A 53,673-nucleotide genomic window follows, 5' to 3' on the forward strand; every position below is an offset into this window, starting at 1 on the left:
ATCACCCTCGCCCAGCATCGCCAGGCCACGGCGCATGTGGAATGCCGCAAGGACGCCGCCGTCATCGATGAGTCGCCGGCCGCCTACAAATCGATCGAGGCAGTGATGGCAGCACAGCAGGATCTGGTCGAAGTACTGCACACGTTGCGCCAGGTGGTGTGCATCAAGGGGTAAAGCAAGGGCCGCAGCAGCGGCCCCTTTTCTGTAAGAAGCGTGTTCTGCAAGACGCATGCAACACCGGTCAGCGACCTCATCCGCAGTGCCACTGCGCAGTTCAGTCATGTCGTGATCGCACTCACATCCAAGCACACGCGTTTCACTCTCGCGACGCCATCGTTGCGCCACATTCGCGGCCTGCGTTGCAGGGCGCATCCATCACCAGGCAACCGGAGGCGGCATGAGCAATCTCGACAAGCAGGAACGCAAGGAAGAAGCAAAGGATTTGAACCGCGACCCGATCTCCGGCGCACCCGGTTCGCACCCGGTGGGTGTGGGCGTGGGCGGCATCGCCGGCGGCGCAGCGGCAGGTGCGCTGGCAGGCACGGTGTTCGGTCCGTTAGGCACCTTGATCGGCGCAGCGGCCGGCGTGGTTGCCGGCGCGGCGGCGGGCAAGGGTGTGGCCGAACGCCTCGACCCTACCGTGGAAACCGAATACTGGCGCCAGGAGCACCGGAACCGTCCTTACTACAAGGAAGGCACCGACTACGACCGCGACTACGCCACCGTGTACGGGTTCGGCCTGCAGGCGCGCGAAACACGCCCAACCAGCACCTGGGAAGAAACCGAAGCCACGTTGGCCGGCGAATGGCCGCGCAACCGTGGTGAGTCGCGCCTGGAGTGGGACGATGCCCGCCTCGCTGCGCGTGATGCCTGGGACCGCGCCGACCGTACCCACACCGTGTATCGCGACGGCGATACCCACTACGCCGGTCGCTTCGATAGTGCCAGCTACCGTGATGCCGAGTATTCGTATGACGATTATCGCCCGGCCTACCGGTACGGCATGCAGGCGCGCCAGCAGCACGCCGGCCGCCAGTGGGACGACCATCTGGAACGTGATCTGGGCGATGGCTGGGACCGTTTCAAGGCCGATTCGCGTCTGAACTGGGAAAAGGCCAAGCACGCCGTGCGGGAAGCGTTCGATTCGGATCATCACGGCGACGCTGCGCGTCGTAACCCGACCGACCCACGCGTGTAACGGCTTCCTGGGGTGCAAGCTGGCGCGTCCATCGCGTCACTGCATGATTCAAAACGAACGGGCCGATGGGCCCGTTTTGTTTGTTGTGAGTTTGTGGCGGCGCATGTAAGTGAGACAACCGCGCTGCAAGGAGATCGCAACGCTTACCCAGCATGACGCGTTCTTCAGTGGCGATCCATCCAGCGCAACGGTACCGCCAAGCGCTGGCAGACAGGTGCGCGCTCGACTACCCGGACGTTTTCTCCACCGCGCGGATGTCGCCGCGGAACACTGCAGCGTCGGCTCCCGCCGACGGCGCGTCTTCCTGCTGCTTGATCAGCTGCTTGCGCGCTGCCACCACTTCACGGGCCAACGCAATCCGGCGACCCACCACCATTTCGGTCAACCAGTCGATCAATGCGCGCGTGTAGCGCTGCTGATGCTCCTTGACGCTCAGCGCGTGGTCGGCCCCGGCGATCACCCGCGAGGTCAACGAGCGCGCCTTGCCAAAGGCGTTTGCGTAATTGCGCAGCACCGGTTGCGGCACGATGACATCGTTCTCGGCTTCGACCAGCAGGACATCGCCGGTGTACGCGGCGCATGCCGCCAACGCAATGTTGTCGTCGGGCGTCAGCGTGCGATGCCGATAGGCCATCAGATCCGGATCGGCGTTGAGGCTGACCTTGGGCTGGTCCCACTGCGCATCCTTGTAGAGCGCAGGCGAACGTAGTGCCAACCACTCCACCGGGCGCTCACGTGTCAGCAGGGCGGACAGATAACCACCGTAGCTCAGGCCCACCACCGCAATCGACTGCGGATCCACATACGGCAGGCCCGCCAACTGGTCGTAGGCGGCAATGATGTCGCGCAGGTTCTGCGCGCGGGTGACGGTCTGCCGCATCGATGCATGGCCCTCATGCCCACGCAAATCGAAGGTCATGCAGATGCAGCCCAGACCTACCGCCTCGCGCGCGCGCACCAGGCTGTGGTGCTGGCTGCCGCCCCAGCCGTGGACGAACAGCACCGCCGGAATGCCGGTGGGCGTGAGCAAGGTGCCGCTGAGTGCGTCGTGATCGACTGCGATGTCGATACTGGAAAGTTTGGCTTCCATCAGTCGGTTGAAACCCTCCGGTATTTGTAGCGCGGGCCGGCGCCGGGGCGGCTTGCACGGTAGTACACCTGTGCGTCGGCCGGCGGCTCGCCTTCATAGATCTCGTGGGTGGATGCCCGCACCCAGTGCAGCCCCGGATGTTGCTGAAAACAGGCAATGGCCGCAAGTTCCGCCGGGGTGGCGCCACCGATCCGCCAGGACTGCTCGAGGACGCCGCACACCGCGCCGGCGTGCGGGTCTTCACCGCTGACCACATCGTAATTGCGCCGGGACACCTGCAGGCCCGCAAATGCAGCGGCAATGCTGCGATCGTACCGGCACGCTTGCTCCACCACGCGGCGCTGCAGCGGCGGCAGCCCGGTGCCCAACAGTGCCTCCAGCGATCCGCGATGGACGCGCAGCGACGAGCCGCCATAGACATCCTCGCCCTCGGCATTGCGCACGCTGCATTGCGTCCCGTAGTACGCGATCTGCACGCCGGCCACGCACAGCTCGCCCACGCTGTGCGTCAGCGGCTGCAGGATATTGCGCTCCAGCACTGCGCCGTGGGTTTGCAGATATTGTTCGGGCAACCCGTCGAGTGCGACTGCCAGCGCGGCCGCATCGGCGATGCGCCACTGCCCATTGCCACCGACGCCGGTGGGCAGCTTCAGGCGCACCTGGCCATCGGGCAGCAATCGGTCCAACGCCTGCAAGGCATCGTCCCGCGAGAACACCGTGTAGCCGGGCAAGGTAGTCGGGATCAGCGCAAGCGCCAGCGCCTGATTCCAGCCGGTGACACGCGTTGCCGCAGGATCGATCAAGGGGTGGCCGATCACCTTGGTGGCCACAAATGCATGCGGCACGATGCCGCCCAGCAGGTCGTGACGACCATCGATGCCAAGCGCACGGGCCTGTTCGCTAGTCAGCGTGTCGTCGGGCACATGCAACGCAGCATGCTGGTCGCCTGCGGCGGACGCCGTCACAGTGTCCAGGCCTGCATCATGCGCGCCCAGCAGGCGCGCAAGTTCGCTGCACACCCAGGCGTGCGTGGCACGTTCGTGGCCGTACTCGGCCACGGCACGCGTGGTATGCCCGAGCACTTGCAAGTACCGTGGCTCTGCCATCCGCTGTCCCCGTGCTCGTGCCCGTGCCACATCGGGCGCCTCCCGCTGCGTGTCGGAACGCGCCGCTGTAAACCCTGAAACCAGGCCTATTTCATGGCGAAATACAGACCTACCACGATCAACACCACCACGATCAGGCTGATGGCGACCCGGCCCCCGCGCAGCTCCAACAGGGCGTGCCACCACACACGTGCTTCCGGTGTTCCGCTGGCATGGTGCGGCTTACGATGACTGCTTTCGCTGTCCTGCATCCTGAGTACTCTCTCCTATACGTCGTTGCCTACCTTAAGGATCAGACGTTACACAGGTGTGGAGCGGTTCAGAATCTTCCGTGAAATGCGGCGCTGCACGCAGGCGATTGCGTGAAATCTGGAAGCCACGCCGTGCAGTGCGACTGTGATGATCGCAACGTCGTGCTGCATCGCGCTGCAGGTAGACGTGTTCGTCCATCGAACAGAGTCCATCACGCCGAACAACATCCACCACGCGACGAGGATGCATGCATAGCGTGTAGAGACGCCGACGCAGCCTGAGCAATTAAGTGTTGATGTTCCCACTAACGCACTATTTTCGCGTTCGATGATCATTCGTTGACATACCCGCAGTTACCCTGCACGTCAAGTTTGTTTAATCCGGAACGCCCCAAGCCATGAGCAGAGACCCATCCGTCATCGATGTACAAGCCGAAATCGCGCATTGGCAGGCGCGGCACGCTCAGGGGAACCTGGGTAGCGGCAAGTTCAGCGAATTGTCCCCGGTGGTGAAAATGGCCTGCGACATCTACCTGCAGGCACCGCGTTCGAGCGATCAGGAACGTCTGCGGCTGTTTCGCGATCGCCTTGAGCATCACTTCATTTCATCCAGCACCCAGTCCAACTACGAACAGTTGGCGACTGACTGCTGGCAACGTCTGGGCACGCGCAATAGTTGAGCACGCCAGTGACGCCGGCGTTGAGCAAGACCCGTTATTCATTGGAGATCGTCATGAAAACCCCGTATCAAGTGCAGCAGGAGCTGGAACGATTGGAGCGGTTGGTTCCGCACATCATCAGCGACCAGGGCGACCGCGCGGAGGAAATCCTTGGCTTCCATGTGGCAAGCCTGCTCGGCAGCGCACCTGCCAGCGAGCACGCCATCATTCGTGAGCGCACTGCGCGCATGGCACGCGTGTGCCGTACGGCGCAGGACGCGGTTCGCGCGCCGGTCAGACCCATGGGCATCGCCCCGGTCGCCCAGCCGCAGTGGGCCTGACCAACGCATCACCGGAGCCGCCTAGCGGCTCCTTTGCATTTCATCGTCGGCCATTGCCGACTCACCTCGGGACCTCCATGAAATCTACTCTCGCTGCCGCTTCGTTGCTTGCCATGCTGACCCTCACCGCCTGCGATCGCCCCGGTGGCGATGCCTCGCGCACTGCACCGGCGGTGTCGCCGGAACCGACTGCCGCGCCGGTCAGCGGCAGCGGAGCGACCGAGCTGGCCAAGGGCGACGGTGCAGTGCTGGGCGTGCTGGCAGCCATTGACGAAAACGAGATTGCGCTGGCCAAGCAGGCCATTGGGCAGGATCTGGGCGGCTCCACCGGCCCGTTTGCCGAGCAGATGCTGCACGACCACCAGGCCAACCTCGAGAAGACCAAGGCCCTGGGCGCAAAGGACAGCCCACGCGCCGACGCGGTGCGTGCCAAGGGCAAGGCCGCAGTGGAGGCGCTGGAAAAGACGTTGACGCTGCCCGATGGCAAGGATGCGTACCGCAATGCCTTCATGCGCAACATGGTCATCGACCATGGCGACACCATCAAGATTCTGGATTCGGAGCTGTTGCCCGCCGCCGAAAGCGCACCGGTCAAGCAGCACCTGGAAGAAACCCGCCGTGTGGTGTCGGCACACTTCGAACGCGCCCATGCGGTGTCGTCGTCGAAATAAGTACGCTGCATCCAGCACCTTGCAAATGCGCCGGCCTGTCCGGCGCGTTTGCGTTTGGGGATGAGGCGGCTACCCGGTGCTGCATCACGGCGCCGGCCCGGCGCGCCTGATGCCGCGCGTCACCGGCCGCTGGCCGTATTGCTGCGTCGGCTTCACTGCGCTTCAGTCCGCACTGGCCTATGGTGCCGCATCCCTCCGGCCAGGAACTTCTCATGCGCGTGCTCATCACCGGCGGTACCGGCTTCATCGGCCAGGCGCTGTGCCCGGCCTTAGTGCAGGCCGGCCATCAGGTCTGCGTCTTGACCCGCAATACCGGCCGCGCCAGCCGCAGCCTGCCCGGCATCACCGCCGTGGAGACGCTGGACGGCGTGCAGGCCGAGGCCGTCATCAACCTGGCCGGTGAGCCGCTGGCGGCCGGCCGCTGGAGCGATGCACGCAAGCAGCGCTTTCGCGAGTCGCGGCTGGGCACCACTGACCGGTTGTACGACTGGATCGCGCAGCAGCCAGTGCAGCAGCGCCCGGCAGTGGTGGTGTCCGGTTCGGCGGTGGGCTATTACGGCGAGCGCGGCGATGCGGCGCTGACCGAAACGGACGGCGCCGGCGAGGATTTTTCGGCCGTACTCTGCCGCGACTGGGAGGCCGCCGCCGCCCGCATCGGCGCGCTTGGCCCACGCGTAAGCTGGGTCCGCACCGGCATCGTGCTGGACCGCGACGGCGGCGCACTGGCACGCATGCTGCCGGCGTTCCGGCTGGGTGGCGGCGGGCCATTCGGCGATGGGCGGCACTGGATGAGCTGGATCCACCGCGCCGACATGGTCGCGCTGCTGGTATGGCTGCTGCAGCACGGGCAGCCCGGCGCCTACAACGCCACCGCCCCCAACCCGGTGACCAATGCGGAATTTGCCCGCACCCTGGCCAAGGTCCTGCACCGCCCTGCCTTGCTGGCGCTGCCGGCCGGGCTGCTGCGATTGGGCTTTGGCGAAATGGCCGACCTGCTGCTGATCAGCCAGCGCGTGCTGCCGCAGCGTGCGCTCGACGCCGGGTTCGGCTTCCGCCACGAGCAGCTGGAGCCGGCCCTGCGCGCGATTCTGCAGCGCTGAGCAGGCCGCGCAGGCAGCTCGCCTGCGCAAACCTGCCGCTCCTCGGTTCGCCTGCCCGGCAGGTTTGCGCATGCACTAATATTTGCCTAACGCGCATCTCCGACAGTGCTGCGGATCTTGGAATGGCCCGGCGCCCGGCGGAACCCTGATGCACTTGCTGCTTGTCGAAGACGACCCCCTGTTGGCCAACGCCATCTGCGACGGCATGCGCCAGCACAGCTGGACCATCGACCACGTGGGCAACGCCGCCACCGCCAGGGCGGCGCTGGTGGACCACCGCTACACCGCTGTCCTGCTGGATATCGGCCTGCCCGGCGAGTCGGGGCTGGCGGTACTCCGCTTCATGCGCAGCCATTACGACCCGACCCCGGTGATCGCCCTGACTGCACGTGGCCAGCTCACCGACCGCATCCGCGGCCTGGACGCCGGCGCCGACGATTACCTGGTCAAGCCCTTTCAGTTCGATGAGCTGATGGCACGGCTGCGCGCGGTCACCCGGCGCAGCCAGGGCCGCGTAGTGCCGCTGCTCAGCCAGGGCGATGTCTGCGTGGACCCGAGCAGCCGCAAGGTCACCAGGGCCGGCAAATGGGTGGCGCTGAGCGCGCACGAATATCGACTGCTGCTGGCCTTGATGGAACGTGCCGGGCGCGTGGTTACCAAGGATCAGCTGGAAGAAGGCGTGTATGGCGGCCCGTCCGACGGCGGCAGCAACATGATCGCGGTGTATGTGCATCAGTTGCGCCGCAAGCTGGGCGAAGAGCTCATCTCCACCGTTTACGGCCAGGGGTACATGGTCGGCAAGTCCCCCGAATGAAGTCCCTGCAAGCACGCATGCTGGCGGCGCTGGCCGCAATCGTCCTGCTGAGCTGGTCCACTTCGCTGTGGATCCTGGTGGCGCTGGTCACCGAGGGTCACCATAGCGTGTTCGAGCAGGAGCTCAACCTGCTGGGCGACCACCTGGTCGGCATCCTGCCCGAAGCGCTGCAGCACCGCTTCGACAGCCCGTCAGCGCCGGCCAACGGCGCAGACCTTGAAACGCCGATCGGCAATGCGTCCTCGCGCATGAGTTTCAAGCAGACCCTGATCGCGATGGTGCTCAACACCGTGCAACTGGGCGTGCTTGGCGTGCTGGTGTGGTGGGCGGTACGTACCGCGCTGGCGCCGTTGCGCAGCGTCTCCTGCGCCATTGCGCAACGCACCGGGCTGGACACCGACCCCGTCCCGCTGGATCGGGTGCCCGACGAGATCCGTCCGCTGATCGCCGCGTTCAACACCTTGCTGGCACGGGTGGAACAGGCCGTGCAGGCCGAGCGCAATTTTGTCGCCGACGCCGCGCATGAACTGCGCACTCCGCTCTCGGCGCTGCATGCCTACGCCGAAGTCGCCTTGCGCGCATCTACGCTGCAGGACAAGGACGCTGCCCTGCGCCAGTTGCTGGAAACCGCGCGCCGCAGCAATCGCTTGGCCGAACAATTGCTGGATCTGGCGCGGCTGGATGCCGGCATCAGTTCGGCTGCCTACCAACAGGTCGAGATGGGCGAATTGATCTCGCATGTCCTGGACGAATTCAGCGTGCAGGCCGATGCCCGCCAGCTCAATCTGCACGTGGAGGCGGCACCCTGCCTGCTGCGCTGCGATGTGGATGCAGTGGGCATCCTGATCCGCAACCTGGTCGACAACGCCATCCGCTACGGGCGCGTTCGCGGCACCGTGGAAGTGAGTTGCGGCTACTGCCTGCGCGCCGATGCACTGCACCCGTTCGTGCAGGTCAGCGATGACGGCCCCGGCGTACCGGACGCGGCGCATGCGTCCATCTTCGAGCGGTTCTATCGCGTGCCCGGCAGCGAGGTGCAGGGCAGCGGAATCGGACTGTCGCTGGTGGCGGGCATTGCCCGCCTGCACGGAGCCACCATCGAAACCTGCGAAGGCAACGACGGGCGTGGCCTGTGCGTGCGCGTGGTGTTCGCCGATGACCGCGCGCCGACCACGGCGTGAACACCCAGGGCGGACGGTACTGCGGCCCGGCACCTCCAATAAGTGTCCAATCCTGGCCGCCTAGAGTGCACGCACCACACGCATCCAGGCTGCATGGTGATGACTTCCTCGACCCGCTCCACCTCGCCCATCGCCGCCCTGTCGCCGTGGGCCACGCACGCCGCAGCCAACGACAGCGTCGGCATGACGGTCAGTCACATTGCCGCGTCGCCAGCATGTCGCTGTGGCCGCACCGGCACACGTAACCGCGACATCTGGTGCGCCTTGCCCGATATCCGCAGCGCGCGCCACGTCCGCCGACTGCCACGTTGGGTAACACGCAGCGTGCTGTTGGGCGCGGCAGGCCTTGCATTTGCATTGGCACTGGCGCGCGTGCTGCTGCATTGACCCCCGCTGCCCGCACTGGCCCTTCCACCGTCCTCACTCTATCCAGGTCTTTGTCATGTCTGTCCATTTCGTCACTCGTTGCTGCACGCTTGCCGTTGTCGGCATCAGTCTGATCGGCTGCTCCAGCACCCGCCCGTTGCCGTACAGCCAACTGCCGTCGTCCAGTTATTTGCGCCCACACGACGGCAGCCGCGGAGACCGCATGCCGTACGCCTATCACAGCAACGTGGACTGGACGCGTTACCGGGCGGCCATCGTCGAACCGGTGGCCATCTACCGCGGGCCGGATGCACAGTTCGAAGAGGTGCCCGAACAGGACAAGCGCATGCTTGCCGATGACATGCAGCAGCAATTCGGCTACGCCCTTGCACGGCGTTGGCGCCCAACCACGGTGGCCGGCAGCGATACCGTGCGGGTGCGCCTCACCCTCACCGGCGCCAAGCCCAGCAAGCGCGTACTGGGCACCGTCATGAAGGTGGACCTGGGCGGCGGCTCCTACAACGCGGTGCAGGCCGCACGCGGCAAGGAAGGTGCATTTTCCGGTTCGGTCAGCTATGCGGTGGAGATCTTCGACGCCCAAAGCGACCGCCTGCTCGCCGCCTATGTCGAGAAACAGTATCCCAGCGCCATGAACATCAAGGCCAGCCTGGGCGCCTACGGCGCAGCGAAGGCCGGGATTCGCAAGGGGGCCGAGCAGTTGCTCGAGGGGATCGAATAGTTCGGGAATCGGGAATCGGGAATCGGGAATCGGGAATTGGGAATTGGGAATTGGGAATTGGGAATGGGGAATGGGGAAGCGGGAAGCGGGAAGCGGGAAGCGGGAAGCGGGAAGCTGGAGGCGGACGTAGTGCTTGAACGGGGTTGCGCGTGTCCTGTGAGTCTGCAGCGCCTTCCCTTCTCCCACCGGGAGAAGGTGCCCCGAAGCGGCGGATGAGGGTCCGAGCGAAGCCTCATGCAAAGCGATATCCCAAGCGCATCGCTCCGCCCCCTTCACCACACCCGTTCCCCAGCAACAGATCGCTCACCCGCCCCGCTGATCTCTCCCTTCTCCCACCGGGAGAAGGTGCCCCGAAGGGGCGGATGAGGGTAAGAGCGAAGCCTCGCGCACATCGCACCTCGCGCCTGCCCTTGCCCAGCCCCTTGCTCTGTCAGCTGGCCACCCGCGACGCGGCGCGGTGCCATCGCAAGCGCATGCGTTTTTGACGTATCAAAAAAGGCCGGCGCTGCAGCCCAGCGCCGGCCTTCTTGCGCCTTCGCGTGATGCACGCTTACCTGGCCGAGTGCATCACGTGTTGGCGTCCAGCGTCAGCGCGTGACGCGCTTTACGGCCTTCTTGCCGACCGCCTTGCGGGCGGCGGTGGTCTTGGCCACTGCGCGCGTTGCCGGGGTCTTGGTCACCTTGGCCGCTTTCTTCAGGGCGGTCTTGGTCACTACCTTCTTCAGCGGGGCCTTCTTCACGGCGGCCTGGCGTGTGGCGGTCTGCTTGGCGACCGGTGCCTTCTTGGCGATGCTCTTGGCAACCGCCTTCTTGACCGACACCGACTTGGCCGCAGCCTTCTTCGCCGCGGTGCGCGCATTCACCGTTGCCACGGCGGTCTTGCGTGCCGCGCTCTTGGCGGCGGTCTTGGCACTCAGCGCGGCCGCGTCGGCCTTGGCATTGGCCTTGGCGGTTTCCAGCTTCTGTCTGGTGTTGGCCTTGGTGTCGGTGATCTTCTTCTTGGCAGCGGCACCGGTACTGCTCAGCTTCTGCCTGGCCGCCTCTTTGGTGGAGGTGATTTTCTGCTTCGCCGCGTCCTTGGTCGCGACGAGCTTCTGCTTGGCGGCGTCCTTGGTTGCAACCAGTTTGTCCTTCGCTGCGTCCCTGGTGGCCGCCAACGAGCGTTTGGTCTTGGCCACGCGGCGCTTGACGGCGCCCGCTGCATCGGCAGCCTTGCTGGCCGCGTCCTGCTCCGCCTTGACCACCGCCTTGCGTGCCTTGGCGACACGTACCTTGACCTCCTGCACCGCCGCGCCGGCCGCTTCCTGCACGTTGGCGACCGCTTCGCTGGTGGTGCTGGCGATGCTGTCGGTCAGTTCGGTGGCAGTGCTCTTTACGCTATCGACGGCGTCGGACAGGGTTGCCGTCACACCATTGCCGTTGCTCATAGACCCTCCTTAAGGGCATCAGTGCGGGAAACGCGGGCGATGCGCGAGAGCAATGCGTCTGCTGAACAGGCATCGGATCAAGCGGACGCTACGCCGGGCTCAACGGGCTGTCAACGCAGCGGCGGCAAGGCCTGCGCGGCGCTTTCACCGGCAGTTAAATTGCTCGCTGGCACTCTCGTTCAGCTTGATTTACGCAGTTAGACGCCCTATTCCTCTTCCACCGCGTAACCGGACAGACGCTCCATGCGACCGCTTCCCACCTTGCTGACGCTCTCACTGGCTGCCGCATTCGGCGGCTTTGCCGCCACCGGCATCAATGCCTGGCTGGACAACCGCGCCGAGGCCACGCCGGCCGGCAATGCCACCTTCACCCTGCCAACGGCGGCGGCGTTGCCGGCGTCGGTCGCCGGGCAGCCGGTGCCCTCGCTGGCACCGATGCTGCAACAGGCGATGCCGGCAGTGGTGAGCGTCAACACCAAACAGGTGGTGCGCGTGCGCAACCCGTTCTTCAACGACCCGATCCTGCGCCGGCTGTTCCCGCAGGTGCCACAGGACCGCATCAACGAATCGCTGGGCTCGGGCGTCATCATCGATGCACAAAAGGGCTATGTATTGACCAACCACCACGTCATCGAGAATGCCGACGACGTGCAGGTGACGCTCGGCGACGGGCGCACGGTCAAGGCAGACTTCATCGGCTCCGATGCCGACACCGACATCGCGCTGATCCGCATCAAGGCCGACAACCTCACCGATATCAAACTGGCCGACAGCAACGCACTGCGCGTGGGCGACTTTGTGGTGGCCATCGGCAACCCGTTCGGCTTCACCCAGACCGTTACCTCCGGCATCGTCTCGGCGGTGGGCCGCAGCGGAATTCGCGGTCTGGGCTACCAGAACTTCATCCAGACCGATGCCTCGATCAATCCCGGCAACTCGGGCGGTGCGCTGGTCAACCTGCAAGGCCAACTGGTTGGCATCAACACCGCCAGCTTCAATCCGCAGGGCAGCATGGCCGGCAACATCGGCCTGGGCCTGGCGATTCCGTCCAACCTGGCGCGCAACGTGGTCGAGCAACTGGTGACCAAGGGCGTGGTGGTACGCGGCACCCTGGGCCTGGAAACCCAGAACCTCACCCAGCAGATGTTGCAGGGGCTGGGTGTGGACTCGCTGCGCGGCGCACTGGTGACGCGCGTGCTGCCCGGCTCGGCCGCCGCCGCGGCCGGCGTGCAACCCGGCGATGTGGTGGTGGCAGCAAACGATCAACGCGTGGACAGTGCGGAGGCGCTGCACAACTACGAGGGCCTGCAGGCCGTCGGCAGTGCGGTCACCCTGGAAATCCGCCGCGACGGCAAACCGCTCAAGCTCAAGGCCACCTTGAAGGAGCAGGACCGCGCGGTCACCGGCGACATGCTCGACCCGCGCCTGAGCGGTGCCACCTTCGTGGACCTGCCCGAATCGCTGCGTCAGTCCGGCATCACCGGGGTAATGGTCAGCGAGGTCAAACGCGGTGGCCGTGCTGCGGCCAACGGCCTGGTGTCCGGTGACGTGATTGTGGCCAGCAGCGTCGGCGAGTTCGCCGACCTTGCCAGCTGGCGCGCCAATTTCCAGCGCAAACCACAACAGCTGGTAGTGCGCATCCTGCGTGGCAACGCGCAATACGACGCGCTCATGCGTTGACGCGATGTGCACTGCGGGCTGCGTCCACTAACGCCTCCTACACCCCCCCGATGCTATTGCTACCGCACGACCGCACGTGAGTGACGGCTGCCCTCAATGACCCAAGGAGATATCGCATGAGCCCCACCAATACCGATCAGCTGAAGGAAAACCTGAGCGAAGCCGGCACCCACCTGAAGTCGGCCGCCAGCGCTGCCGGCGAAGCCGTCAAGGGCGCTACCAGCGCTGCAGGCGACGAGCTCAAGCTGGGCCGCGCCAATGTCAAGGCCGAACTCTCCGACACCGCGCTGGCCGGCATGGCCGCCGCTGAATTTGGTGGCGCCGCTGCCAAGGAGCAGATGGACGTACTGGTGGCCAAGGGCAACGACCTGCTCGAAAGCGCCACCGACCTGATCCGCGAGCGTCCGCTCGCCGCGTTCGGCGTGGCATTTGCAGCGGGTTGGGTCATCGCCAAGCTGGCACGCAGCAACGATAACTAAGCCGTGAGCGATCAGGCCTCTACAGCTGCCCGCTCCGGCGCGCCAGACGCGCGCCCGGAAACGCCAGGACTGGACGAAAGCGTACGCGCGGTCGGTGCCGCCGGCCGTGCGACGTTGGGCTCGGCCAAGGACACCAGCCGCGCGTTACGCCGGCTGGTGTCGGCCGATCTGCAACTGGCACGCAGTGCGTTCGGGCGTGGCCTGGCATGGGCCTGTGTCGCGGTCGTTTTCGGCGCCTCGTCCTGGCTGTTGCTGGCGGGCGCCATCATTGCGTTGCTGCAACGTGCCGGGTTGTCGTGGTTTCAGGCGATGTTCTTCACCGCGTTGGCCAGCTTGCTGGTCACCGGCATCGCGGCGTGGCGGGTGTTCTTCTACTTCGATCACACCGGCATGAATGCCACGCGGCGGCAGTTGATCAAGCTGGGCATCTTCGATGACTCCAGTGACGACGACACGGCCACAGCCGCCAATGGAGCACGCTCATGAAGTTTGGCGCCTTGCGTCAGCGCGTCGAACGCGCTGAATTCCTGGTGGAAGGGCGGGCGCAGGAAACGCGCTCGCATTGGGCCCAATTGCGCCAGACCTGGCGCGCCGGCTGGTCGCCGGTGCGCATCCTGGCAGTCGGTTTCGGGCTGGGCTTTGTGACCGGTCGCAACGAACCGCAGGCTGCGCTGGGCAGCATTGCCAGCAAGCTTGGTGGCATCCCCAAGATTCTGCAGATGATCAGCACCATCTCCGCGTTGTTCACTGCGCATCGCGCACAGGAAGCCTCCGATCAGGCCGAACGCGCTGCCGACAATGCCGAAGAAGTGGCCGCCGACCCGCCGGTGACGGTGGTGCAGGTGCCGGCCGACCACGCCGCCTGACCCAGCGTGCAGGCACAACACCGTGCGTGTTGCTGTACCTGCGGCTGAGCCCGCTGCATCAACCAGTTCGTAATGACACCGCGCGCACAGACCCTGTGCGCGCCGTTGACGCGTTGTGCCGATAATGGCGCACCGCTGGCGGCACGCCAGTCTGCTGCCAGGGCACGCATGTCTCTTCCTCTCGATCCGCTGGATGCTGCCGTCGCGGCAGATTCGCTCCCGCCACCACCGGCCCCGCGTCCGCGCGCACCCGCCTCGCTGGTGGTGCTGGCCACGCTCGCTGTTGGCTATACGCTGTGGGCAGCGCAGACGATCATCCTGCCGGTCATGTTGGCGGCGTTCTTCGCCCTCATCGGCAACCCCATCCTGCGCGGGTTGCGCAAGCTGTACATCCCGCGGTTTGTCGGTGCCTTGCTGGTGTTGTGCCTGGGCTTGGCCGGCACCGTGGCCCTGGCGGCACAGCTGGCCGGCCCGGCTGCCGAATGGGCGCAGCAGGCACCGCGGCAGATGCGCCAGATTGCGCGCGATGTGCGCGACCTCACCAAGCCGGTGATGCAGGCCAACCAGGCCGCGGAAAATTTTGCACGCGCGGCCGGTGGCGAAGGCCAGCGCGGCGTGCAGATCGTGCGCACGCAGATGGACGACCCCTACAAGGCGCTGGTGCGCACGCCCAAACTGGCCGCGTCGGTGCTGGCGGTCGTGCTGCTGACGTTCTTCTTCATGGTGTATGGCGAGAGCCTGCAGCGGCATGCGATCGCCTTGCTACCGAACCGTCAGCAGCAACGTTTCACCACCGAAATCATGCTGGACATCGAACGCGAAGTCTCGCGTTACGTGCTCACCATCAGCGTCATCAACACGCTGGTCGGGTTGATATTTGCCGGCATCTTGTATGTGCTGCAGATCCCGCTGCCCGAAGCGATCCTGTGGGGCACGGTGGTGGCACTGCTGAATTTCGCGCCCTATGTGGGCCCATTGATCGGCGTGATGCTGATGCTGCTGATGGGCTTTGTGGAATTCCGCACCACGGTGTCCTCGCTGCTGCCGGCAATCCTTTACCTGGCGCTGCACACCATCGAAGGCCAGGTGGTCACCCCCATCGTGCTGGGACGCCGCATGGCGATCTCGCCGCTGATGCTGATCCTGGCGCTGATGCTGTTCGGCTGGCTGTGGGGCATGGTCGGCCTGCTGCTGGCGGTGCCGCTGCTGGTCTGCATCAAGATGGTGCTGAGCCGGGTAGAGGGGATGCAGCGCTGGGCCAGGCTGTTGGAATAGCCGAGAATCGGGAATCGCAAGAGCAGTGGAGTTGCTCTACCCATTCCCCACTCCCGATTCCCCATTCCCAACGCAAGACCGTAAAATCTCGCGATGAGCTTCCACATCAGCGCCATCACTCTCGACCTCGACGACACATTGTGGCCTTTCGCGCCGATCGGGGCGCGCATCGATCAGGTGCTGTACGACTGGATGCGTGAACACAGCCCGGTCACTGCCGAGCGGTTTCCGGTGGAAGCGATGCGGGAACTGCGCGAGCGCAGCTTTGCCGACAACCCGCACCTGCACCACGACCTCAGCGCGTTGCGGCGCTTGACGCTGGAAATGGCGTTGCGCGAAAGCGGTGGCGACCTGGCGTTGCTGGAGCCAGCCTATGAAGTGTTCTACGCCGCGCGTAACCAGGTGGAATGCTATCCGGATGCGCTCGACGCGCTGGCGCGCATTGCCGCGCATGTGCCGGTGGCCGCGCTCAGCAACGGCAATGCCGATCTGCAACGCATCGGGCTGATGCATCACTTCGCGTTTCAGCTGGGCTCGCGCGAACACGGCAGTGCCAAGCCCGACGCCAGCATCTTCCACGCCGCATGCGCACGCCTGGAACTGCCGCCGGCACAGGTGCTGCATGTGGGCGACCACGTACGCATGGACGTGCTGGGCGCGCTGGATGCGGGCCTGCGCGCGTGCTGGATCAATCGCGAAGGCGCAGTGTGGTCGCACCCCACCCAGCAGCCGGATCTGGAGTTCGACAGCATGACCGGGCTGGCCGATTGGCTGGATGCGCAGCAGCCGCATCCCGGCCCCGCGCGCGCCGGCATCAGCATTCCCGCCTGAGCCCACTCTGCTCGGCGCATGGCGCCGCATTCGAGGATTTCCATGTCGCACCTCACCGGTTTCACCGATTCCAACGCCGCGGCCCTGCCGCTGTATGTGCTCGACCGCGAGGGCTTTGCACGCTGGTGCGCCGAGCAGCCCACGCGCGTGTTGTCGTGGGCACAGGCGCAGCGATTCGATGCCGCGCCCGGTAGCGTGCTGTTGCTGCCCGGCGACCACGGGCTGGCCGGCGCCATTGTCGGCATCGGCGACCGCGCCGACGCGTATGCCTATGCCCACGCGCCGATGGCATTGCCGCCTGCCAGCCGCTGGACGCTGGCCAACGCCTTGAGCGATGCCGAACAGGCGTTGCTGCACCTGGGCTGGGGATTGGGCGCCTACCGCTTCGCGCGGTACCGCAAGGTGCCACGCGCACCGGCCGAACTGGCGGCCACGCCGTCCGCGCAGACCCGCGCCTTGATCGAGGCCTGCCTGCAGGTACGTGACTGGGTCAACACGCCCACCGAAGACATGGGGCCGCAGCATCTGGAAGAGGCCACCCGTGCGGTGGCGCAGGCGCATGGCGCGCAGGTCGATGCGATCGTGGGCGACGCGCTGCTGGCGCAGAACTTCCCCACCATCCACGCGGTGGGACGCGCCTCGCACCGTGCGCCGCGGCTGATCCAGCTGCAGTGGGGCGATGCCGCGCATCCGCATCTGGTGCTGGTTGGCAAAGGCGTGTGCTTCGACACCGGCGGACTGGATCTCAAGCCCGCAGATGGCATGCGCAACATGAAAAAGGACATGGGCGGCGCCGCACATGCGCTGGCGCTGGCCGGCCTGGTGATGGCGCAGCGGTTGCCGGTGCGGCTGACCCTGCTGATTGCCGCGGTGGAAAACGCGGTCGGCCCGGAAGCCTTTCGCCCCGGCGAGGTCATCACCACCCGTGCCGGTGTCAGCGTGGAAGTGGACAACACCGATGCCGAAGGCCGGCTGGTGCTGTGCGATGCCTTGAGTTATGCCACCGAACAGAAGCCGGACCTGATCCTGGATTTCGCCACGCTCACCGGGGCCGCGCGCATCGCGCTGGGCCCGGATCTGCCGGCCCTGTTCGCCAACGACGATGCGCTGGCGCAGGCCTGGATCAGCGCTGGCGAACAGACCCGCGACCCGGTCTGGCGCATGCCGCTGTGGCGCCCGTACCTGCGTTATCTCAACAGCCACGTGGCCGACATGGCCAACGCCGGCTCGCGCATGGCCGGCGCCGTCACCGCCGCGCTGTATCTGGAACGCTTCGTGGCCCCGGGCCAACGCTGGGCACATCTGGACGTGTACGCCTGGAACGACAGCGACCGCCCCGGCCGCCCGGCCGGTGGCGAAGCGCTGGCCCTGCGCTCGGCCTTTGCGATGCTGCAGCAGCATTACGCCGGGTAAGCGCGGCCAGTCACACCACGCGCCGGCGAGTGCCAGCCGCCTGCAGCTGCGCTGGTCATCCCTGGGGACGCAGCAACGGCGCGATCGTGCGCAGGCGTGTCTGCGTCGCCGGGCCGACCAGCGCAAACGCGGTGTCGCCTTCGGCCCAGTACTGCGCCAACAGACCACCATCGCGACGTTCGCCGGTCGGCATCGGGCCGCTGCGTGGACGCAGATACAGGCCGATGCGCGCGCCGTCGGCATCGCCGTAGATCAGCATGGCGGCCGCGCCCTCCGGCGTGGAAAGTAATTGCCCGCCGCGCAGCGTATAGCCCTGCGCACGCAGATCCGGCACGACACCGGCATTGCCGAAATGCGCGCGCAACCAGGGCTCCAGCTCGGTACGGCGCTGCACCTCCAGCGCAACGCCCTGATGCGCGCCGGTCTCGGCGAACAGCCGGTACGCGGCCACGGCATCGGCCATCGGAATCCGCTGGCTGGTCATCCGGCTCTCGTGCAGCTGCCAGCCCAGCCCGGTGCCCAGGCCGAGTGCCAACACGCAACTGGCGGCCGTGGCAAACACCGCCCGGTGGCGTTGCTGCAGGCCACGGCGAATCGCCGCAGGCGTCAGCGCACCTGTGCCCGGCTCTGGCGGCAGGCCGGCATGCGCGGCACGCAGCGCTTCGGCATCGCGCTTCCAGCCTGCCACGCGCGCGGCATGCGCAGGGTGTGCCTGCAGCCACGCCGCAACCGCTGCGTGTTGCTCCGGGGCCAGGCGGCCATCGACGTAGGCGTGCAAGGCATGCTCGTCGGGCGGTGTGGTGGTCATTTGAGGATCCTCAATGCAGGTGTGTGGTTCACGTGGCCCTCGTTCACTGCGCGCAAGCGTTCGCGCGCACGCGACAGGCGTGACATCACCGTGCCGATCGGGATGCCGAGGGTGTCGGCCACCTCGCGGTAACTGAAGCCCTCCACGCTGACCAGGAGCAGCAAGGCGCGTTGTTCGGCTGGCAACAACGCCAGACTGGCCAACATGGCACGGCCGTCGTGCACCTGTTCGGCAGAGGCGGACTGGCTGGGCTGTTGTGGCGCGAACAGGCCCACCACCCGCTGCCAGCGCGCGGCACGGCGCTGCCCATCCAGAAACTGCCGGTACAGGATGGCGAACAACCAGGGTTGCACAGCGTCGGCGGTATGCCGGGTGCGCCAACGCCGCAGGGCACGCTCGAGCGTGGCCTGCACCAGGTCGTCGGCGCTGGCGGCCTCGCCGCTCAGCGACCGCGCGAAGCGGCGCAATGCCGGCAGCACGGCACGCAGTTGGTCATCGTCCAGAGCATCCATTGGCAGGTTTGGTAGTGGCATCACACAGTAGACGCACTGGAGCGTGGACTATTCCCACGATTCGTGCGCGTGCAGCACGTATTTTCGCAATCGCGGGAATAACCCGTCTTGCACGGCGTCTCACTGCATCGACCACTCACCGCATCGACCACCGGAGCCAGCCATGACGTTGCCACCTCCTTCGCCCCCGCGCGCGCGCAGCCCTGTGCTGCCGCTGCTGGGCATTGCCGCCATTGCCGGCGGCGTTGCCATCGCATTCGCCTGGACGGCGGGCTGGATCGGCGGCGACCGGCTCACTGCCGCGCGCATGACCGACACCATCGAATCCAGCGGGCCGCCGCATCCGGGCTTTCGCCGCGCGCACACCAAGGGCGTGTGCGTGAGCGGGCAGTTCCAGTCCAGCGGCAAGGCCACCTGGGTGTCGTCGGCGCGCATCTTCAGCCAGGCCAGCACGCCGGTGCTGGGGCGCATGTCCATCGGCGGCGGCGACCCGCACGGGGCCGACGGGGCCGCGCGCGTACGCAGCATGGCGCTGCTGTTGCGCAGCGACGACGGGCAGGAATGGCGTACGGCGATGAACAGCTTTCCGTTCTTCGTGGTGGCCACCCCGGCCGGTTTCCAGGCCTTGAACGTGGCCTCCAAACCCGACCCGGCCACCGGCAAGCCGGACCCGGAAAAACTGGCGGCGTTCGGCAAGCAGTATCCAGAAGCGGCCAAGTTCCAGCAGTGGGCCAAGACCGCGCCATGGTCGGACAGCTGGGCCAACACGCAGTACAACGGCGTTAACGCCTTCCGTGCGATTGCCGCCGATGGACGCGAACGCTACATCCGCTGGTCGATGCGCCCGCATACGCCGTTCAAGGAATTGAGCGCCGAGCAACGCAAGCAGGCCGATGGCGATTTTCTCGCCACCGATCTGGACACGCGGCTGGCGCAGGGGCCGTTGCGTTGGGACATGGTGCTGACCATCGCCGAACCCGGCGATGCGGTGGACGACCCATCGCAGCCATGGCCGGCCAGCCGCAAGCAGATCGTGGCCGGAACGCTGTCGATCGATCATGCGCAGCCGCAGGCCACTGGCCCCTGCCGCGATCTGAATTACGACCCACTGATCCTGCCCAAGGGCCTTGCTGCGTCCAAGGACCCGATCCTGGCAGCGCGCTCGTCGGTGTATTCGCAGTCGTTCAATCGCCGCGAGCGCGAAATCGCCAACGGCACAGGCAGCGCCGCCACCGGCCAGGGAGCACGTCAATGAGCCGTCCGACGCATTTCAATCTTCCCGCGCGCGTGCTGCATTGGCTGATGGCCGCGATGATCCTGACCATGCTGTTCGTCGGCGTCGGCATGGTGGCCTCGGTGACGCAACGGCCGTGGTTGATCGATCTGCATCGTCCACTGGGTATCGCGATTCTGGTCCTGGCGGTGCTGCGCCTGATCAATCGTCTTCGCCATCGCCCGCCGGCATTGCCTGCGGATTTGCCTGCCTGGCAGAAGGCCGCGGCGATCGCCTCGCATTGGCTGTTGTACGCGTTGATGCTGGGCATGCCGCTGATCGGCTGGGCGATGCTGTCGGCCGGTGGCTACCCGATCGTGCTATGGCCAGGCGCCAACCTGCCGCCGATCGCCCCGCATGATCCGGCGCTGTATGCCTGGCTGCGCAGCGCACATGGCTGGCTGGCGTATCTGTTGTTCGCCACCGTGCTGGCGCATCTGAGCGCAGCGCTGTTTCATGCCTGGGTGCGCCGGGACGGCGTGTTTTCCAGCATGGCGCGTGGGGAGCGGTCGGCGCGTTGATGGGGTGGAGCTGGGATGGATAACGTGTTGTGCAGAGTGATTTCGCTGCGCCTCCACCGCGCGCCTTTTTCAATAGAAGAAGGGCTTGTCCCTTCTCCCGTCGGGACACTGTCCTCCTTTATGGGAGAGAAGTGCCCCGCAGGGGCGGATGAGGCTGTGGGTGAAGCCTCGCAATTCTCCCTTCCAGGTGGCTGCGCTCCGTACCCTCCCCCAACCCCTCTCCCGCCCGGAGAGGTGCTAGTGCTTAACGCTGGCGTTTTGTTTTGGCCGCTGGCGCAGATGCTTCGATGCCCTTGCCAGTCGCCGCCCAATAGATCCCACCGTACAGGTGATCGAGGTAGCGCGGATCATTGTACGCCTCGGCCAGATGACCCAACGCAGTGGCGAAGACGCGGCCGCCTTCGAAGTGGTGATACCACGCGACCGGGTGCTGTTTGCCCATGCCCCTGGCGACCTGGCCCGGCCAGATCAGGGTAGGGTCATAACTGCTTTCGTCGACGGTGAGCAGCGTGACCAGGTCATCGCTGTACGGTGGATCGTATTCGTACCACTCATCGCTCCACACCCAGCGCCTGGGCAGGCCGGCCGTGGCCGGGAAATTGGCATCAACCACATCCACCATCGCCGTTTGCATGTATGGATGGGTGCGGAACGAGCGGCCAATCATGTGGTCGTACCACTCCCAGTCACCGCGCTTGATCGCAAAGGCCTTGTGCACGGCGACCACGCCGCCGCCGTTGCGCACGTAGTTTTGAAAGTTGGCCCGCTGCGCCGGGTCCAGATCGGTCGCCGGCGTATTGAGCAACACGATGGCCGCGTATTGCGACAGATCGCCCTCGAACGCCTTGGCATTCCACGCCCACACCATCTCGACATAATGCTTGCGCGCCATCGCCTCGAATTGCGGCTTGGCCACGGGGATATAGTCGTGGTGATACTGGTTGGGAATGGCTGCCACCAGTATCTTGAATTGCTCGGCCGATGCGTTGAAAGCGCACACCAACAGCAGGCCCGACAGCCACAGAGATTTCATGCATTGCTCGCCGTGTTTTCCGATGCTGCGCAGTGTACCTGCGTGCAAATCGCATGCCTTCGCACGCGTTTGGAATAGCTGCCGGATGGGTGGGTGATGCGTGTGATGCCATGCCTTCGTCGCGCGATCGCGTCGATCAAGCGCTGCTCAAGCGCTGCTCAAGCGCATGCAGTCTCATCTATCGCGAACTCCAGCTGACCGCACACGACAGGCATCGACTGAGGGCGTTACAACCAGCCCTTCTGCCGCGCCAACCGGTACGCCTCGATGCGATTGGCCACGCCCAGTTTGCCGATACATTCGGACAGGTAGTTGCGCACGGTGCCATGCGAGAGCTGCAGCTGCTGCGCGATCTCGCTGGCCGAGCGGCCTTCGCCGGCCAGGCGCAGCACGGTGCGCTCGCGCTCGCTCAGGGGGTCCGCTTCCACCCAGGCATCGATGGCCAGCTGCGGGTCGATCACCCGCCCGCCGCGCTGCACCTGGCGCACGGCACTGACCAGTTGTTCGGCCGGCGCGTCCTTGAGCAGATAACCCGACACGCCGGCATCCAGCGCGCGCCGCAAGAACCCGGGACGCGCAAAGGTGGTGACGATCATGACCCGCACCGGCAGCGCCTGGCGCTGGATGCGCTGAGCCAGTTCCAGGCCGCTGAGCCCGGGCATTTCGATATCGGTGATCAGCACGTCCGGCTGCAGCCGTTGCAGCTCGCGCCAGGCGGTTTCGCCATCGCCCGCACTGCCAACCACCTCGATGTCATCCTCCAGCCCGAGCAGGGCCACCAGCGCGCCACGCAGCAAGGCCTGGTCTTCGGCCAACAACACCCGGATCATCGCTCGCGCTCGCCTCTGTGCAACGGTTGCGCACGATAACAGTGCGGGCCGGCAACGTGCAGCGGCCGGGCCGGTGAGCGCTCAGCGCGGTTGCGGCACCAAGGGCAGCGGCAACGGTGGGTGCGCAGCATCCGGCATGGGGTGCGGCAACGGCACGCTGGCGCGCAGGCGCATGCCGCGGGGCAGCGCATCCACGTCCAATGCGCCACCCAGGGTTTGCAGGCGCGCACGCATGCCATCCAGGCCATTGCCGGGCACGATCACCCCGCCGCGCCCATCATCGGTGATCTCCAGCACCGCCCGGCCGTTCTGCGCGCGCAGGCTGACCCGGACCCGTCTGGCCTGGGCGTGGCGTTGCACATTGGTGGCCGCCTCGCGCACCACCAGCGCCAACGCGGTTTCATGTTCGGGTGGCAGAGGCAACGCGTCCAGCATGTGTTCCAGCACGATGCCGTCCATGTCCAGCAGCACCTTTGCCGAGGCCAGCTCGGCCACCAGCCCGGCGGCGCGGATGCCGGTAACAGCACGGCGCACCTGCGTCAGCGCGTCACGCGAGATCTGCGCCACGGCGTCGATTTCGTTGCGTGCCGTCTGCGGGTCGCGTTCGATCAGGCGCGCGGCCAGATCCGACTTGAGTGCGACAAGCGACAGGGTGTGACCCAGCAGGTCGTGCAGATCGCGACCGATGCGTTCGCGCTCGGCGGTGGCCGCCAGCCGGCGCACTTCGTCCTGCGACAGGCGCAGCAATGCGTCCTTGCGTTCATTGATGCTGTACACCGCCATCACCACGGACATGCCCAGCACCGACACTGGAAACCACACCAACCCCTGCCAGGCCATTCCGAGCCAGCGCGCCCAGGCCAGGTACAACGCGTTCATCAGCAGCAGGATCGCGAAGTGCCGCCACAGCGCATGTCGCGTGGAAGGGCGCAGGCTCAGGCAGGCAAACACGAAGTAGCTGATGCCCGAGGCGTACACCGGCAGCAGCGCCGCACTGAGCATGCCCATCGCCCATGCATAGCGGTACAGCGTGCCGCGCGGTGCCAGCAACATGCGCGCGTACAGCAGCAGAAACAATGGATACGACAGCGCCGTGCACAGCAGCCAGGTCGCATCGTAACCGCGCGAGGAGAACACCGGCACCACGAACACCCAGGCCGACCACAGCAGGTGCACGCAGTCCATCCATGGCGACTGGCCCTGCGCCAGGCGCGCGGCCACTTGCGAATCTGGAGCCGGCCGCAGCCAGGCCGGGAGCGTCAGAGGCATCGGGATGGATCCGGAGAAGTGAGTGGATTCTGCCATTGCCGCGCTCGCCTGGGCGTGCCGCAATGCATTGCGGAATGGATCAGCAACCTCAAGCATTGCCACCAAGTGCAATGACTGTCGTGATGCGCCGCACCTGGGCAGCACATGCGGTGGGGATGGCACATACGCAGGTACCGGCTTGATCGATAGGCAAGCGTGCGCGCCTGCAGGTAGGCCGCACAGTCGCACCTGTCATGGCGTGCAGGTGACAGCTGTCACTGGTGAGTGCCGTCGCCAGATTGCATGCTGCAGCGCAATCGCAGCAGCCCGGCAGGTCCTACCGTTTGTCGCCGCCTTGCAGGTGGTGACTTCCGGCAGCTTGCGGCGCGCCTTGCAGGCAGTCACATTCTGCGCAGCCTTCTGTCCTGGTTCTCGATGAACACCTCCGCCGATCTGCTCAAACAACTCCGCATCGACCGCCAGCGTCCTGCCACGCCGCCACCGGCGCGCCGCGCCGGCTGGATCATCGCCGCCATCGTCATCGTCATCGCGCTGGCCGCTGCCGCGTGGTGGTTCACCCGCACTCCGGTGGCCAAGGTGCAGACCGCACCAGTGGTGGCGATCAGCGCCGGCAGCAGCAGCGCCTCGGTGCTGGATGCCTCCGGCTACGTGGTGGCGCGGCGCATGGCCACGGTGTCGGCGCAGGTGACCGGCAAGGTGCGCGAGGTAATGATCGAAGAAGGCATGCGGGTGGAACAGGGCCAGGTGATGGCCACGCTGGACCCGCTGGACGCCGACGCGCAGCGCACGCTGTCGGCCTCGCAGCTGTCGGCCGCGCGCAGCCAGGTCGACAACATGCAGGCCCAGCTGGCCGTGGCCAATGCCGATGCCACGCGTCTGCAGTCGCTGGTCGGCGCGCAGCTGGTCTCGCGCTCGCAGTACGAACAGGCCACCGCGCAACGCGATGCCTTGCGTGCGCAGTTGCAGAATGCACAACGCAACGTGCAGGTGGCATCAGACCAACTGGCCATTGCCGGTATCCGTTCGGACTTCAACGTGGTGCGCGCGCCGTTCGCCGGCGTAGTCACCGCCAAGGCTGCGCAGCCGGGCGAAATCGTCTCGCCATTGTCGGCCGGCGGTGGCTTCACCCGCACCGGAATCGGCACCATCGTGGACATGGACTCGCTGGAGATCGAAGTAGAAGTCGGCGAGTCCTACATCGGCCGTGTACAACCGAAGATGCCGGTGGAAGCGGTGCTCAACGCCTACCCGGACTGGAAGATTCCCGGTGAGGTGATCGCCATCATTCCCACCGCCGACCGCGGCAAGGCCACGGTGAAAGTGCGGGTGGCCTTCAAGGTCAAGGACGCGCGCATCGTGCCGGAAATGGGCGTGCGGGTGAGTTTCCTGGAGCAGGCCAAACCGCAGCAGGCGTCCAAGCCGCAGGGCGTGCGCGTGCCGGCCGCTGCCCTGATCGAACGCGACGGCACCACGCTGGCATTCGTGGTCGGTGAACGCAACACCGTGGCCGCCAGGACCGTCACCACCGGCATGGTGATGGGCCAGGACCGGCAGGTGGTCACCGGTTTGAATGCCGGCGACAGCGTGGTGCTCAACCCGCCGCAGACCTTGAAGGATGGCGACACGGTAGCCGAAGCGGAGCCTGACGCGACCGAATAACCATTCGTGGCCGCAGCTCGCAGACGCTACGGCCGCGGCGCAGTCCGTGTTGTCGTTGCCGCTGTGCAGGAATGCCACGTTGTCGCACCAGACCGCACTGGGCTGGAACTGGTGATCGCAGCGTTGTACGGGAGCAGCGCTGCGATCGCTCCGGGCAAGCCCAGGACGCTGGGTGCAATGACTGCATCCGCCACGGGTGCTGCGCAGTCGATTGTTGATGCAACCCGTTGTTGAATCCGGATATCCAGATCACACGCACGCCAGTTTTTTTACGCCCTGTTGCATCGCTGCCACGGCAGCGCCATCCGCCCCACCGCTTGTGCAGTCGCCGTCGCCGTACCGCCCTTCGCTTCCCTCTCCCCTTGCATCGCCAGGACTCGCCATGACCGCTCTTGTCAGCTTGCGCAACATCACCAAGACCTACCAACGCGGCCCCGAGCAGGTGCAGGTGCTGCACGGCATCGATCTGGAAATTGCCAGCGGCGATTTCGTCGCGCTGATGGGGCCGTCCGGTTCCGGCAAGACCACCTTGCTCAATCTGATCGGCGGCCTGGACAGTCCCAGCGGCGGCGAGATCGAGATCGAAGGCGAGCGCATCGACCGCATGAGCGGCGGCCAGCTCGCCACCTGGCGCAGCCACCACGTCGGGTTCGTGTTCCAGTTCTACAACCTGATGCCGATGCTCACCGCACAGAAGAACGTGGAGCTGCCATTGCTGCTCACCTCGCTCAATGCGGCGCAGCGCAAGCGCAACGCAGAGATCGCCTTGACCCTGGTCGGCCTGCAGGAGCGTCGCAACCACAAGCCCAGCGAGCTCTCGGGTGGCCAGCAACAACGTGTGGCGATCGCGCGCGCCATCGTGTCCGACCCGACCTTCCTGATCTGCGACGAGCCCACCGGCGACCTGGACCGCCACAACGCCGAAGAGATCCTGCGTTTGTTGCAGGAACTCAATCGCGAACATGGCAAGACCATCGTGATGGTGACCCACGACCCCAAGGCCGCCGAGTACGCCACCCACACCATCCATCTGGACAAGGGCGAGCTGGCCGACGCGCCACTCGTGCTCTGAAGGAGCGCTGCCATGAAGTATCTCTCGCTGGTGTGGGCGCAGCTGTTCCGCAGCAAGACACGTACCTTGTTGACGTTGTTGTCGGTGGTGGCGGCGTTCCTGTTGTTCGGCATGCTCGATTCGGTGCGCGTGGCCTTCACCTCCGGCGGCAGCGTCAGTGGCGTGGACCGGTTGGTGGTAGCCTCGCGGCTGTCGATCACCCAGTCGCTGCCGATCCGCCTGGAAGCACAGGTGCGCAGCGTGCCGGGCGTGCGCGATGTGACCTCGGCCATGTGGTTCGGCGGCATCTACCGCGACCCGAAGAATTTCTTCCCCAATTTCTCGGTGGCGCCGAACTTCTTCGACGTCTACAGCGAATACCAATTGCCCAAGGACCAGCTCAAGGCATTCCAGTCCACGCGCACCGGTGCGGTGGTCGGCGAAGCCCTGGCCAAGGAACATGGCTGGAAGATCGGCGACACCATCCCGTTGCAGGCCACCATCTTTCCGCGTGGCGGCAGCAACGACTGGCCGCTGCAGCTGGTCGGCATTTTTCGCATGAAGGACCGCACCGTGGCGGCCAATCAGGAACGCCAGTTGATGATGAACTGGAAATATTTCGACGAATCCAACGACTACATCAAGAACCAGGTGAGCTGGCTGACGGTGACCTTGAGCAACCCCGACCAGGCCTCACGCGTGGCGCAGGCCATCGATGCATTGTCGGCCAACTCCGATCACGAAACCAAGTCGCAAACCGAATCGGCGTTTCAGCAGGCCTTCGTCAAGCAGTTCGCCGATATCGGCCTGATCGTCACCTCGATCATGGCCGCGGTGTTCTTCACCTTGCTGCTGCTCACCGGCAACACCATGGCCCAGGCGGTGCGCGAGCGCATCCCGGAGCTGGCCACGCTCAAGACGCTGGGCTTCCAGGACCGCACGGTACTGAGCCTGGTGATGATCGAGTCGGTGTTGTTGATCGGCCTGGGCGGGCTGATCGGCATGGGCCTGGCGGCACTGGTGATTCCGGCGGTGTCCGCGCGCAGCGGCGGGCTGATGCCCACGCAAAGCGTACCGCTGCAGACCTGGCTGGTTGGCTTGGCCCTGATGGTCGGCATCGGCTTAGTGGTAGGTGTGCTGCCGGCGTTACGCGCGCAGCGCTTGAAGATCGTCGATGCCCTCGCCGGCCGCTGACAGGAGCATGCACATGCAACGCAAATGGAAAGATCGTGGCGTCACTGTGGTGTCCGTGGTGCTGCTGGCGCTCGGCCTGGGGCTGTGGATCGCGCTGCCGTGGATCTGGCTGGCGCCGGTCGCGGTGCTGCTGGCGGTGTGGCTGGTCGCCACCCGCAGTGGCCGCCTGTCGCTGGCCGCTGCACGCATCGGCATCGCCAGCCTGCCGCAACGCTGGGGTTCCACCTCGGTGATCGTGGTCGGCATTGCCGGTGTGGTCGGTGTATTGGTGGCAATGCTGGCGATGGGCCAGGGCTTCCAGGCCACGCTCAACAGCACCGGCGACGACACCACCGCGATTGTCCTGCGCGGCGGCTCGCAGGCCGAGACCAACTCGGTGATCACCCGCGACCTGGTGCCGCTGATCGGCAGCCTGCCGGGCATCGCCACCGATGCCAACGGACGCCCGATGGTTTCGCCGGAGTTGTCGCAGGTGGTCAACGTCGCCTCCCGCTCCGATGGCACCGACGTCAACGCCCAGCTGCGCGGGGTGGGCGAACAGGCCTGGGCGGTGCACCCCAAGGTCAGGATCGTGCAGGGCCGCCGCTTCAACACCGGCCTGCGCGAGATCGTGGTCGGCAAGGGCGCGTTGAATCAGTTCCGCGGGCTGGAGCTGGGCAAGACGCTCACGCTGGGCAGCCAGCAATGGACGGTGGTCGGTGTATTCGCCTCCGGCGATGCGCACGATTCGGAGCTGTGGACCGATGCGCAGACGCTGGCCACCACCTACAACCGCCGTGCGTACCAGTCGATTACCGCACGCACCAGCGGCAAGGCCGGCTTCGAGCAGTTCAAGACCGCCATGGCCGCCGACCCGCGGCTCAAGCTGGATGTGGAAACCACCCGCGCCTACTACGGCAAACAGGGCGGCGGCTTGAACAGGTTGATCAGCATCCTGGGCACGGTGATCGGCGCGATCATGGCGGTGGGCGCGGTGTTTGGCGCGCTCAACACGATGTATGCGGCAGTGGCCACGCGTGCGCGCGAGATCGCCACCATGCGCGCCATCGGCTTTCGCGGCACGCCGGTGATCATGGCGCTGATGCTGGAAACCATGCTGCTGGCACTGCTGGGCGGGTTGCTGGGCGGGCTGATCGCCTGGGCGGTGTTCAACGGCTATACCGTCTCCACGCTGGGCAACAACTTCAGCCAGGTGGTGTTCCAGTTCAAGGTCTCGCCGGAGCTGCTGTGGAGCGGGCTGAAATGGGCGCTGGGCATCGGGCTGGTGGGTGGGCTGTTCCCGGCATTGCGCGCGGCGCGGTTGCCGATCACCACGGCGTTGCGTGAGGTGTAGGCGGGCCGTTGGCCCGCCGGAATTCGGGAGTGGGGATTGGGGATTCGTAGAGCCGAGCAAGGCGATGCGCTTGGTATCTGAATGTATTGCAGGCTGTCATGGTTTTGTCACCGCAGTGCGGTAGATGCGCGGGCCGGCAGGCCGTAGCCTGCCCGGCCGTTGCATCCATCGATTTTCGCCATGACGCGCCTGATTCTGCTGGCCTGCGCCTGCCTGTGGCTGGCCGGCTGTTCTTCCTCTTCGACCTCGCTCAGCGAGCGCCTGGTTGCGCCCGGTGGTGTGTCGCCGTTGCTGGACGAAGAACGCATTGCCGCCACTATCGCCACGGTGCCCAACCGCAGCGGGCATGTGGTCACGCGCGATGGCGTGCCGATCTTCTGGCGGGCGATCGATCCCGGCCAGTACGCCATGCATTACCGCTACCTGGGCCAGCGCCACGACCCGGCGCATGCGCTGGACGTGGACTTCGGCTTCAGCGTGCCCACCACGCCGCCGCCGGCGCCGCGTGGCACCGTGGTGCTGCTGCATGGCTGGATGATGGATGGCGATTCGCTGCTGCCCTGGTCGCTGCAGCTGGCGCAGGCCGGCTACCGGGTGGTCACCATCGACCTGCGCAACCACGGCCATTCCGGCGGCGGGCCGTCCGGTTACGGCACGCGCGAATCCGATGACGTGATCGATGTGCTCGATGCGCTGCAGCCACGGGGCGAAATTGCCGGGCCGCTGTATCTGTTCGGTATTTCCTATGGCGCGGCCACCGCACTGTTCACGGCCGACAAGCTCGGCCCGCGCGTGGCCGGCGTGGTGGCGATGGAATCGTTCGCCAATGCCGGCCGCGGCATCCGTGACATGGTGCCGCATCTGCTCGCCAGCCAGCCGCACGGGTGGCGCGGGCAGGCGGTGGCTGCCTATGCGCGCTGGCGCTATGCCGACCAGAATATCGATGCGGTGATCGCCGCCGCCGATACCCAGCTCAAGCTGGACCTGGACCATGTCGATGTCGCGCACGCCCTGGCCGACACGCGCAGCTGCGTGCTGCTGTTGCATGGCGATGCCGATCAGCACATTCCGGTGGCACATGGCCGCACATTGGCGTTGGCCAGTGCGCGTGCGCATTACGTCGAGCTTCCCGGCGAAAACCATCTGAGCCTGCCGCTACGGCTGGACCTGCTCGGCGGGCCGATCGATCACTGGCTGGCGCAGGTGCAACGCGACCCCGGCCATTGCCCTGCACCGCCGGCGCTGCCCGCTTCCACGCTGGCAGTGACCAGCCCATTGGCAATGCCGCGCAGTTGATCGCGGCCAGCGCGGCGCACCGATGCGAGGCCGTCGCGCTGATCAAGGCCACACGCACTGCGTGCAGTGCGACGCTTGCTCAGCGCGTGACCACCGGCTGCCGCGAACGCACCACGCTGTCGCCGACGAACAGCAGCAAGCCCAGCCAGATCGTGGCAAACCCGATCGCACGTCCCTGGTCGAACGGCTCATGGAAGAACCACACGCCCAGCAACAGCTGCAGGCTCGGCCCGATGTATTGCAGGATGCCCACCAGCGACAGCGGGATCCGCCGCACGCCGTACGCAAACCCGATCAGCGGGACCGCCGTCACCACGCCACCGAAGATCAGCAGCAGGTCGGTTCGCAGGTCCCAGCCGCTGAAGAACGCGCCGCCATGGCCCTGCTCGCCCCATGCGGCAAGCAGCAGTGCCGGCACGAACAGGTACACGCTCTCCACACCCAGCCCGGCCACCGGGTCCACCGATACCAGCTTGCGCAGCAACCCGTAGAGGCCGAACGAGATCGCCAGCCCCAGCGCAATCCACGGCGGTGCACCGGCATCGATGGTCAGCCACAGCACGCCTGCGGCAGCGCACGCCACCGCCAGCCACTGGATGCCACGCAGGCGCTCTTTCAGCACCAGCACGCCCAGCAACACGCTCAGCAATGGATTGATGAAGTAGCCCAGGCTGGCTTCGATCACATGCCCGGCATTGATGGCCCAGATATACAGGCCCCAATTGAAGGCAATCGCCACGCTGCTGGCGGCCAGCATCCACAGCGCGCGCGGCTGCGCGGCAATCGTGCGCCACCAATGCAGCCCCGAGGTCGCCACCAGCCACGCAACGACCAGCACTGCGCTCCACACGATGCGGTGCGCAATGATCTGCAGCGACGGCACCACCTTGAGCAGGTGCCAATACAGTGGCACCAGTCCCCAGATCACGAAGCTCGCGGCGGTCATCAACAGACCGCGCCGCGCCTCCACCGCCGACACCGGCACGGCCGCGCTCATCGCCGCGCCTTGGCCAGGGTGACCACCAGCACGCCGGCCAGGATCACCGCCATCGCGCCGATGTCGTGGGCGGTGAAACGCTCGTGCCCCAGCCACGCGCCCAATGCCACTGCAATCACCGGATTGACGTAGGCATAGCTGCCGGCCAGTGCCGGACGCACGTGATGCAGCAGCCAGACATAGGCGGTGAATGCCACGATCGAGCCGAACACGCACAGGTACGCCACTGCCATCAACCCCTGCGGGGTGGGCCAGGCCTGCGGCCGCTCGCCGATCAACAGGCCGGTGCTCACCAGCAACACGCCGCCGCACAGCATCTGCCCGGCGGCGGTCATGAACGGCGATGGCAGGTCGCGGCCCCGCGACCACACCGAGCCGAATGCCCAGCCGATCGGCGCGATCAGCAGCAACACCAGCCCGCCCGGCGTTGCGGTCAGGCTGCTGCCGGCGTTGAGCCACACCACGCCCAGGAATCCGATCACGATGCCCAGCCATTCGCCGCCGCTGGCATGCTGGCCGCGCAGGGCACCGAACAAGGCCATCCACAACGGCACCGAGGCCACTGCAGTGGCGGCCAGGCCGGAGGACACGCTGCGCTCGGCCAGCACCACCATGCCGTTGCCCAACAGCAACAGCGCCGCGCCCATCAAGGCCACGTTCTTCCATTGCGCGCGCGTGGGCGCCGCCACGCCGCGCCAGCGCAGCACGCCGTAGAGCACGCTGCCGGCGATGATGAAGCGCGCGCCGGACACCATCGTCAACGGCTGCGCACCGCCTTCCAGCGCGAAGCGGATCGCCAGATAGGTCGAGCCCCAGACCACATACACCAGCAACAATGCGAGAACGACCAGCCCGCTGCGCGCGGGTGCGGCAGCGTCGTGAGAGGAAGACATCGGACCTGCCAACTGCAGCGGAAGCTTCAATTCTAGATCACCTGCACGCGCCGACACCGCACAGACGGTGCGCAGCGCACGCGGTATGGTGCGCTCGACGCTCATCACGATGGAATGCCCATGCCACATCGCACCCCCTGGTTGGCCCTGGTTGCGCTTGCCCTGTTCTCCTCCACCGCAGCCGCCGCACGCGCACCCGAACCCTGGGAGCTCACCGGCCATGCGCTGATCGATGCCGGGCTGGACGGCTCGCTGGCACCGGAGATCGACGCACCCGGGCAGCCCGAACTCAAGGTCATGGTGTCGGCCAGCCGTGCCGGCGCCTACCTGCTGGGCGTGGCCAGCGCCAGTTACCGCACGCAGTGGTGCATGCCCGCAGGCAAGGCCGGCCCGCCGGATCTGCAAGTGGTGCTCGCCGATCTCAGCGCATTGCCCGATGCGCGCCTGGATGAGCCCGCACCTGGCCTGATCGTCCAGGCGCTGGCCAAACGCTATCCGTGCCGCAAGTAGAACGCTTGCAGGAAAGTCGCCTGCAAAGCGCTGCATGAGGCCGTGCTGCGCCAATGCCCTCAGCGTCGGCGCCAGCGCAAGGCAGGCATGAAGCCGCGCTGGCGAAATGCGGCGGTCACCTAGGCGTCACGCTCTGCAGCGGCGCACGAGCCGTCGTGCGGCACGTGTGGAGTGCGGACAGCACGCTCGGAGCCGGAGCGTCCACGTGGCGCAGTCCGATTCCAGGCAACCGCCGCGCCCGCCTGCTGGCTGCGCAGCCGTTTTCTAGCGGCCCTTACCTGCGCGCCGCATCGCTGCGCGCGCGGATCGCCTTGAACTCCGAGCCATCCTGCCAGCTCGGCCACTGGCGGCCGTTGGCCAGTGCCACGCCCACGTCATAGACCAGGGTGGTATCGGCGGCGTGCCCGCTGGCATCCCACTGCGGCGTCCAGCGGTCGCAGGGCTGGTGGTAGCAATCGGCGAAGTATTGGTCACGCAGCGCCTTGCCCTTGGCAACGCCGCCTTCGAGCATGTCCAGGCCGGGGCCGGCGGTGATCGCCGGAACGCCCATGCGCGCGAACGCGAAATGGTCAGCGCGGTAGAAGAAGCCCGCCTCCAGATTCGGGTCCGGCGAATACGTGCGGCCACGCGCCTTGGCGGCCGTCTCCAGGTCGCCTTCCAGCGACACCCGTCCACGCCCCCACGAGGCGATGTCGCGGGTGGGGCCATCGGGGCTGAACATCTCCATGTTGAGCACCGCCACGGTCTTGTCCAATGGCGCCAGCGGATGCGCCGCGTAGTAATTGGCACCGAGCAGGCCCTTTTCCTCTGCGGTCAATGCAATGAAATACAGCGTGCGCTGCGGCTTGGGGCCGGCGGCGAACACGCGCGCCAGTTCCAGCACGCTGGCAACGCCAGTGGCGTTGTCCACCGCACCGCGTCGAATCGTGTCGCCACTGGCATCGGCCTTGCCGATCCCGAACGCATCCCAATGCGCAGAAAAGATCACCGTCTCGTCCGGGTGCTGGCTGCCGGTGAGCTTGGCCACCACGTTATGGGTGACCACCCGTTCGCGCTTGAGCTTGAAATCCACCGACAGCGTGGCATCGCCCAGCGCGACCGGCGCAAAATCGCGCTGCTGCGCGCGCGCCTTGGCCTGTTCGAAATCCAGCCCTGCCTGTTTGAACAGCGTCTGCGCCAGCGTGCGCTGCATCCAGCCACGCACCGGCACGTGCTGCGCCTTTGCATCGGCGTCGCTGCGTTCGATATCGAACAGCGGCGACAGACCCGAACTCTGCACCGTGGCCCAGCCGTACGCGGCCGGCGCAGTTTCGTGCACGATCAGCACCCCGGCCGCACCGCGCCGCGCGGCTTCTTCGTACTTGTAGGTCCAGCGGCCATAGTAGGTCACCGCCCTGCCATCGAACGCACCCGGCTGCGCGCTCTCGAAGTCGGCATCGTTGATCAGCACCACCGCAATCTTGCCGCGCAGGTCCACGCCCTTGTAGTCGTCCCACTGCCGCTCCGGCGCGCTGATGCCGTAGCCCACGAACACCAGCGGCGCATCCTTCAGCGCCACTGCGGCCTGCGGACGCAGGCTCTGCAAGGTCACATCGGTGCCGTTGACCAGCGTCTGCGTCTTGCCGCCCACGCGCAGGTGCGCGCGCACGGGGCCATCGACCTGCGCGCGCACCAGCGGCACTGCCTGGGTCCAGCTGCCCTGCTCGCCGCCCGGTTGCAGCCCGGCCGCCTTGAATTGCTCGACCAGATAATCGACGGTGCGCTGCTCGCCGGCGCTGGCCGGCGCGCGGCCCTCGAAGTCGTCCGATGCCAGCAGGCGCACATGCCGCGACAACGCTTCGGCATCGATGCCGCCACCGGGCAGATCGTTGGCGGCCTGTGCCACACCTCCCACAAACAGGCAGGCGGACAACAGCAGGATGCGCATCGGATTCACGGTAAGGCCTTGCAACGGACGGATGACAGACAGTTTACAAGCGCGCGGCCCGATCGGGAGCGCGATACCGCAGCCACCGGTTCGCTTCCGAGCGCGGCGGCGCTGCAAACCCGGCGTGCGCAGACGCTGACCACTACTCGTACGCGCTGCAGCTACCAGGCATCACGGCTCCACGGTGGCATGATCAGCGGCAGCGATCAGGCATCGGCCACCGGTGCGAAGCAGTTTGCAGACATCGCGCAATGCGGCCAGTGCCGCAATCGACGCAGATGCCAGGCGCGTCATCGGCAGCGCTGGCCGGCTCCCCGCACACGCAAGACCATCAGCGCCGAGGTCGTCGGCTCAGCGTGCGGCGCGGTCCAGCCAGCACGCAAGCCCCTGCGCGTTGAGTTCGATATCGGTACCCAGCAACTGCTCCACGCCCGCATCGTCCAGCAGGCAGCCGTGCTGCCGTGCGCGCTCCAGATACAGCTCCGTCAGTGCGGCCACCAGGCAACGGTGGCGGTCTGCACGCGAGGCACAACCCACTGCAATCTCGGTCATCGCATGAATCTGCTGCACCAGCGCCTGCGCCAATGGTGCAGGCGATTCGACCCGCCCGTAGTGGGTGAGATACATCGCCTGCGGGTCGGTATCCATCAACCGCGCGATCGACTGCAGCATCGCCTCCGGTTCGAATTGCACCGGCGAGGAGGTCGGCAGAATGAAGGCGCCCTGCGCGCTGTCGAGCTGGCGATACGACAGCCCGAAGGTGTCGCCGGTGAACCAGCTGCGGCTACGCGCATCCCACACGCACAGATGGTGGCGCGCATGTCCGGGCGTGTCGCGTGTCAACAGCGGGCGCTCGCCCAACTGTACGCAGTGGCCATCGGCCGCTTCCACCACGCGCTCGGCCGGCACCGGCACGATCGCGCCATAACTGCGCGCCATCTCGGCCTGACCATACACCGCGGTGGCGCCGGCAATCAGCCGCGTGGGGTCGACCAGGTGCGGCGCGCCACGCGGATGCACCAGCACGCGGGCATTGGGCAGATGCTGCAGCAATGCACCGGCGCCGCCGGCGTGATCCAGATGCACATGGGTCAGGATCAACCACTCCACCTGCGCCGGCGTCAGCTCTGCCGCCTGCAGGGCCGCCAGCAGGTGCGGCACCGAGTGCGAGGTCCCGCAATCGACGAACGCCGCGCGGTGCGCCTCCACGATCAGATACGCCGCATCGAACTGCACACCACCAAAACCGGTATCGATGGTGTGGATGCTGGAATCGGCCACTGCTGTCATTCCTACCCCGTCGCTCCCTGGACCATCGCAGTGTAGGCGCAGGGAGTGCGCAGATGCTGTGCCGCCGGTTCCAGGCAACGACGAATTAACAGCATCCATCCAGGGCCGGCGCGCGCTTGGCCAGCACGCAGTGCGCGATGTGGTCAACAATGCGCGCAAGGCCGCCACCCCTTGCGCGCGTGCGTCGATCATGCCTCTCGCAGTGCCCGCATCGCCGCAAGAATCAGCGCTGCCTCGACCTGCGCATGCACGCCCGGCAACTGCAGATCGCTGACCTGCTCGGCCTGTTTCAACCGCGCGATCAGTTGACCGGCATCGCGCGGCGAGGCAAACCCGTCGCTCTGCAGCAGCAGTGCACCTGCGCCATCGTTCAATTTGAAATAGAACTGGCCATCGGGTTCGCGGTATTGCTTGAACACCGGCAAGACGAGCTTGTCACCGCCCTGCGCAACGGCAGGGCCGGCCTGATCGGCCAGGTCGCGCAGACCCACCGCGTGCCGCAGCTCGGCCAGCAGCGGCGTGGCATAGCGCGCACGCAGGCGTGCGCCCCCGGCGCGCAAGATCGCCTCGATCTTGGCCGGCTCGGCCATCAGCGCCTCGTAGCGCGTCCGCAACGGGCTGATCTCCTGATCGATCCGCTCGAACAGCTGCTGCTTGGCATCGCCCCAGCCGATGCCATCGGCAAAGGCCTGCGCGAAGGCGGCGGTTTCCTGCGGCGTGGCAAATGCCTGATACAGCTGGAACAAGGCCGAGCCCTGCGTGTCCTTCGCTTCGCCCGGCGTGCGCGAATCGGTGAGGATGGAAAACACCAGCTTGCGCAGCTCCTCGCGCGAGGCGAACAGCGGGATGGTATTGCCGTAGCTCTTGCTCATCTTGCGGCCGTCCAGGCCCGGCAAGGTGGACACCTGCTCGTCGATCACCGCATCGGGCAAGGTGAAGAAATCACGGCCGTACACATGGTTGAACCGCTGCGCAAAGTCGCGCGCCATCTCGATGTGCTGGATCTGGTCGCGCCCCACCGGCACCTTGTGCGCATTGAAGATGAGGATGTCGGCCGCCATCAGCACCGGGTACATGAACAACCCGGCAGTCACGCCCGCATCGTCGTCCTCGCCGTCGGCGCGGTTCTTGTCCACCGCCGCCTTGTAGGCATGCGCGCGGTTGAGGATGCCCTTGCCGGCCACGCAGGTCAGCAACCACATCAACTCGGTGGTTTCGGGCACATCGGACTGCCGATAGAACCAGACCTTGTCCGGATCCAGGCCGCAGGCCAGCCAGCTGGCCGCGATCTCCAGCGTGGAGCGCTGGGTACGCGCCGGGTCCTGCGCCTTGATCAGGCTATGCAGGTCGGCAAGGAAGTAGAAGCTTTCCGCATCGGCGGCGGCGCTGGCATGGATGGCCGGGCGGATCGCACCGACGTAATTGCCCAGGTGCGGGGTGCCGGAGGTGGTGATGCCGGTGAGGACGCGAGTGGTCATCTGCGTAGTGCCAGGAAGTCAGCGTGCAAGTTTAGCGGTTCCGCGCCGTGCCTATCGGGTGGCTGCCAGCGGTGTGTTGCTGCCACCGGATTCCTGTCACCTGCCCACACACGCAGAAACGGGCCGCAGTGGCGGCCCGTGGTCTGCAATATCGCTTGCCGCCGGGAGCGGCGCGTTATGGATCAGGTGTCGTCGCGCAAGGATTTTTCGAAGGCGCGGACTTCGGTCTGGGCGCGGTCGCGGTCCCAGCCATACCGTTCCTGCAGCTTGCCCTGCAGGTATTCGGCGTTACCTTCGGCAACCTTGAAGTCGTCGTCGGTGAGGTCGCCCCATTTCGCCTGCATCTTGCCTTTGAGCTGGGTCCACTTGCCGGAAATGATGTCAGTGTTCATTGCGTTGACTCCGCTGCGATGCGGCCGCGATTGACCGTGGGATCAGGGTGCCCACGGATGCGTTCGTTGCTCATCAAGAGGTGTCAAGCCGGCGATCACCGCACTGAACCGTTGCCGACGCGCGATACCGTCAACCGATCTGGCAATCGCGCAGCTGCGGTGCGACCGGCGCGCTGGCCCAGGCTGGGCGCAAAAAAAAAAACGGGCCTTGCGGCCCGTTTTTTTGCATGCGGCGTCAGATCACTTACGCGCTGCGTCTTCCACCTTCTCGCCAGCGCCCTGCACGTCCTTGCCGGCACCTGCGACGGTGTTGCAACCCGACAGCATACCGACCGACAACACCGACAGCACCAGCAGCACAATTGCACGCTTCATAACAGACTCCTTCGTAGGTAAGCGGCCAGTTGCCGCAGATCAATCAAATCGAACACATCACACGCAAGACGTTGGGGTCAGCACTTGCCGTCGCTGCATTTTTCGGCCGTTTTTTCGACCTTGTCGCCCGCACCCTGCATATCCTTGCCGGCGCCGGCCATGGTGTTGCAGCCAGTCATTACGCCGGCCGAAAACAGGCCCAGCACCATCAGTGTCAGCAGTCGCTTCATCGGTCTTCCTCGGTCTGCGCCCGGTGCGGTCGCACCTCGCTTGGCGCCAAATCTGACTGCGCGCACGTGGATTTGATGTGAACGGCAGCACGCCACGTTCAGCGCTGGATCAATCTCGCATCAGGGTCGACTTGCCGAACAGGCTCTCCACCAGATCCACTGCCAGTTCGGCGGTCGCGTTGCGGTTGTCCAGCACCGGATTGAGTTCGACGATGTCCAGCGATCCCATGCGGCCGGTGTCGGCAATCATCTCCATCACCAGCTGCGCCTCGCGGTAGTTGGGGCCACCGGGCACCGTGGTGCCCACGCCCGGCGCGATGCTCGGGTCGAGGAAATCCACATCGAAACTGACATGCAGGTGGGTCTCGGCGCTCATGCCCTGCAGCGCGGCCTCCATGGTGCGCTTCATGCCGGCTTCGTCGATGTAGCGCATGTCGTAGACGTCGATACGGTGCTGCTTGATCAGCCGCTTCTCCTCCGGATCCACCGAGCGGATGCCGATCTGCCGCACCTGCTCGGGCAACAACGCCGGCGCACTGCCGCCCAGGTGGGTCAGCGCCTGCGGGCCCAGCCCGCACAGGCAGGCCACCGGCATGCCGTGCACATTGCCGGACGGGGTCACCTCGCTGGTGTTGAAATCCGAATGCGCGTCCAGCCACAGCACCCGCAACGGGCGCCCCTGCTCGCGGCAGTGCCTGGCCACCGCAGTGATCGAGCCGATGCCCAGGCAATGGTCACCACCGAGCATGATCGGCATCCGCCCGGCCTGCAGTTCGGCATAGCTGGCGTCCATCAGCGCCTGGTTCCAGGCCACCACCTCGTCCAGATGCCGGTAGCCGGCCTGCGGCAGCTGCCAGGGATTGCGCGGGCCATCCAGGTTGCCCAGATCACGCACTTCCACGCCACGGCCGATCAGCGCCTCCTGCAAGCCGGCGATGCGCAGCGCCTCCGGCCCCATCCGTGCGCCGCGGTGGCCGGCACCGATGTCGGTGGGAACGCCTATCAGGGAAACCGGCAGGTACTGCGTTGCCATGCATTGCTCCAGCATCGAGAAAGCCGTGCAGTCTAGTGGCGCGCCCGGGCGCTGACGCGCGGCAGCGCAGCACGGCATGTGCCTGCATCGGCTTGACGGCCTCACGCAGCTGGCCGAGGCGAGGGGTTTAGATCTGCCTCGCCGCGCCGCTACTGTGACGTGCCACGGCAGTTTGTGGCGCGCTGGACTTTGCAGATTCTGCTTGTCTGACCGCCCAGTGAAACCGCTGTGGCTGGTGTGACTGTGCGCTTATACCTGGATGGTATGGTGCGCCGGCCAGCGCAGGACATGCACCACGCACGCGCTCGGGCCATCAGCAACAGGGGATCTTCATGCCGCACAACGCCGTCAACCAGGTCGTCAAGGCCGCCGTGGGTGAAGTCGCGCGCGCGTCGCATCAGTACGACCTGCAGCGCATCGGGCGCGAATTTGCGCAGACCATCGAACGCGAGCCCGACATCCGCCTGCTGATGCTGTCCACCGCCGATGGCCGCGCCATCGCCGAACACTCCAGCCTGGACGTGGATGGACGTCGCCTGGCGGCGATGGCCAACTCGTTCCTCACCCTGGGCGAGACCCTGGCGCGCGAATCGCGCCTGAGCGAGGCCGATTACGCCACCGTGAGCACCCGCGGGGGGCAGCTGGTGCTGATCCGCATCCGCGCCGACAAGCCGCTGACGCTGACGGCGGTGGGCGGGCCTGACCTCAATGCCGCCGCGCTGCTGTTCAATGCGCGCGATTGCGCCGGCCGCCTGGCCACCGCCCTGGCGCAGCCGGCCGGCTGAGGCCTGGCACTGTTCGTGCTTGCCTGAGCGCACCGATTTTTCTCACCGTTTGGAAGGGGACCACCGATGTCAAAACTCACTCTGGAACAACTGCATTCGCTCGCCGGTTTCGTGGGCGCCGCGCTGGTCGACAGCGATAGCGGCATGGCGCTGGGCATGACCGGCGGCACCGAGCTCAACCTCGAGCTGGCCGCGGCCGGCAATACCGACGTGGTGCGTGCCAAGCGCCGCATCGCCGAGCAGCTCGGCCTGAACGACACCATCGAAGACATTCTGATCACCCTGTCGCGCCAGTACCACCTGCTGCGCCCGCTGGAGAGCAACCCCACCTTGTTCCTGTACGTCGTGCTGGACCGCGCCAAGGCCAATCTGGCGATGGCCCGCCACGAGCTCAAGGCGTTCGAAAAGACCCTGGATTTCGGTTGATGCCCCACGGGCGGCGCCTGCGCGTCGCCTGCCCTGCCTGCCGGTACGTACCGGCAGGCGTTGTCGCTCCATTGCGCCACGACGGCGCCCACTCATGACCACACCCATTCACGCCATGCGGGTCGCCACGGCCGGCCTGGACCTGCTGCACACCACGCGCCTGAAACTGGCGTGTTCGCTGCTGCTTGCCGAGCGCATCGACGTGCAGCTGGGCGAATGGCCACAGCATGCGGCCGACGTGGTGGTGCTGGGTCTGGAAACCGCCGACGGCCTGGCCGCGTGGCAGGCGCTGCAGGGCCAGCCGGTGCGGGTGCTGGTGGTCTCGCGCACACCGGTTGCCGGCGCCTGGCTCAAGCATGGCGCCACGGTGCGCGAACTCAACGAGCAGATGCGCCTGTTGCTGTCCTCCCCGCACACCACCCAGGTGGCCGAACCGGCACTGCTGCTGCGTCATTGCCGCGGTGAATTCGGGCCAGGCACGGTGATGGTGCGGCATGCGAGCCTGCAGGTGCGGGTGGACCCGGCCAACGCTTGCGTGCATCTGCCGGCCGGCATCGGCTTGCCCGCGCTGGTGGCCGCCCTGGACCGGCCCGGCTGGCAGCGCGTGGCCGACGACGCCGACGTCGCGCTGCCCCAACGGCTCTCCTTCGAAGCGCTGTACTTCGCCCTGCCCGAGCATCTGCGTCCCGCGCTGCCGGCGGTGGAGCCGGCGCATGCGTTGCAACTGCGTCAGTGGCCCGAGCTGAGTGCCGACACCAGCTCGCCCGCACAACTGCTGGCCATCGCCCACCTGCATGCGCGCCCGTGGCGTCCGCAGGCCCTGGCCAATGCTTGCAAGCTCCCGCTGCAAACGGTGGAATGCCTGTTCGCCGCTGCGCTTGCCAGCGGCCTTGCCCAGACTGCGGAGATTCCCGTGCCTTCTACGCCGCGTCGTCCGGACAGCAGCAATTCCCGGTTCTTTTCCTGGGTCGCACGTCGGTTTGGCCTCTCACTCTTTCAGGCGCAGTCATGAGTCTTCCAGCCAACAAACTGGTGTTCGTTGGCGGCATGGGCGCCGGCAAGACCACGGCGGTACGTGCCATCTCCGATGTGGAGCCGGTCAGCACCGAAATGCCGCTCAGCCAGGATGCCTACGGCGACAAGACCTACACCACGGTCGCGCTGGATTACAGCTCGATCGAGCTGGAAGACGGCGAGCTGCTGCACGTCTATGGCGTGCCCGGGCAGAAATATCTGGATTTCATGTGGCCGCTGGTCTGCGACGGTGCGCTGGGCGTGATCGTGCTGACCAATGCACGCGATCCGCAGATGCTCGAGGCCACCCTGGCCCTGCTGCGCGAGTTTTCGCAGATCGCGCCCGAGGCCAGCCTGGCGGTGGGCATCACCATGACCGACGAGGTCGAGGATTTCCTGGTGCCGCCGTTCCGCGAGGCACTGGTGGCCGAAGGCTTCCGCATCCCGGTGATGCGCGTGGATGCGCGCTCGGCCACCCAGATCACCTTCCTGGTGAAATCGCTGCTGTCCTATCGCTATACCTCGGCGACGTGATCGGCCGTTAGGCGAACGCGTGCCGTGCACGTACCGATAAACCGCACCGATAAACAAGGAATCCGGTCACGACGGGCCTGAGAGGGCGTCACGCGGGGGATGCCGCCTCTAGGGTGGCGGCGACGCGTCCTTCTTCCTTGAAGCCAGAAAGGCGACTCAGTCATGACACGAATGAGCGCTACGTCTGACTTGTTCAGTATGCCCAGGGGGCAGCGGCCGGGACATCGGGACGATTCCGACATCGCGCTGGACATATCGGTAATAAGTATTTGGCCATAGGGCTGGGATTTGGGATTGGCGATTGGGGTTGCGTCATGAGCTTGGGGATGGCGCGTGGGATGCCCTCGAAGCCGCCGCACCGCGGCGTCATTGCTCATTGCAGGCATGCGCCCGCGGCAGTGGCCATCGTGTATCGCCGGGTGTTCGCTCGTCCAGTGTCGACAGCGCCGGGTCGGCGTTGCCGCCGCGCTGCGGCTACTGGTCCATCGTCACGATCAGATAAAGTAGCGCGATGACAATCGAACTGAAGCCCGGCGGGCTATTGATCGCCATCGAAGGCATCGACGGCGCCGGCAAGACCACGCTGGCGCGCAGCCTGGCGGCCACCTTGCAGACCGCCGGCGCACGCGTGGTCTCCAGCAAGGAGCCAACCAATGGCCCCTGGGGCACCCAGCTGCGTCAATCCGCAGCCACCGGGCGCCTGAGCGCGGACGACGAGGCCGAGCTGCTGATCCGCGATCGCCACGAACACGTGGACAATCTGATCGCGCCGGCGCTGGCGCGCGGCGACATCGTGATCCTGGACCGCTATTTTCCTTCGATGGTCGCCTACCAGGGCGCCGCCGGCCTGCCACTGGACGCACTGCTGGAACGCAACGCCTTCGCCCCGCGCCCGGATGTGCTGTTGCTGCTCGACCTGCCGCCTCCCACCGGCCTGGCCCGTATCCGCGCCCGTGGCGACGCACCCAACCATTTCGAAACCCAGGACAACCTGGAGCGCTGCCGCGCGATTTTTGCCGCACTGGAATTGCCGGGCAAACACGTGCTGGACGCCAGCGCCGACGCCGACAGCGTGCTACGCCGCGCCCTCGCCATTGTCGTAGCCGCCCTGGCCGAGCGCGTGAGCGGCGACGCCGGCACGGCCGCGCTCCAGCTGCTCTCTGCCGGCCGTCCCGCCTGATCACTGGGCGCAGCGCGGGGGCTGCGCGCTTCAGGCCAGACAGGGCGGCCCAGCCGACCCGGGTCACACCTCGCGCAGCCGGGACACGCACCACGTCGTGACTAGGCCCTGTCGTCCGGCAGATTGTGGGAGATTGGTCGGTGCGCACGAGGCAATGCGTGCATTGATGCCACGGCGCATCGCACGCGGCGCCCGCCGCTGAGGCATCCGGCACGGCACAGCCCACACGCATGCACGATCAGCGTGGTCAAACCTCGGGGGATGATCTCTGAAGGATGGTGCCGGCACCCGGATTCGAACTGGGGACCTACCGCTTACAAGGCGGTTGCTCTACCAACTGAGCTATGCCGGCAAAGGCAGGCGCATTGCGCGCCGGTGCGCATTCTAGCGCAGCGCGGCGCAATCTAGCGATCGCTGCCGCGTTGCACCCGCTGCGCCCTGTAACGCGGCGGCCGTGGCCGCGCTGCGGACATCGATCCACCAGCGCGACTGGCCGGTACCGCTGGGCACCAGCTGCGCCGGGAAGCCTGCGCCCACCAGACTCGCCTGGCGCCGCTCGGCGCGCTCGCGGCTCTGGTATTGCCCCAGGGCCACGGTGTTGTCCTCGCCCTGCGCGATGACGTAATAGTCGCCGATGCCGGCGGCGGCAATGCGCTTGACCAGCGCCTGCGCCGCCGCGCGGTCGCCGACGTTGGGCAGCATCACCCGGAACGTGCTGACACCGGCGTCCTTGTCCTCGCGCAGGCTGGCGCGGGCGGCCTGCGCACGCAGGCGCGTCAGCGCCGCGTCGGCATCCCCGCGTGCCGCATAAGGCCCGAAGCTGGCACAGCGTTCGGGATTCGGTGGTGTCGGCGGTGGCATTGCAGCTGCAGTCGCCACCTTGGCAGCGGTGGAAGCGCTCTTCGCCGGCACCGCACTGTCGGTGGGCGCGGGCACCGGACTGGCCGTGGCAGGCGTCGGCGCCGAGGCGGGCGCCACCGCCGCAGTCGCCACGGTTTGCGGCGGGACGGGTGCAGCGGCCGGGGGCACGTCCGCAGCCGCGGCAGCGGTCTCCTGCGCTCGCGGCATCGCGGCGGCGGCACGCGGCGGCAGCACGTCCAACCGGGCCACACCGGCCGGCTGCGGCGGCGCGGCCGGTGGCGCCGGTGGCGGCTGCACCGCCCACCATGACGCCACCCCGGCATTGAGGATGAGCAGGACAACGATCAGCGCGCGGACGTACATGCCCCGATTCTACGGGCTGGCCGACGCAGTCGCCCAGGTTGCCAGCCCGTCCAGCACCAGCGCGGCACGGAAGCTGGCATCGGGCAACAACGGCAGCAACGGCGGTGCGCCGCCGCCATGCAGCAGCAGCCGCACCGGCGTGCCCAGGCTGCGCTGCGCATGCTGCAGGCTGCGCTCGATCAGCGCCACCGCGGCGCCATCGCAGCCAGAGGTCAGGGCATCGTCGGTGTCGTTGGCCAGCTCGACATAGTCGCCGCCGCTGGCCGGCAACTGCACCGCACGCGCATGCAGGGCCTGCCGCATGGTGGTGGGCGAGGCCGCAATCCGGCCGCCGTGATGCTGCCCGTCGGCGCCGAGCACGTCGATGGTCAGCGCGGTGCCGACCCCCGCCACCAACACCGGCGCATCGCCGCGCGCGCCCAGCAGGGCCAAAAAGCGATCCACCCCGAACCGGCCGGGATCGGCATAAGCGATGCGGACGCCGGCGCACTCGGCGCTGGTGCGCACAACGCAGACCTGCGCGAAACGCTCCTGCAGGCAGCCGAGCATCCGCTGCGTCAGTGCCGGGGCCGCCACGCTCGCCACGTATGCGACGCGCCCGGACGGCAGCGCCGACAATGCGGCGGCGTCCATCGCTTCGGCACCGTGCGCCCAGGCCTGCACGTCGCCGGCACGGTGCCCCTGCAGCGGCGCGTACTTGAACCGCGAATTCCCCAGGTCGAACAACCACGCGCTCATGCAGGTCTCACGCTGACTTCTCCGGAATGGAACAGGCGTTCGGCCTCGCCCAGTTGCACGCGCAACGCCCCGTCGGCGGCCAGACCCAGCGCGACACCGTGATGCAGCGTGCCGGCTTCTTCGACCTGCACGGCGCGGCCGCGCAACACATCCAGCGCCGCGTAGCGGCTCAGAAACGGCGCCAGCCCCTGCGCCTCGAACAGGTCCAGTGCCGGCAGCAGACCCGACAACACCGCCGCCACCACGGTGTCGCGCGACACCGCGCGGCCGGCCAGCGTCTGCAGATCCACCCACGGTTGGTCGATCATGGCCGCGGCGGCCGGTGGCATGTGCACGTTCAAGCCCAGGCCGATCACCGCACGTGCGTTGCCAGCCATCTCGCCGCCGCCTTCGATCAGCAGGCCGCCCAGCTTGCGCTCGCGTGCCAGCAGGTCGTTGGGCCATTTCAGGCCGACGTCGGCAAACCCGCAGTCGCGCAAGGCTTCTGCCACCGCCACGCCCACCGCCAGGCTGAGCCCGGCCAGCTGGCCCAATCCGCCGCTGAAACGGCGCGACGCCGACAGATAGATATGCGCAGCCAGCGGCGAGGCCCATTGCCGGCCACGGCGCCCGCGCCCGCCGGTCTGGCGCTCGGCCAGCAACACCTCCACGCCCTGCTCCGGGGCCGGACGCGCCAGCAGCGTGGTGTTGGTGGACTCCAGGGTCCAGGCGACCTCCAACCCGGCCAGGCCGGCAGCAGCGTCGGCGGGCATGGCGGCGCGAATGCGCGCGGCATCCAGCAGGTCCAGCGGCGTGGCCAGACGGTAGCCGTCACCGGCCCGCCCCTCGATGGCGATACCGGCGGCGCGCAGGTTCTGGATGCGCTTCCACACCGCAGCGCGGGTCAGCCCCGCATCGCGCGCCAGCGCATCGCCGGAGAGCCGGCCGCTTGCAAGTTTGGCCAGCAACGCGCGGTCGTCCACGGCAACGGTTCCCAAATCGATCCGTGAAAGTATGCGCCAAGGCTTCCCGGCCGCCCAGCGCGGCTTGCGTGAGGCAGTGAAAACCGCGTTATGATCGGCGACTCACGCCGCTTGCCCTGGATGTGGACGATGCGCCGACTCACGGTTTGCCTGCTTCTGTTGTTGGCTCCGCTTGCCGCACTGGCATCGGACCAGTTGGTCGACGGCGATCATGAGAGCTGCGTCAGCACCAATTCGGCCGCGCGCGGCAGGACGCCCAACGGCGAGCCGGCCACACCCGCACGCGCGCCGCAGCACAAGCCCGCACCGGCGACCGGCGGCGGTGGCAACGATGGCGACGGCCTGTTTCCGCGCATGCGCATGATGCCGCGCTGGCACAGCTTCCTGCCGGGCATGTTCCGCTGATCCAGTGGTTGACGCGCTGGCTGCACCGGCCGCCGCTTCAGATCGACGATGCGTTGTGGCAACCGGTCTGCACCGGATGCGCGTGGATCGCTGCGCTCGATACGGACCGCCAGCACCGCCTGCGTGCGCTGACTGCGCAGTTCCTGCACCAAAAAACCATTTCGCCGGTCGATGGACTGCAGCTGCAGCCGCAGGACCACGTGTTGCTGGCGACCACCTGCTGCCTGCCGCTGCTGGAAATTGGCGCGGCTGGCTGGCGCGGCTGGTCGCAACTGATCGTGTACCCGGACGCATTTCGGGTGCAGCGTACCCACGTCGATGCCGCCGGCGTCATGCATGCCTGGGACGACACCTTGATTGGCGAAGCCTGGGAACAGGGTCCGTTGATCGTCAGCTGGGCCGACGTACAGGCGGATCTGGACGACCCGAACGCCGGCTTCAACGTGATCGTGCATGAGATGGCGCACAAGCTCGATGCCCTGGATGGAGCACTCGACGGCACGCCGCCCCTGCCGCGCGCAGTGCAACGCCGCTGGGCGCGGGATTTTCAGCAGGCCTACGATGCGTTCTGCCAACGGGTGGATGCAGGTCAGCACACCGAGATCGACCCGTACGCTGCAGAAGCACCGGAAGAGTTCTTTGCCGTGGTCAGCGAATACCACTTCTCGGCACCGCATGTCCTGGAGCGCGCAATGCCGGCGGTCGCCGCACATCTGACCAGGGTCTACGGCCCATCGCCGTTTGCGTCGGCTGCACAGCGATGAGTGCGGCGCGACCTGCCGGGTGATGGCGCGCGTCGTTCCACATCGATGCCCGTGATGTCATGCGCGCCACAGGGTGTTTGCCCGCTCACACCAGGCCCAGGTCACGCGGTGTCGCCCCGGGAAACACACGCTCCAGTTGCGCTGGCGACAAGCCCCACAGACGCTGCAGCACGCCGCCGAACAGGCTGCGGTAGTTGGTCAGCACCGGGTAGTCGCGGTTCTGCAGCAGGTGCGCCTGCTCTACAGCCACCTGCTCGCCTGCAATGCGGCCGCCGCGCACGCCGCCGCCCAAGACCCAGTACGTGGTGCCATGCCCGTGATCGGTGCCCTTGCTGCCGTTTTCGCGGAAGGTACGCCCGAATTCGGAAATCACCACCACCACGGTGTCGCTCCAGGCTGGACCCAGCGCATCGGCATAGGCGGCCAGCCCCTCGCCGAGGTTGCGCAGGTTGTTGGCCAGCCCGCCCGCGACGCTGCCCTGGTTGGCATGCGTGTCCCAACCACCGACATCGACGAATCCCAGGCGGTACCGCTCGCGCATCAGGGTGGCCATGCGCCGGGTTTCATCGGCAAAGGTCCGCGCGCTGGCAGCGCCGCGGCCGGCCTGTTCCATCTCTTCGCGCAGCTGCGCGGTGACCTGCTGACGCAAGGCAAGACCTTCGCGCGCGGCGGCGGCCAGTGGCGTGGCGTCGTACATCTGCGCCAGGATCTGCGCCTGCCGTGCATCCAGCCCGCCCTTGCCGATGCCCTTGAGCGAGACGTTGGGCAGATCCGCGCCGCCCTGAAAGGTCAACGGCAGTGAGTCGGTGAAGGCAATGGCCGGCACCCCGCTGAGCACACCCGACAGCCGCGCCATGAACCCCGAGCGGTAATCGCGGTGCGTGCCAGCCTGCCCGGATTCGATATCGTCCTGGGTTTCGAAGTGACTGCGCGAGGTGTCATCGGTGCCGGCAAACGGCACGAATGCCAGCTGATTGCGTTGCCACAGCGGCAGCAAGGCATCGCGCATCACCGGGTTGAGCCCCCACTGCGCATCCAGCGCGATGGCGCTGTCGGGGTTGGACGGGTCCGGCCGCGCGATCGCCAGCGTGGGGCGCGACTGATAGTAGAAATCGCTGGCGTGCGGCACCAGCAGGTTATTGCTGTCGTAGCCGCCGCGCAAAAACACTACCAGCATGCGCGCGCCCTCGCGCGGGGCAGCGAACAGGCGGCCGGTCCACGGCAGACTCGCGGCAGCTGCCGAGGCGAGCAGAAATTGACGTCGTTGCATGGTGCACTCCTGCGGCGATCACCGCATCGCAAACTACAGAATCAGCGGTAGTTGAAGTCCGGCGAGGACAGCAAGAACCCGTTCCATTCCGCCGGCGAACGGGCCTGTTCCAGCGCCTGACGCGTCGCGCCGGAGAGCGAGGGCGCGATCCAGCGATACGCTGTGCGCGTATCGATCTGCGTCAGCGGCGGGACCGGCGTGTCGCTGTCGCCATCGAGCCGGAACAGCTGCTTTGGCCCGCTGCCCAGCGAACGCCCCACCTCGAACCGGCGTGCCAGCTGCCCGGAGCTGGTCCAGGCCTGCGACTGCAGCGACCATCCGTCCGGCGTGATGCGCCCGAACAGGGGCTGGCCGAGTTGTTGCACCCAACTGACCATGGGCGCGGCGTTGATCACCGGCTGGTCTTCGTAGGCCAGCCGCATGGCCGACACCACAAACCGGTTGGGGTCCTTGAACTTGCGCGGTTGCGCCTGTGCAAATTCGGCCGAGCTCAGCATGGTCTGCACGACCTTGGCGATGTCGCCGTCGCTGCGCTCGAACGTGCTGGCCATGCGCGCCACCAGCGCTGGTGGCGGCGTATCGCTGACGAAGTACTCGGCCATCCGCTGCGACACGAACCGCGCGCATGCCGGCTGACGTACCAGCAACTGCACGGCATGTTCGATTTCATCCAGCCCGCCAGCGGCGATGCGCTGCCCCAGCAGGAGCTTGTCGCCGGGCTGGTGACGCGCCGGATTGAACTCGAACAGGCCCTTGCGCACCACCGGTGGCTGGCCGGGCACGGCCATCGGAACCGGCGGCGCTCCATCGGCCTTGACCGGCACCAAACCGGCGCCGGTGAGGATCAGGGCCAGCTGCTGCACATCCTGCTGGGTGTAGCCGCCATGCACGCCCAGCGTGTGCAGCTCCATCAACTCGCGTGCGTAGTTCTCGTTGACCTTGCCCTTGGCGTTCTTGGCGTTGTCCAGGTACTCCAGCATCGCCGGGCTCTGCAGCGTGGCCATGACCAGCGTGGCGAACTTGCCGGTGGCGTTGGGGCGGATCGCGTGTTCCATGTAGTCGGCGGCCATCCACTTCACCCGGCCCTTGTCGGCATACACGCTGAAGTGATTGAGCCAGAACCACACCAGCTGCTCGCGCAGCTGGTCCGGCGCATACACCGCACGCAGCAACTGGGCCTGCCGCGCCTGGGTCAGCATCTGTCCGCCGCGCGCCTGCCAGTCCTTGCGCAAGGCTGCCTTCGCATCGCCATCGGGCATGGTCTGCAAGCGGATCTTGTCGGCCTCGTACCGGGTCAGCAAGGTCACCAGCGGCGTGTGCAGCGCATCGAAGCGCTGCAGTTGGGCACGCACCGGTGCCGGCAGCGCCGCATCGTCGCTGGGCTGCAACAACAGGGCGCCATAGCGCCTGGGGCCAAGGCGTTGCAACTGCGCCGCGCCATCGGCATTCACACCGTAGCTGGCGCGTTGCAGCCAACGCACCCGGGTCGGCGTCAACGCCGCCTCGGCGGCATGGCCAAGCAGCGCAACTGCGCAGCCGGCAGCCAGTAGCGGCAGCCGCCATCGGCGCAGCTGCCGGTTGGCACGTGTTTTCACGCAAGAACGCTGTGCAACGCGCTCGACCATGCGGCTCTCCATCGCAACTGCCTGCAACCGAACCAGTATGGGCAAGCCAACGCGCGAGGCGTTAAACGGTTGTCGGAGCCGCGCGGGCAATTGCCCATGGGTTCATCGGGCCAGACGGCCGCTTACAGCCCCGCCGGCAGGGTGACATCGAAGCGGGCACCGCCCAGTTCCTGCGAGCGCACCACCTGCAGTTCGCCGCGGTAGGCCTTGATCAGATCCTGCACGATCGACATGCCGATGCCATGGCCCTGCACGCGCTCGTCGCCCCGCACGCCGCGCTGCAGGATCTTGGCCACATCCTCGGGCGCGATACCGGGGCCATCGTCTTCCACCGACAGGATCAGGCCGGCACGCCGGCTACCAGTGGTGGGACCAGGCTGGGCCGTGAGCAACACGCGGCTACGTGCCCATTTGAAGCCGTTTTCCAGCAGGTTGCCGAGCAGTTCCTGCAGATCGCCGGGCTCACCGTGGAAGCGCGCCTCCGGTGAAATGTCGAATTCGCACAGCACGCCCTTGACCGAGTACACCTTCTCCAGCCCGCGCACGATTTCTTCGGCGCTGGGCTCGATCGGCAGGGGCGCGGCGAACAGTTTGTGGCCGCTGGAGGCCGCACGCGCGAGCTGGTAAGACACCAGGTCGTTCATGCGCCGCAATTGCACATCCATTTCCGCATGCAGATCGCGCTCGGAGGCGCCGCTGTCCAGTTGCGTGCGCAGCACCGCGATCGGTGTCTTGAGGCTATGCGCCAGGTCGGCCAGCGTGTTGCGTTGACGCTCCAGGTTGTCGCGCTCACTCTCGATGAAGGCATTGATGCTGTCGGTCAGCGGCTCCAGCTCGCGCGGATGCTGCTCGCTCATGCGCTGGATTTCGCCGCGCTGCACCTTGGTCAGTTCGTTGATGACCCGCCGCAGCGGGCGCAAGCTCCACTGCAGGATGAAGGCCTGCAACACCAGCAGCACCACGCCGGCGCTACCGAGGTAGAACCACACCGCACCACGGAACACGCGCAGCTGCGCGCCCATCGAACGGGCGTCTTCCATCACGTAGATGGTGTACGGAATCTCGCCGCCGTGTTCGCGTTCGACGTAGCTCACGCCTAGCCCATAGCGGTACAACTGGCCCAGGCTGCCGTCGATCTGGGTCATTTCCAGCGGGCCGATGAACTCTTCCTGCCGCGGTTCAAGCATGCGGCCATGCGGAATGTTCGGGCCTTCCGCCGACATCGACGTCCAGCTCTCATCCGGGCGCACGACCTCGACATACAGCCCGCCACCGGGAACGTCGAACCGTGGGTCAGGCGGCTGCCCGCCGATGTACAGGGAGCCATCGCGAACAAAATCGATATTGGCAGCATATGCAGAGGCGTAGTTCTTCAGCCGCTCGCGCAGGTTGCGTTCGGCCGTGTCGGCGAACGCCACATCCAGTGCATACCCGGCCAGCGCCAGGAAGGCCACCAGACTGAGGCTGGCGGCCAGCAGCTGGCGCGCCTGCAGGGAGCGCGGGCGCCAGCGTTTGTACCATTTGGAGCGCACCGGCACCCGATCGTCCTGCTTGCCGCCGTGCGAACTCAGCCTTCGGTACGCGGAATGGCGAAGCGGTAACCGCGTCCGCGCACGGTCTCGATCGGCTTGAGCTCGCCATCGGGATCAAGCTTCTTGCGCAGGCGGCCGATGAACACTTCCAGCACGTTGGAGTCGCGGTCGAAGTCCTGCTGATAGATGTGCTCGGTGAGGTCGGCCTTGGAGACCAGTTCACCGGCATGCATCATCAGGTACTCGAGCACCTTGTACTCATAGCTGGTCAGATCGACGTTGGCGCCATTGACGCTTACCGTCTGCGCCGCCAGATCCAGGGCCACCGGCCCGCATTCCAGGGTCGGCTTGCTCCAGCCCGCCGCACGCCGCAGCAACGCGTTGACGCGTGCCAGCAATTCTTCGACGTGGAACGGCTTGACCAGGTAATCGTCGGCACCCTGCTTGAGACCTTCGACCTTGTCCTGCCAGCTCGAACGCGCGGTCAGAATCAGCACCGGAAACTTCTTGCCCTCGTCGCGCAGCGCCTTGATCAGCTCCATGCCCGACATCTTGGGCAGGCCCAGGTCGATGATGCCGACATCGAATGGCACTTCCCTGCCCATGTACAGACCTTCTTCGCCGTCTTGTGCAGCGTCGACAGCAAAGCCTTCACGCTTCAGACGCGCGGCAAGGGTCTCGCGCAGCGGAGCTTCGTCTTCGACCAAAAGAATACGCATGCACTCTCCCTAGTAACGTTATCGGCCCGGGGCCGGGGATTTATGAGACTGAACGCAGAACTATGGGGGTTCAGTGGTTATCGTCGCGTGGTGGGGCATCGGGTGCGACGGAGGTGCGGGGCGGCGCAGCGTGCGCTTGTTCCGGCTCGTACACCGTATGGACGCGGCCATCCTTCATGTACTTGACCCGATTGAGGTTGCCGCCATCGAACGGCACCCGCTCGGCGCCCAGGATCGTCCCACCGGTGGAGCGCTGCACGGAGCGGATGGTGTCGGACAAGCTGCGGCTGTTGCCGCGCGCTGACGGCGGCATCGCCTCACGACTGCTCTGCGCCATCGGATATCCCTGGCCCCAGGCAGACGGCGCCGCCATGGCGGCCCAGAGGGCAACCAGGACAACAAAACGGGCGCGGCAGAGGGTTTGGGTCACAACGGGATCCTAGCGGGTTGTTCAGAAACATTCAAAATTCGTGAAACCGGCAATGCATCACACTGCGGCCGGGCCCGGGAATTGAGCCAAATTCTTGATTTTTCGGGGTGAATCCGATCTGAACTTTTTAGCTTGGTGTTAACACCGTTCAGCCAAATGAATAGTCTGGATTCCGCATCGGCTCCAAGAAGAGGCATGCGGCGCGACTGCCTTCGCCGCTATCACTTCGGGATACCAGCTGCCCATTCAGCGTATGCAAGCGCCGGGCCAGTTCAGGCCACGACGCGCCAGGGCCGGGTGTCGGTCCGCTGCAGGGCCTGCTCCACCAGCTCCCAGCCGGCGCCAGGGCGGTGTGCGCCCTCGCTCAATACCTGCCGAAACGCGCGCCCGCCCGGCTGACCATGGAACAGGCCCAGCACGTGACGGGTGATGTGCTTCAAGGCCAGACCCTGCTGCAGCTGAGTGACCACATAGGGCTCGAGCGCTCGCAGCAACGACTCGCGCGACTGCTCGGGGCGCCGGTTCAACGCGGCATCGAGCTGATGCAGCACATACGGGTCGTGATAGGCGGCGCGGCCGAGCATCACGCCGTCGGTGTGCTGCAGGTGGGCCAGCGCCGTGTCGACGGCGGCGATGCCGCCATTGATCACGACCGGCAGGTCGGGGCGCTGCTG

The 53,673-nt window shown here is 66.5% G+C and carries 60 protein-coding genes and 1 tRNA gene (2 of these 61 only partly in view); 32 read left to right on the forward strand and 29 right to left on the reverse strand.

Features of this window, described 5'->3' with window-relative positions; all coding sequences use genetic code 11:
* Positions 1-174: the end of an RtcB family protein gene (locus ACCQ12_RS18715; protein ID WP_166744887.1), read on the forward strand. It extends 1,050 nt beyond the left edge of the window; 174 of the gene's 1,224 nt are visible here — the last part of the coding sequence; the start codon falls outside the window, past its left edge; the stop codon is at positions 172-174.
* Between the two features lie 223 nt (positions 175-397).
* A complete protein-coding gene (locus ACCQ12_RS18720) occupies positions 398-1,198 on the forward strand; it encodes a hypothetical protein (protein WP_104581188.1) in 801 nt (266 codons plus the stop codon).
* Positions 1,199-1,424: 226 nt separating this feature from the next.
* Here the strand turns inward: ACCQ12_RS18720 and ACCQ12_RS18725 are convergent, their stop codons facing one another.
* The 4 genes from ACCQ12_RS18725 to ACCQ12_RS18740 all read right to left on the reverse strand — a co-directional run bounded on the left by ACCQ12_RS18725 (position 1,425) and on the right by ACCQ12_RS18740 (position 3,981).
* The gene (locus ACCQ12_RS18725) at positions 1,425-2,288 is read right to left on the reverse strand and encodes an alpha/beta hydrolase family protein (protein ID WP_372382448.1); all 864 of its coding nucleotides are present in this window, start codon (positions 2,286-2,288) and stop codon (positions 1,425-1,427) included.
* Positions 2,288-3,394, reverse strand: a complete 1,107-nt coding sequence (locus tag ACCQ12_RS18730; RefSeq protein WP_372382449.1) for a DUF3182 family protein — start codon at positions 3,392-3,394, stop codon at positions 2,288-2,290. The genes ACCQ12_RS18725 and ACCQ12_RS18730 overlap by 1 nt, the downstream gene beginning before the upstream one ends.
* A gap of 86 nt (positions 3,395-3,480) precedes the next feature.
* Entirely contained in the window at positions 3,481-3,645 is a 165-nt protein-coding gene (locus ACCQ12_RS18735; protein WP_047692786.1) for a hypothetical protein, read from the reverse strand.
* A 48-nt stretch (positions 3,646-3,693) separates the two neighbouring features.
* Complete coding sequence (locus ACCQ12_RS18740; RefSeq protein WP_372382450.1) at positions 3,694-3,981, reverse strand: hypothetical protein; 288 nt, start codon at positions 3,979-3,981, stop codon at positions 3,694-3,696.
* Between the two features lie 62 nt (positions 3,982-4,043).
* Between ACCQ12_RS18740 and ACCQ12_RS18745 the strand changes: the two genes are divergently transcribed.
* The 8 genes from ACCQ12_RS18745 to ACCQ12_RS18780 all read left to right on the forward strand — a co-directional run bounded on the left by ACCQ12_RS18745 (position 4,044) and on the right by ACCQ12_RS18780 (position 9,516).
* On the forward strand, positions 4,044-4,325 hold the full coding sequence (locus ACCQ12_RS18745) for a hypothetical protein (RefSeq protein WP_039404509.1): 282 nt from the start codon (positions 4,044-4,046) through the stop codon (positions 4,323-4,325).
* A 53-nt stretch (positions 4,326-4,378) separates the two neighbouring features.
* Complete coding sequence (locus tag ACCQ12_RS18750) at positions 4,379-4,645, forward strand: hypothetical protein (RefSeq protein ID WP_166750701.1); 267 nt, start codon at positions 4,379-4,381, stop codon at positions 4,643-4,645.
* Positions 4,646-4,722: 77 nt separating this feature from the next.
* The gene (locus tag ACCQ12_RS18755; RefSeq protein WP_039404514.1) at positions 4,723-5,316 is read left to right on the forward strand and encodes a DUF4142 domain-containing protein; all 594 of its coding nucleotides are present in this window, start codon (positions 4,723-4,725) and stop codon (positions 5,314-5,316) included.
* Positions 5,317-5,528: 212 nt separating this feature from the next.
* Positions 5,529-6,416 carry a TIGR01777 family oxidoreductase gene (locus ACCQ12_RS18760; RefSeq protein WP_372382451.1) on the forward strand — a complete coding sequence of 296 codons (888 nt, stop codon included), beginning with the start codon at positions 5,529-5,531 and terminating at the stop codon, positions 6,414-6,416.
* 148 nt (positions 6,417-6,564) lie between these two features.
* On the forward strand, positions 6,565-7,230 hold the full coding sequence (locus ACCQ12_RS18765) for a response regulator transcription factor (RefSeq protein WP_166744891.1): 666 nt from the start codon (positions 6,565-6,567) through the stop codon (positions 7,228-7,230).
* The gene (locus tag ACCQ12_RS18770) at positions 7,227-8,411 is read left to right on the forward strand and encodes an ATP-binding protein (RefSeq protein WP_047692793.1); all 1,185 of its coding nucleotides are present in this window, start codon (positions 7,227-7,229) and stop codon (positions 8,409-8,411) included. Before ACCQ12_RS18765 ends, ACCQ12_RS18770 begins: the two co-directional genes overlap by 4 nt.
* Before the next feature lie 99 nt (positions 8,412-8,510).
* Positions 8,511-8,798 carry a hypothetical protein gene (locus ACCQ12_RS18775; protein WP_243840300.1) on the forward strand — a complete coding sequence of 96 codons (288 nt, stop codon included), beginning with the start codon at positions 8,511-8,513 and terminating at the stop codon, positions 8,796-8,798.
* A 55-nt stretch (positions 8,799-8,853) separates the two neighbouring features.
* On the forward strand, positions 8,854-9,516 hold the full coding sequence (locus tag ACCQ12_RS18780) for a DUF3313 domain-containing protein (RefSeq protein ID WP_166750706.1): 663 nt from the start codon (positions 8,854-8,856) through the stop codon (positions 9,514-9,516).
* 587 nt (positions 9,517-10,103) lie between these two features.
* On the opposite strand, the gene ACCQ12_RS18785 is transcribed toward ACCQ12_RS18780, so the two are convergent.
* Positions 10,104-10,943, reverse strand: coding sequence for a histidine biosynthesis protein HisIE (locus tag ACCQ12_RS18785; protein WP_372382452.1), 840 nt, complete (start codon positions 10,941-10,943; stop codon positions 10,104-10,106).
* Positions 10,944-11,186: 243 nt separating this feature from the next.
* On the opposite strand from ACCQ12_RS18785, the gene ACCQ12_RS18790 reads away from it, so the two are divergent.
* The 7 genes from ACCQ12_RS18790 (at position 11,187) to ACCQ12_RS18820 (ending at position 17,487) form a co-directional block, all read left to right on the forward strand.
* Positions 11,187-12,623, forward strand: a complete 1,437-nt coding sequence (locus tag ACCQ12_RS18790; protein WP_039404527.1) for a Do family serine endopeptidase — start codon at positions 11,187-11,189, stop codon at positions 12,621-12,623.
* Between the two features lie 116 nt (positions 12,624-12,739).
* On the forward strand, positions 12,740-13,102 hold the full coding sequence (locus tag ACCQ12_RS18795; RefSeq protein ID WP_010374821.1) for a hypothetical protein: 363 nt from the start codon (positions 12,740-12,742) through the stop codon (positions 13,100-13,102).
* Positions 13,103-13,105: 3 nt separating this feature from the next.
* A complete protein-coding gene (locus ACCQ12_RS18800; protein ID WP_372382453.1) occupies positions 13,106-13,588 on the forward strand; it encodes a phage holin family protein in 483 nt (160 codons plus the stop codon).
* The gene (locus ACCQ12_RS18805) at positions 13,585-13,968 is read left to right on the forward strand and encodes a hypothetical protein (protein ID WP_372382454.1); all 384 of its coding nucleotides are present in this window, start codon (positions 13,585-13,587) and stop codon (positions 13,966-13,968) included. The genes ACCQ12_RS18800 and ACCQ12_RS18805 overlap by 4 nt, the downstream gene beginning before the upstream one ends.
* Before the next feature lie 168 nt (positions 13,969-14,136).
* Positions 14,137-15,243, forward strand: a complete 1,107-nt coding sequence (locus tag ACCQ12_RS18810) for an AI-2E family transporter (RefSeq protein ID WP_047692935.1) — start codon at positions 14,137-14,139, stop codon at positions 15,241-15,243.
* A gap of 93 nt (positions 15,244-15,336) precedes the next feature.
* Positions 15,337-16,074 carry an HAD family hydrolase gene (locus ACCQ12_RS18815; protein ID WP_184441299.1) on the forward strand — a complete coding sequence of 246 codons (738 nt, stop codon included), beginning with the start codon at positions 15,337-15,339 and terminating at the stop codon, positions 16,072-16,074.
* 42 nt (positions 16,075-16,116) lie between these two features.
* Complete coding sequence (locus ACCQ12_RS18820; RefSeq protein WP_372382455.1) at positions 16,117-17,487, forward strand: leucyl aminopeptidase family protein; 1,371 nt, start codon at positions 16,117-16,119, stop codon at positions 17,485-17,487.
* Positions 17,488-17,542: 55 nt separating this feature from the next.
* On the opposite strand, the gene ACCQ12_RS18825 is transcribed toward ACCQ12_RS18820, so the two are convergent.
* Together ACCQ12_RS18825 and ACCQ12_RS18830 are read right to left on the reverse strand one after the other, a co-directional pair.
* Positions 17,543-18,295, reverse strand: a complete 753-nt coding sequence (locus tag ACCQ12_RS18825; RefSeq protein ID WP_184441302.1) for an anti-sigma factor family protein — start codon at positions 18,293-18,295, stop codon at positions 17,543-17,545.
* Complete coding sequence (locus tag ACCQ12_RS18830) at positions 18,292-18,807, reverse strand: RNA polymerase sigma factor (protein ID WP_047692809.1); 516 nt, start codon at positions 18,805-18,807, stop codon at positions 18,292-18,294. The genes ACCQ12_RS18825 and ACCQ12_RS18830 overlap by 4 nt, the downstream gene beginning before the upstream one ends.
* Positions 18,808-18,970: 163 nt before the next feature.
* Between ACCQ12_RS18830 and ACCQ12_RS18835 the strand changes: the two genes are divergently transcribed.
* Together ACCQ12_RS18835 and ACCQ12_RS18840 are read left to right on the forward strand one after the other, a co-directional pair.
* On the forward strand, positions 18,971-20,062 hold the full coding sequence (locus ACCQ12_RS18835) for a catalase family peroxidase (RefSeq protein WP_047692811.1): 1,092 nt from the start codon (positions 18,971-18,973) through the stop codon (positions 20,060-20,062).
* Entirely contained in the window at positions 20,059-20,601 is a 543-nt protein-coding gene (locus tag ACCQ12_RS18840; protein WP_104581199.1) for a cytochrome b, read from the forward strand. Before ACCQ12_RS18835 ends, ACCQ12_RS18840 begins: the two co-directional genes overlap by 4 nt.
* A gap of 244 nt (positions 20,602-20,845) precedes the next feature.
* On the opposite strand, the gene ACCQ12_RS18845 is transcribed toward ACCQ12_RS18840, so the two are convergent.
* The 3 genes from ACCQ12_RS18845 to ACCQ12_RS18855 form a co-directional block, all read right to left on the reverse strand.
* Positions 20,846-21,634 carry a ThuA domain-containing protein gene (locus ACCQ12_RS18845; protein ID WP_184441303.1) on the reverse strand — a complete coding sequence of 263 codons (789 nt, stop codon included), beginning with the start codon at positions 21,632-21,634 and terminating at the stop codon, positions 20,846-20,848.
* A 227-nt stretch (positions 21,635-21,861) separates the two neighbouring features.
* Entirely contained in the window at positions 21,862-22,464 is a 603-nt protein-coding gene (locus tag ACCQ12_RS18850; protein ID WP_047692816.1) for a response regulator transcription factor, read from the reverse strand.
* Between the two features lie 81 nt (positions 22,465-22,545).
* Complete coding sequence (locus ACCQ12_RS18855) at positions 22,546-23,733, reverse strand: sensor histidine kinase (protein ID WP_184441304.1); 1,188 nt, start codon at positions 23,731-23,733, stop codon at positions 22,546-22,548.
* Positions 23,734-24,147: 414 nt separating this feature from the next.
* On the opposite strand from ACCQ12_RS18855, the gene ACCQ12_RS18860 reads away from it, so the two are divergent.
* From ACCQ12_RS18860 to ACCQ12_RS18880, 5 genes are all read left to right on the forward strand, one after another.
* On the forward strand, positions 24,148-25,392 hold the full coding sequence (locus ACCQ12_RS18860) for an efflux RND transporter periplasmic adaptor subunit (RefSeq protein ID WP_184441305.1): 1,245 nt from the start codon (positions 24,148-24,150) through the stop codon (positions 25,390-25,392).
* 382 nt (positions 25,393-25,774) lie between these two features.
* The gene (locus ACCQ12_RS18865; protein ID WP_372382456.1) at positions 25,775-26,464 is read left to right on the forward strand and encodes an ABC transporter ATP-binding protein; all 690 of its coding nucleotides are present in this window, start codon (positions 25,775-25,777) and stop codon (positions 26,462-26,464) included.
* Between the two features lie 12 nt (positions 26,465-26,476).
* Entirely contained in the window at positions 26,477-27,637 is a 1,161-nt protein-coding gene (locus ACCQ12_RS18870) for an ABC transporter permease (RefSeq protein WP_184441306.1), read from the forward strand.
* Positions 27,638-27,644: 7 nt separating this feature from the next.
* Positions 27,645-28,970, forward strand: coding sequence for an ABC transporter permease (locus ACCQ12_RS18875; RefSeq protein WP_162183169.1), 1,326 nt, complete (start codon positions 27,645-27,647; stop codon positions 28,968-28,970).
* 180 nt (positions 28,971-29,150) lie between these two features.
* Complete coding sequence (locus ACCQ12_RS18880) at positions 29,151-30,266, forward strand: alpha/beta hydrolase family protein (protein WP_184441307.1); 1,116 nt, start codon at positions 29,151-29,153, stop codon at positions 30,264-30,266.
* A gap of 79 nt (positions 30,267-30,345) precedes the next feature.
* Here the strand turns inward: ACCQ12_RS18880 and rarD are convergent, their stop codons facing one another.
* On the reverse strand, positions 30,346-31,263 hold the full coding sequence (gene rarD / locus ACCQ12_RS18885) for an EamA family transporter RarD (protein ID WP_184441309.1): 918 nt from the start codon (positions 31,261-31,263) through the stop codon (positions 30,346-30,348).
* Positions 31,260-32,156 carry a drug/metabolite exporter YedA gene (gene yedA / locus ACCQ12_RS18890; RefSeq protein ID WP_039404637.1) on the reverse strand — a complete coding sequence of 299 codons (897 nt, stop codon included), beginning with the start codon at positions 32,154-32,156 and terminating at the stop codon, positions 31,260-31,262. The genes rarD and yedA overlap by 4 nt, the downstream gene beginning before the upstream one ends.
* 120 nt (positions 32,157-32,276) lie before the next feature.
* On the opposite strand from yedA, the gene ACCQ12_RS18895 reads away from it, so the two are divergent.
* Positions 32,277-32,666 carry a Rap1a/Tai family immunity protein gene (locus tag ACCQ12_RS18895; protein ID WP_184441311.1) on the forward strand — a complete coding sequence of 130 codons (390 nt, stop codon included), beginning with the start codon at positions 32,277-32,279 and terminating at the stop codon, positions 32,664-32,666.
* Between the two features lie 274 nt (positions 32,667-32,940).
* Here ACCQ12_RS18895 and ACCQ12_RS18900 read toward each other — a convergent pair whose 3' ends face one another.
* The 7 genes from ACCQ12_RS18900 to rocF form a co-directional block, all read right to left on the reverse strand.
* A complete protein-coding gene (locus tag ACCQ12_RS18900) occupies positions 32,941-34,593 on the reverse strand; it encodes a M28 family metallopeptidase (protein WP_184441552.1) in 1,653 nt (550 codons plus the stop codon).
* 351 nt (positions 34,594-34,944) lie between these two features.
* Positions 34,945-35,883: an MBL fold metallo-hydrolase gene (locus tag ACCQ12_RS18905; RefSeq protein WP_184441314.1), complete on the reverse strand. Its 939-nt coding sequence runs from the start codon at positions 35,881-35,883 to the stop codon at positions 34,945-34,947.
* A 188-nt stretch (positions 35,884-36,071) separates the two neighbouring features.
* On the reverse strand, positions 36,072-37,361 hold the full coding sequence (locus ACCQ12_RS18910) for a tryptophan--tRNA ligase (RefSeq protein WP_184441315.1): 1,290 nt from the start codon (positions 37,359-37,361) through the stop codon (positions 36,072-36,074).
* A 182-nt stretch (positions 37,362-37,543) separates the two neighbouring features.
* Complete coding sequence (locus tag ACCQ12_RS18915; protein ID WP_039404591.1) at positions 37,544-37,753, reverse strand: CsbD family protein; 210 nt, start codon at positions 37,751-37,753, stop codon at positions 37,544-37,546.
* A 240-nt stretch (positions 37,754-37,993) separates the two neighbouring features.
* A complete protein-coding gene (locus tag ACCQ12_RS18920; protein WP_016904515.1) occupies positions 37,994-38,128 on the reverse strand; it encodes an entericidin A/B family lipoprotein in 135 nt (44 codons plus the stop codon).
* Between the two features lie 77 nt (positions 38,129-38,205).
* Entirely contained in the window at positions 38,206-38,358 is a 153-nt protein-coding gene (locus tag ACCQ12_RS18925; RefSeq protein WP_039404598.1) for an entericidin A/B family lipoprotein, read from the reverse strand.
* 109 nt (positions 38,359-38,467) lie between these two features.
* The gene (gene rocF / locus ACCQ12_RS18930) at positions 38,468-39,391 is read right to left on the reverse strand and encodes an arginase (RefSeq protein ID WP_039404638.1); all 924 of its coding nucleotides are present in this window, start codon (positions 39,389-39,391) and stop codon (positions 38,468-38,470) included.
* 332 nt (positions 39,392-39,723) lie between these two features.
* On the opposite strand from rocF, the gene ACCQ12_RS18935 reads away from it, so the two are divergent.
* The 5 genes from ACCQ12_RS18935 (at position 39,724) to tmk (ending at position 43,330) form a co-directional block, all read left to right on the forward strand.
* The gene (locus ACCQ12_RS18935) at positions 39,724-40,176 is read left to right on the forward strand and encodes a roadblock/LC7 domain-containing protein (RefSeq protein ID WP_047692839.1); all 453 of its coding nucleotides are present in this window, start codon (positions 39,724-39,726) and stop codon (positions 40,174-40,176) included.
* 66 nt (positions 40,177-40,242) lie between these two features.
* Positions 40,243-40,602 (forward strand): roadblock/LC7 domain-containing protein, encoded by a 360-nt coding sequence (locus ACCQ12_RS18940; protein WP_047692840.1) that lies wholly within the window; start codon positions 40,243-40,245, stop codon positions 40,600-40,602.
* A gap of 94 nt (positions 40,603-40,696) precedes the next feature.
* Positions 40,697-41,614, forward strand: a complete 918-nt coding sequence (locus tag ACCQ12_RS18945; protein WP_047692842.1) for a hypothetical protein — start codon at positions 40,697-40,699, stop codon at positions 41,612-41,614.
* Positions 41,611-42,150 carry a GTP-binding protein gene (locus tag ACCQ12_RS18950; protein WP_047692844.1) on the forward strand — a complete coding sequence of 180 codons (540 nt, stop codon included), beginning with the start codon at positions 41,611-41,613 and terminating at the stop codon, positions 42,148-42,150. Before ACCQ12_RS18945 ends, ACCQ12_RS18950 begins: the two co-directional genes overlap by 4 nt.
* Before the next feature lie 511 nt (positions 42,151-42,661).
* Entirely contained in the window at positions 42,662-43,330 is a 669-nt protein-coding gene (gene tmk / locus ACCQ12_RS18955; protein WP_039564650.1) for a dTMP kinase, read from the forward strand.
* A 276-nt stretch (positions 43,331-43,606) separates the two neighbouring features.
* Here tmk and ACCQ12_RS18960 read toward each other — a convergent pair.
* From ACCQ12_RS18960 to birA, 4 genes are all read right to left on the reverse strand, one after another.
* A tRNA-Thr gene (locus tag ACCQ12_RS18960) sits at positions 43,607-43,682 on the reverse strand.
* Positions 43,683-43,714: 32 nt separating this feature from the next.
* Complete coding sequence (locus ACCQ12_RS18965) at positions 43,715-44,554, reverse strand: SPOR domain-containing protein (protein WP_047692850.1); 840 nt, start codon at positions 44,552-44,554, stop codon at positions 43,715-43,717.
* Between the two features lie 9 nt (positions 44,555-44,563).
* Positions 44,564-45,292, reverse strand: a complete 729-nt coding sequence (locus ACCQ12_RS18970) for a type III pantothenate kinase (protein ID WP_047692853.1) — start codon at positions 45,290-45,292, stop codon at positions 44,564-44,566.
* Complete coding sequence (gene birA / locus ACCQ12_RS18975; protein ID WP_506191681.1) at positions 45,289-46,254, reverse strand: bifunctional biotin--[acetyl-CoA-carboxylase] ligase/biotin operon repressor BirA; 966 nt, start codon at positions 46,252-46,254, stop codon at positions 45,289-45,291. The genes ACCQ12_RS18970 and birA overlap by 4 nt, the downstream gene beginning before the upstream one ends.
* Positions 46,255-46,344: 90 nt before the next feature.
* Between birA and ACCQ12_RS18980 the strand changes: the two genes are divergently transcribed.
* Positions 46,345-46,659 carry a hypothetical protein gene (locus tag ACCQ12_RS18980; RefSeq protein ID WP_039414699.1) on the forward strand — a complete coding sequence of 105 codons (315 nt, stop codon included), beginning with the start codon at positions 46,345-46,347 and terminating at the stop codon, positions 46,657-46,659.
* An 8-nt stretch (positions 46,660-46,667) separates the two neighbouring features.
* Entirely contained in the window at positions 46,668-47,423 is a 756-nt protein-coding gene (locus ACCQ12_RS18985) for a M90 family metallopeptidase (RefSeq protein ID WP_372382458.1), read from the forward strand.
* An 85-nt stretch (positions 47,424-47,508) separates the two neighbouring features.
* Here ACCQ12_RS18985 and ACCQ12_RS18990 read toward each other — a convergent pair whose 3' ends face one another.
* The 6 genes from ACCQ12_RS18990 to dusA all read right to left on the reverse strand — a co-directional run.
* Positions 47,509-48,693, reverse strand: a complete 1,185-nt coding sequence (locus ACCQ12_RS18990; protein WP_184441327.1) for a DUF1501 domain-containing protein — start codon at positions 48,691-48,693, stop codon at positions 47,509-47,511.
* 41 nt (positions 48,694-48,734) lie between these two features.
* Positions 48,735-50,318, reverse strand: coding sequence for a DUF1800 domain-containing protein (locus ACCQ12_RS18995; RefSeq protein ID WP_372382459.1), 1,584 nt, complete (start codon positions 50,316-50,318; stop codon positions 48,735-48,737).
* A gap of 122 nt (positions 50,319-50,440) precedes the next feature.
* Positions 50,441-51,811, reverse strand: a complete 1,371-nt coding sequence (locus ACCQ12_RS19000; protein ID WP_052076952.1) for an ATP-binding protein — start codon at positions 51,809-51,811, stop codon at positions 50,441-50,443.
* A 74-nt stretch (positions 51,812-51,885) separates the two neighbouring features.
* Entirely contained in the window at positions 51,886-52,569 is a 684-nt protein-coding gene (locus ACCQ12_RS19005; protein WP_002808458.1) for a response regulator transcription factor, read from the reverse strand.
* A 70-nt stretch (positions 52,570-52,639) separates the two neighbouring features.
* Positions 52,640-52,942 carry a hypothetical protein gene (locus ACCQ12_RS19010; protein ID WP_047692868.1) on the reverse strand — a complete coding sequence of 101 codons (303 nt, stop codon included), beginning with the start codon at positions 52,940-52,942 and terminating at the stop codon, positions 52,640-52,642.
* Positions 52,943-53,271: 329 nt separating this feature from the next.
* Positions 53,272-53,673 carry the 3' end of a tRNA dihydrouridine(20/20a) synthase DusA gene (gene dusA, locus ACCQ12_RS19015; RefSeq protein WP_372382460.1) on the reverse strand. The gene runs 603 nt beyond the window's last position, so 402 of the gene's 1,005 nt are visible here — the last part of the coding sequence; its start codon lies off the right edge, out of view; its stop codon occupies positions 53,272-53,274.

Source organism: Xanthomonas sp. NCPPB 1068 (genome assembly GCF_041479385.2).
Classification (GTDB): Bacteria; Pseudomonadota; Gammaproteobacteria; order Xanthomonadales; family Xanthomonadaceae; genus Xanthomonas; species Xanthomonas cannabis.

What these genes read in the sequence shown, in the direction of transcription:
- ACCQ12_RS18725 (WP_372382448.1), bottom strand. Translation starts at nt 2,288, where the DNA reads ATGGAAGCCAAACTTTCCAGTATCGACATCGCAGTCGATCACGACGCA.
- ACCQ12_RS18980 (WP_039414699.1), top strand. Translation starts at nt 46,345, where the DNA reads ATGATCGGCGACTCACGCCGCTTGCCCTGGATGTGGACGATGCGCCGA.
- ACCQ12_RS18745 (WP_039404509.1), top strand. Translation starts at nt 4,044, where the DNA reads ATGAGCAGAGACCCATCCGTCATCGATGTACAAGCCGAAATCGCGCAT.
- rocF (WP_039404638.1), bottom strand. Translation starts at nt 39,391, where the DNA reads ATGGCAACGCAGTACCTGCCGGTTTCCCTGATAGGCGTTCCCACCGAC.
- ACCQ12_RS18860 (WP_184441305.1), top strand. Translation starts at nt 24,148, where the DNA reads ATGAACACCTCCGCCGATCTGCTCAAACAACTCCGCATCGACCGCCAG.
- ACCQ12_RS18765 (WP_166744891.1), top strand. Translation starts at nt 6,565, where the DNA reads ATGCACTTGCTGCTTGTCGAAGACGACCCCCTGTTGGCCAACGCCATC.
- ACCQ12_RS18775 (WP_243840300.1), top strand. Translation starts at nt 8,511, where the DNA reads ATGACTTCCTCGACCCGCTCCACCTCGCCCATCGCCGCCCTGTCGCCG.
- ACCQ12_RS18965 (WP_047692850.1), bottom strand. Translation starts at nt 44,554, where the DNA reads ATGTACGTCCGCGCGCTGATCGTTGTCCTGCTCATCCTCAATGCCGGG.
- ACCQ12_RS18845 (WP_184441303.1), bottom strand. Translation starts at nt 21,634, where the DNA reads ATGAAATCTCTGTGGCTGTCGGGCCTGCTGTTGGTGTGCGCTTTCAAC.
- ACCQ12_RS18870 (WP_184441306.1), top strand. Translation starts at nt 26,477, where the DNA reads ATGAAGTATCTCTCGCTGGTGTGGGCGCAGCTGTTCCGCAGCAAGACA.
- ACCQ12_RS18910 (WP_184441315.1), bottom strand. Translation starts at nt 37,361, where the DNA reads ATGACCACTCGCGTCCTCACCGGCATCACCACCTCCGGCACCCCGCAC.
- ACCQ12_RS18990 (WP_184441327.1), bottom strand. Translation starts at nt 48,693, where the DNA reads ATGCAACGACGTCAATTTCTGCTCGCCTCGGCAGCTGCCGCGAGTCTG.
- ACCQ12_RS18805 (WP_372382454.1), top strand. Translation starts at nt 13,585, where the DNA reads ATGAAGTTTGGCGCCTTGCGTCAGCGCGTCGAACGCGCTGAATTCCTG.
- ACCQ12_RS18720 (WP_104581188.1), top strand. Translation starts at nt 398, where the DNA reads ATGAGCAATCTCGACAAGCAGGAACGCAAGGAAGAAGCAAAGGATTTG.
- ACCQ12_RS18825 (WP_184441302.1), bottom strand. Translation starts at nt 18,295, where the DNA reads ATGACCACCACACCGCCCGACGAGCATGCCTTGCACGCCTACGTCGAT.
- ACCQ12_RS18780 (WP_166750706.1), top strand. Translation starts at nt 8,854, where the DNA reads ATGTCTGTCCATTTCGTCACTCGTTGCTGCACGCTTGCCGTTGTCGGC.
- ACCQ12_RS18835 (WP_047692811.1), top strand. Translation starts at nt 18,971, where the DNA reads ATGACGTTGCCACCTCCTTCGCCCCCGCGCGCGCGCAGCCCTGTGCTG.
- ACCQ12_RS18785 (WP_372382452.1), bottom strand. Translation starts at nt 10,943, where the DNA reads ATGAGCAACGGCAATGGTGTGACGGCAACCCTGTCCGACGCCGTCGAT.
- ACCQ12_RS18945 (WP_047692842.1), top strand. Translation starts at nt 40,697, where the DNA reads ATGACCACACCCATTCACGCCATGCGGGTCGCCACGGCCGGCCTGGAC.
- yedA (WP_039404637.1), bottom strand. Translation starts at nt 32,156, where the DNA reads ATGTCTTCCTCTCACGACGCTGCCGCACCCGCGCGCAGCGGGCTGGTC.
- ACCQ12_RS18840 (WP_104581199.1), top strand. Translation starts at nt 20,059, where the DNA reads ATGAGCCGTCCGACGCATTTCAATCTTCCCGCGCGCGTGCTGCATTGG.
- ACCQ12_RS18925 (WP_039404598.1), bottom strand. Translation starts at nt 38,358, where the DNA reads ATGAAGCGACTGCTGACACTGATGGTGCTGGGCCTGTTTTCGGCCGGC.
- ACCQ12_RS18920 (WP_016904515.1), bottom strand. Translation starts at nt 38,128, where the DNA reads ATGAAGCGTGCAATTGTGCTGCTGGTGCTGTCGGTGTTGTCGGTCGGT.
- rarD (WP_184441309.1), bottom strand. Translation starts at nt 31,263, where the DNA reads ATGAGCGCGGCCGTGCCGGTGTCGGCGGTGGAGGCGCGGCGCGGTCTG.
- ACCQ12_RS19005 (WP_002808458.1), bottom strand. Translation starts at nt 52,569, where the DNA reads ATGCGTATTCTTTTGGTCGAAGACGAAGCTCCGCTGCGCGAGACCCTT.
- ACCQ12_RS18970 (WP_047692853.1), bottom strand. Translation starts at nt 45,292, where the DNA reads ATGAGCGCGTGGTTGTTCGACCTGGGGAATTCGCGGTTCAAGTACGCG.
- ACCQ12_RS18850 (WP_047692816.1), bottom strand. Translation starts at nt 22,464, where the DNA reads ATGATCCGGGTGTTGTTGGCCGAAGACCAGGCCTTGCTGCGTGGCGCG.
- ACCQ12_RS18915 (WP_039404591.1), bottom strand. Translation starts at nt 37,753, where the DNA reads ATGAACACTGACATCATTTCCGGCAAGTGGACCCAGCTCAAAGGCAAG.
- ACCQ12_RS18900 (WP_184441552.1), bottom strand. Translation starts at nt 34,593, where the DNA reads ATGCGCATCCTGCTGTTGTCCGCCTGCCTGTTTGTGGGAGGTGTGGCA.
- ACCQ12_RS19010 (WP_047692868.1), bottom strand. Translation starts at nt 52,942, where the DNA reads ATGGCGGCGCCGTCTGCCTGGGGCCAGGGATATCCGATGGCGCAGAGC.
- ACCQ12_RS18740 (WP_372382450.1), bottom strand. Translation starts at nt 3,981, where the DNA reads ATGATCATCGAACGCGAAAATAGTGCGTTAGTGGGAACATCAACACTT.
- ACCQ12_RS18950 (WP_047692844.1), top strand. Translation starts at nt 41,611, where the DNA reads ATGAGTCTTCCAGCCAACAAACTGGTGTTCGTTGGCGGCATGGGCGCC.
- ACCQ12_RS18815 (WP_184441299.1), top strand. Translation starts at nt 15,337, where the DNA reads ATGAGCTTCCACATCAGCGCCATCACTCTCGACCTCGACGACACATTG.
- ACCQ12_RS18810 (WP_047692935.1), top strand. Translation starts at nt 14,137, where the DNA reads ATGTCTCTTCCTCTCGATCCGCTGGATGCTGCCGTCGCGGCAGATTCG.
- ACCQ12_RS18820 (WP_372382455.1), top strand. Translation starts at nt 16,117, where the DNA reads ATGTCGCACCTCACCGGTTTCACCGATTCCAACGCCGCGGCCCTGCCG.
- ACCQ12_RS18790 (WP_039404527.1), top strand. Translation starts at nt 11,187, where the DNA reads ATGCGACCGCTTCCCACCTTGCTGACGCTCTCACTGGCTGCCGCATTC.
- ACCQ12_RS18770 (WP_047692793.1), top strand. Translation starts at nt 7,227, where the DNA reads ATGAAGTCCCTGCAAGCACGCATGCTGGCGGCGCTGGCCGCAATCGTC.
- ACCQ12_RS18895 (WP_184441311.1), top strand. Translation starts at nt 32,277, where the DNA reads ATGCCACATCGCACCCCCTGGTTGGCCCTGGTTGCGCTTGCCCTGTTC.
- ACCQ12_RS18865 (WP_372382456.1), top strand. Translation starts at nt 25,775, where the DNA reads ATGACCGCTCTTGTCAGCTTGCGCAACATCACCAAGACCTACCAACGC.
- ACCQ12_RS18795 (WP_010374821.1), top strand. Translation starts at nt 12,740, where the DNA reads ATGAGCCCCACCAATACCGATCAGCTGAAGGAAAACCTGAGCGAAGCC.
- ACCQ12_RS18730 (WP_372382449.1), bottom strand. Translation starts at nt 3,394, where the DNA reads ATGGCAGAGCCACGGTACTTGCAAGTGCTCGGGCATACCACGCGTGCC.
- ACCQ12_RS18995 (WP_372382459.1), bottom strand. Translation starts at nt 50,318, where the DNA reads ATGGTCGAGCGCGTTGCACAGCGTTCTTGCGTGAAAACACGTGCCAAC.
- ACCQ12_RS18755 (WP_039404514.1), top strand. Translation starts at nt 4,723, where the DNA reads ATGAAATCTACTCTCGCTGCCGCTTCGTTGCTTGCCATGCTGACCCTC.
- ACCQ12_RS18905 (WP_184441314.1), bottom strand. Translation starts at nt 35,883, where the DNA reads ATGACAGCAGTGGCCGATTCCAGCATCCACACCATCGATACCGGTTTT.
- tmk (WP_039564650.1), top strand. Translation starts at nt 42,662, where the DNA reads ATGACAATCGAACTGAAGCCCGGCGGGCTATTGATCGCCATCGAAGGC.
- ACCQ12_RS18830 (WP_047692809.1), bottom strand. Translation starts at nt 18,807, where the DNA reads ATGGATGCTCTGGACGATGACCAACTGCGTGCCGTGCTGCCGGCATTG.
- ACCQ12_RS18875 (WP_162183169.1), top strand. Translation starts at nt 27,645, where the DNA reads ATGCACATGCAACGCAAATGGAAAGATCGTGGCGTCACTGTGGTGTCC.
- ACCQ12_RS18735 (WP_047692786.1), bottom strand. Translation starts at nt 3,645, where the DNA reads ATGCAGGACAGCGAAAGCAGTCATCGTAAGCCGCACCATGCCAGCGGA.
- ACCQ12_RS18855 (WP_184441304.1), bottom strand. Translation starts at nt 23,733, where the DNA reads ATGCCTCTGACGCTCCCGGCCTGGCTGCGGCCGGCTCCAGATTCGCAA.
- ACCQ12_RS18880 (WP_184441307.1), top strand. Translation starts at nt 29,151, where the DNA reads ATGACGCGCCTGATTCTGCTGGCCTGCGCCTGCCTGTGGCTGGCCGGC.
- ACCQ12_RS18940 (WP_047692840.1), top strand. Translation starts at nt 40,243, where the DNA reads ATGTCAAAACTCACTCTGGAACAACTGCATTCGCTCGCCGGTTTCGTG.
- ACCQ12_RS18750 (WP_166750701.1), top strand. Translation starts at nt 4,379, where the DNA reads ATGAAAACCCCGTATCAAGTGCAGCAGGAGCTGGAACGATTGGAGCGG.
- ACCQ12_RS18760 (WP_372382451.1), top strand. Translation starts at nt 5,529, where the DNA reads ATGCGCGTGCTCATCACCGGCGGTACCGGCTTCATCGGCCAGGCGCTG.
- ACCQ12_RS18935 (WP_047692839.1), top strand. Translation starts at nt 39,724, where the DNA reads ATGCCGCACAACGCCGTCAACCAGGTCGTCAAGGCCGCCGTGGGTGAA.